This window comes from Hylemonella sp. GW821-FHT12C09 (genome assembly GCF_058807395.1).
This window is the reverse complement of the sequence record NZ_JBXAQQ010000009.1, coordinates 112,897-162,816: the sequence shown is the minus strand read 5'-3', so window position 1 is coordinate 162,816 and position 49,920 is coordinate 112,897. Positions and strand designations below refer to the sequence as shown.

General features: G+C 65.9%; 44 protein-coding genes, 3 tRNA genes and 1 pseudogene (1 of these 48 only partly in view). 27 read left to right on the top strand and 21 right to left on the bottom strand.

The window, feature by feature from the left end; all coding sequences use genetic code 11:
- Both AC1RRP_RS15460 and AC1RRP_RS15455 read right to left on the bottom strand, forming a co-directional pair.
- Positions 1 to 388, bottom strand: a pseudogene (locus AC1RRP_RS15460) (hypothetical protein); the annotation flags it as partial.
- Positions 389 to 493: 105 nt separating this feature from the next.
- Entirely contained in the window at positions 494 to 2,005 is a 1,512-nt protein-coding gene (locus AC1RRP_RS15455) for a helicase HerA-like domain-containing protein (protein ID WP_493037693.1), read from the bottom strand.
- A 59-nt stretch (positions 2,006 to 2,064) separates the two neighbouring features.
- Here AC1RRP_RS15455 and AC1RRP_RS15450 point away from each other — a divergent pair, with 59 nt between their 5' ends.
- The 13 genes from AC1RRP_RS15450 (at position 2,065) to AC1RRP_RS15390 (ending at position 14,579) form a co-directional block, all read left to right on the top strand.
- Positions 2,065 to 2,784, top strand: coding sequence for a YebC/PmpR family DNA-binding transcriptional regulator (locus tag AC1RRP_RS15450; RefSeq protein ID WP_493037691.1), 720 nt, complete (start codon positions 2,065 to 2,067; stop codon positions 2,782 to 2,784).
- A 146-nt stretch (positions 2,785 to 2,930) separates the two neighbouring features.
- Complete coding sequence (gene purD / locus AC1RRP_RS15445; protein WP_493037689.1) at positions 2,931 to 4,211, top strand: phosphoribosylamine--glycine ligase; 1,281 nt, start codon at positions 2,931 to 2,933, stop codon at positions 4,209 to 4,211.
- A gap of 15 nt (positions 4,212 to 4,226) precedes the next feature.
- Positions 4,227 to 4,874: a 1-acyl-sn-glycerol-3-phosphate acyltransferase gene (locus AC1RRP_RS15440; protein ID WP_493037687.1), complete on the top strand. Its 648-nt coding sequence runs from the start codon at positions 4,227 to 4,229 to the stop codon at positions 4,872 to 4,874.
- A 4-nt stretch (positions 4,875 to 4,878) separates the two neighbouring features.
- Complete coding sequence (gene hemF / locus AC1RRP_RS15435; protein WP_493037685.1) at positions 4,879 to 5,808, top strand: oxygen-dependent coproporphyrinogen oxidase; 930 nt, start codon at positions 4,879 to 4,881, stop codon at positions 5,806 to 5,808.
- A 17-nt stretch (positions 5,809 to 5,825) separates the two neighbouring features.
- On the top strand, positions 5,826 to 6,407 hold the full coding sequence (gene nadD, locus AC1RRP_RS15430; RefSeq protein WP_493037709.1) for a nicotinate (nicotinamide) nucleotide adenylyltransferase: 582 nt from the start codon (positions 5,826 to 5,828) through the stop codon (positions 6,405 to 6,407).
- The gene (gene rsfS, locus AC1RRP_RS15425) at positions 6,407 to 7,150 is read left to right on the top strand and encodes a ribosome silencing factor (RefSeq protein WP_493037683.1); all 744 of its coding nucleotides are present in this window, start codon (positions 6,407 to 6,409) and stop codon (positions 7,148 to 7,150) included. The genes nadD and rsfS overlap by 1 nt, the downstream gene beginning before the upstream one ends.
- Complete coding sequence (gene rlmH, locus AC1RRP_RS15420; RefSeq protein ID WP_493037681.1) at positions 7,147 to 7,614, top strand: 23S rRNA (pseudouridine(1915)-N(3))-methyltransferase RlmH; 468 nt, start codon at positions 7,147 to 7,149, stop codon at positions 7,612 to 7,614. The genes rsfS and rlmH overlap by 4 nt, the downstream gene beginning before the upstream one ends.
- Positions 7,611 to 8,216, top strand: coding sequence for a Maf family protein (locus tag AC1RRP_RS15415; protein WP_493037679.1), 606 nt, complete (start codon positions 7,611 to 7,613; stop codon positions 8,214 to 8,216). The genes rlmH and AC1RRP_RS15415 overlap by 4 nt, the downstream gene beginning before the upstream one ends.
- A 145-nt stretch (positions 8,217 to 8,361) precedes the next feature.
- Positions 8,362 to 9,840 carry a ribonuclease G gene (rng, locus tag AC1RRP_RS15410; protein ID WP_493037677.1) on the top strand — a complete coding sequence of 493 codons (1,479 nt, stop codon included), beginning with the start codon at positions 8,362 to 8,364 and terminating at the stop codon, positions 9,838 to 9,840.
- A 17-nt stretch (positions 9,841 to 9,857) separates the two neighbouring features.
- A complete protein-coding gene (locus AC1RRP_RS15405) occupies positions 9,858 to 10,988 on the top strand; it encodes a glycosyltransferase family 4 protein (protein ID WP_493037675.1) in 1,131 nt (376 codons plus the stop codon).
- The gene (locus AC1RRP_RS15400; RefSeq protein WP_493037674.1) at positions 10,988 to 12,325 is read left to right on the top strand and encodes a glycosyltransferase; all 1,338 of its coding nucleotides are present in this window, start codon (positions 10,988 to 10,990) and stop codon (positions 12,323 to 12,325) included. Before AC1RRP_RS15405 ends, AC1RRP_RS15400 begins: the two co-directional genes overlap by 1 nt.
- On the top strand, positions 12,322 to 13,254 hold the full coding sequence (locus AC1RRP_RS15395) for a glycosyltransferase family 2 protein (RefSeq protein WP_493037673.1): 933 nt from the start codon (positions 12,322 to 12,324) through the stop codon (positions 13,252 to 13,254). The genes AC1RRP_RS15400 and AC1RRP_RS15395 overlap by 4 nt, the downstream gene beginning before the upstream one ends.
- Positions 13,224 to 14,579, top strand: a complete 1,356-nt coding sequence (locus AC1RRP_RS15390; protein ID WP_493037671.1) for an O-antigen ligase family protein — start codon at positions 13,224 to 13,226, stop codon at positions 14,577 to 14,579. The genes AC1RRP_RS15395 and AC1RRP_RS15390 overlap by 31 nt, the downstream gene beginning before the upstream one ends.
- 4 nt (positions 14,580 to 14,583) lie before the next feature.
- Here the strand turns inward: AC1RRP_RS15390 and AC1RRP_RS15385 are convergent, their stop codons facing one another.
- The 5 genes from AC1RRP_RS15385 to AC1RRP_RS15365 are packed head-to-tail and all read right to left on the bottom strand — an operon-like array spanning position 14,584 to position 19,388.
- Entirely contained in the window at positions 14,584 to 15,474 is an 891-nt protein-coding gene (locus AC1RRP_RS15385; protein ID WP_493037670.1) for a DUF6492 family protein, read from the bottom strand.
- A 28-nt stretch (positions 15,475 to 15,502) separates the two neighbouring features.
- Complete coding sequence (locus AC1RRP_RS15380; RefSeq protein WP_493037668.1) at positions 15,503 to 16,147, bottom strand: class I SAM-dependent methyltransferase; 645 nt, start codon at positions 16,145 to 16,147, stop codon at positions 15,503 to 15,505.
- 6 nt (positions 16,148 to 16,153) lie between these two features.
- Complete coding sequence (locus AC1RRP_RS15375) at positions 16,154 to 16,870, bottom strand: polysaccharide deacetylase family protein (RefSeq protein ID WP_493037666.1); 717 nt, start codon at positions 16,868 to 16,870, stop codon at positions 16,154 to 16,156.
- A complete protein-coding gene (gene msbA / locus AC1RRP_RS15370) occupies positions 16,867 to 18,600 on the bottom strand; it encodes a lipid A export permease/ATP-binding protein MsbA (RefSeq protein WP_493037664.1) in 1,734 nt (577 codons plus the stop codon). Before msbA ends, AC1RRP_RS15375 begins: the two co-directional genes overlap by 4 nt.
- Complete coding sequence (locus tag AC1RRP_RS15365) at positions 18,600 to 19,388, bottom strand: glycosyltransferase family 2 protein (RefSeq protein ID WP_493037662.1); 789 nt, start codon at positions 19,386 to 19,388, stop codon at positions 18,600 to 18,602. The genes msbA and AC1RRP_RS15365 overlap by 1 nt, the downstream gene beginning before the upstream one ends.
- Before the next feature lie 70 nt (positions 19,389 to 19,458).
- Here AC1RRP_RS15365 and AC1RRP_RS15360 point away from each other — a divergent pair, with 70 nt between their 5' ends.
- From AC1RRP_RS15360 to AC1RRP_RS15325, 8 genes are all read left to right on the top strand, one after another.
- The gene (locus tag AC1RRP_RS15360) at positions 19,459 to 20,313 is read left to right on the top strand and encodes a glycosyltransferase family 2 protein (RefSeq protein ID WP_493037660.1); all 855 of its coding nucleotides are present in this window, start codon (positions 19,459 to 19,461) and stop codon (positions 20,311 to 20,313) included.
- Positions 20,313 to 21,602 carry a Tol-Pal system beta propeller repeat protein TolB gene (gene tolB, locus AC1RRP_RS15355; protein ID WP_493037658.1) on the top strand — a complete coding sequence of 430 codons (1,290 nt, stop codon included), beginning with the start codon at positions 20,313 to 20,315 and terminating at the stop codon, positions 21,600 to 21,602. Before AC1RRP_RS15360 ends, tolB begins: the two co-directional genes overlap by 1 nt.
- A gap of 36 nt (positions 21,603 to 21,638) precedes the next feature.
- Positions 21,639 to 22,157 carry a peptidoglycan-associated lipoprotein Pal gene (pal, locus tag AC1RRP_RS15350; protein WP_493037707.1) on the top strand — a complete coding sequence of 173 codons (519 nt, stop codon included), beginning with the start codon at positions 21,639 to 21,641 and terminating at the stop codon, positions 22,155 to 22,157.
- 21 nt (positions 22,158 to 22,178) lie between these two features.
- Complete coding sequence (gene ybgF / locus AC1RRP_RS15345; protein ID WP_493037656.1) at positions 22,179 to 22,955, top strand: tol-pal system protein YbgF; 777 nt, start codon at positions 22,179 to 22,181, stop codon at positions 22,953 to 22,955.
- A 31-nt stretch (positions 22,956 to 22,986) separates the two neighbouring features.
- Complete coding sequence (locus tag AC1RRP_RS15340; protein WP_493037654.1) at positions 22,987 to 24,102, top strand: YeeE/YedE family protein; 1,116 nt, start codon at positions 22,987 to 22,989, stop codon at positions 24,100 to 24,102.
- Between the two features lie 5 nt (positions 24,103 to 24,107).
- Positions 24,108 to 24,857 carry a tRNA threonylcarbamoyladenosine dehydratase gene (locus AC1RRP_RS15335; RefSeq protein WP_493037652.1) on the top strand — a complete coding sequence of 250 codons (750 nt, stop codon included), beginning with the start codon at positions 24,108 to 24,110 and terminating at the stop codon, positions 24,855 to 24,857.
- A gap of 65 nt (positions 24,858 to 24,922) precedes the next feature.
- Positions 24,923 to 24,998 (top strand) — tRNA-Lys (locus AC1RRP_RS15330).
- A 24-nt stretch (positions 24,999 to 25,022) separates the two neighbouring features.
- Positions 25,023 to 25,098: transfer RNA gene (locus tag AC1RRP_RS15325), tRNA-Asn, on the top strand.
- Positions 25,099 to 25,203: 105 nt separating this feature from the next.
- Here the strand turns inward: AC1RRP_RS15325 and AC1RRP_RS15320 are convergent.
- Positions 25,204 to 25,279: transfer RNA gene (locus tag AC1RRP_RS15320), tRNA-Lys, on the bottom strand.
- Between the two features lie 95 nt (positions 25,280 to 25,374).
- Between AC1RRP_RS15320 and AC1RRP_RS15315 the strand changes: the two genes are divergently transcribed.
- Positions 25,375 to 25,575, top strand: a complete 201-nt coding sequence (locus AC1RRP_RS15315) for a hypothetical protein (protein WP_493037650.1) — start codon at positions 25,375 to 25,377, stop codon at positions 25,573 to 25,575.
- A gap of 12 nt (positions 25,576 to 25,587) precedes the next feature.
- Here the strand turns inward: AC1RRP_RS15315 and AC1RRP_RS15310 are convergent, their stop codons facing one another.
- The 8 genes from AC1RRP_RS15310 to AC1RRP_RS15275 all read right to left on the bottom strand — a co-directional run bounded on the left by AC1RRP_RS15310 (position 25,588) and on the right by AC1RRP_RS15275 (position 34,649).
- A complete protein-coding gene (locus tag AC1RRP_RS15310) occupies positions 25,588 to 27,549 on the bottom strand; it encodes an ABC-F family ATP-binding cassette domain-containing protein (RefSeq protein WP_493037648.1) in 1,962 nt (653 codons plus the stop codon).
- 136 nt (positions 27,550 to 27,685) lie between these two features.
- Positions 27,686 to 28,573, bottom strand: a complete 888-nt coding sequence (gene prmB / locus AC1RRP_RS15305; RefSeq protein WP_493037646.1) for a 50S ribosomal protein L3 N(5)-glutamine methyltransferase — start codon at positions 28,571 to 28,573, stop codon at positions 27,686 to 27,688.
- Positions 28,570 to 29,715 carry a succinyl-diaminopimelate desuccinylase gene (gene dapE, locus AC1RRP_RS15300; RefSeq protein WP_493037705.1) on the bottom strand — a complete coding sequence of 382 codons (1,146 nt, stop codon included), beginning with the start codon at positions 29,713 to 29,715 and terminating at the stop codon, positions 28,570 to 28,572. Before dapE ends, prmB begins: the two co-directional genes overlap by 4 nt.
- Positions 29,716 to 29,803: 88 nt before the next feature.
- A complete protein-coding gene (locus AC1RRP_RS15295) occupies positions 29,804 to 30,946 on the bottom strand; it encodes a PilT/PilU family type 4a pilus ATPase (RefSeq protein WP_493037703.1) in 1,143 nt (380 codons plus the stop codon).
- 60 nt (positions 30,947 to 31,006) lie between these two features.
- Positions 31,007 to 31,831 (bottom strand): 2,3,4,5-tetrahydropyridine-2,6-dicarboxylate N-succinyltransferase, encoded by an 825-nt coding sequence (gene dapD, locus AC1RRP_RS15290; RefSeq protein WP_493037644.1) that lies wholly within the window; start codon positions 31,829 to 31,831, stop codon positions 31,007 to 31,009.
- Between the two features lie 17 nt (positions 31,832 to 31,848).
- Positions 31,849 to 33,042, bottom strand: coding sequence for a succinyldiaminopimelate transaminase (dapC, locus tag AC1RRP_RS15285; protein ID WP_493037642.1), 1,194 nt, complete (start codon positions 33,040 to 33,042; stop codon positions 31,849 to 31,851).
- A gap of 65 nt (positions 33,043 to 33,107) precedes the next feature.
- Complete coding sequence (locus tag AC1RRP_RS15280; RefSeq protein ID WP_493037640.1) at positions 33,108 to 33,866, bottom strand: MHYT domain-containing protein; 759 nt, start codon at positions 33,864 to 33,866, stop codon at positions 33,108 to 33,110.
- A 114-nt stretch (positions 33,867 to 33,980) separates the two neighbouring features.
- A complete protein-coding gene (locus AC1RRP_RS15275) occupies positions 33,981 to 34,649 on the bottom strand; it encodes a PilZ domain-containing protein (protein WP_493037638.1) in 669 nt (222 codons plus the stop codon).
- Between the two features lie 206 nt (positions 34,650 to 34,855).
- Here AC1RRP_RS15275 and smc point away from each other — a divergent pair, with 206 nt between their 5' ends.
- The 3 genes from smc (at position 34,856) to ligA (ending at position 41,599) form a co-directional block, all read left to right on the top strand.
- On the top strand, positions 34,856 to 38,368 hold the full coding sequence (smc, locus tag AC1RRP_RS15270) for a chromosome segregation protein SMC (RefSeq protein WP_493037636.1): 3,513 nt from the start codon (positions 34,856 to 34,858) through the stop codon (positions 38,366 to 38,368).
- 100 nt (positions 38,369 to 38,468) lie between these two features.
- On the top strand, positions 38,469 to 39,512 hold the full coding sequence (locus tag AC1RRP_RS15265) for a cell division protein FtsZ (protein WP_493037634.1): 1,044 nt from the start codon (positions 38,469 to 38,471) through the stop codon (positions 39,510 to 39,512).
- A gap of 20 nt (positions 39,513 to 39,532) precedes the next feature.
- Positions 39,533 to 41,599, top strand: coding sequence for an NAD-dependent DNA ligase LigA (gene ligA / locus AC1RRP_RS15260; protein WP_493037632.1), 2,067 nt, complete (start codon positions 39,533 to 39,535; stop codon positions 41,597 to 41,599).
- 4 nt (positions 41,600 to 41,603) lie between these two features.
- Here ligA and AC1RRP_RS15255 read toward each other — a convergent pair whose 3' ends face one another.
- Complete coding sequence (locus tag AC1RRP_RS15255) at positions 41,604 to 41,984, bottom strand: YbaN family protein (RefSeq protein ID WP_493037630.1); 381 nt, start codon at positions 41,982 to 41,984, stop codon at positions 41,604 to 41,606.
- 27 nt (positions 41,985 to 42,011) lie between these two features.
- On the bottom strand, positions 42,012 to 42,383 hold the full coding sequence (locus tag AC1RRP_RS15250; protein ID WP_493037628.1) for a response regulator transcription factor: 372 nt from the start codon (positions 42,381 to 42,383) through the stop codon (positions 42,012 to 42,014).
- A gap of 24 nt (positions 42,384 to 42,407) precedes the next feature.
- On the opposite strand from AC1RRP_RS15250, the gene def reads away from it, so the two are divergent.
- Positions 42,408 to 42,947: a peptide deformylase gene (def, locus tag AC1RRP_RS15245; RefSeq protein WP_493037626.1), complete on the top strand. Its 540-nt coding sequence runs from the start codon at positions 42,408 to 42,410 to the stop codon at positions 42,945 to 42,947.
- 44 nt (positions 42,948 to 42,991) lie between these two features.
- Here def and AC1RRP_RS15240 read toward each other — a convergent pair whose 3' ends face one another.
- The 3 genes from AC1RRP_RS15240 to map form a co-directional block, all read right to left on the bottom strand.
- The gene (locus AC1RRP_RS15240; protein WP_493037624.1) at positions 42,992 to 43,606 is read right to left on the bottom strand and encodes a 3-keto-disaccharide hydrolase; all 615 of its coding nucleotides are present in this window, start codon (positions 43,604 to 43,606) and stop codon (positions 42,992 to 42,994) included.
- Positions 43,607 to 43,740: 134 nt separating this feature from the next.
- Entirely contained in the window at positions 43,741 to 46,413 is a 2,673-nt protein-coding gene (locus AC1RRP_RS15235) for a [protein-PII] uridylyltransferase (protein ID WP_493037622.1), read from the bottom strand.
- 41 nt (positions 46,414 to 46,454) lie between these two features.
- Positions 46,455 to 47,270, bottom strand: a complete 816-nt coding sequence (map, locus tag AC1RRP_RS15230; protein ID WP_493037620.1) for a type I methionyl aminopeptidase — start codon at positions 47,268 to 47,270, stop codon at positions 46,455 to 46,457.
- Between the two features lie 110 nt (positions 47,271 to 47,380).
- Between map and purL the strand changes: the two genes are divergently transcribed.
- Positions 47,381 to 49,920 carry the 5' portion of a phosphoribosylformylglycinamidine synthase gene (purL, locus tag AC1RRP_RS15225; RefSeq protein WP_493037618.1) on the top strand. It continues 1,531 nt past the right edge of the window, so only the first 2,540 of its 4,071 coding nucleotides appear in the window; the start codon lies at positions 47,381 to 47,383; its stop codon lies beyond the right edge, outside the window.

The window sequence follows — 49,920 nt, the reverse complement described above, 5'->3', positions numbered from 1 at the left end:
ATGGTGTAACGGACTGCTTCCGGGCGCGTTCGTCCAGCAGACCCTTCACGCGTTTCAGGCTGATGATCGCCTTCTCCACACCTTCCTTGAGCGCCTGCTGCAATTCTTCGGGGGAGTAGCGGCCGCTGAAATCCTGGGGCAGGGTCTCATCGAATGATTCGATCGCGAATGTCTTGTATTCCGGCGAGTTATTTCCGAAGGCCTCGGCCAGGACGGTGTTGATGTCCTTTTTCAGGCTTTCGAGACTCGGGTCCCAGCGCTCGCGGATGCCGGACACGTCGAATGCGCGCAGTTCCTTGATGCGCCACTCGATCGTTTCCTGGGGGCTGGTCGCGCCGGCCTTCTTGGCCGTGGCGGAGGTACGCGGGTTGGAGGGCGGAGTGGGCACGCAGGGGGCTCCTTCAGAATGACATGCGACGGTCGGGCGCTTGCGCGTGGTGACCGTGTATAGGGGCGGAATTTATCACTTGCAACGGGCCTGCGCGTGCGGGCGTCAACGCCGCTTGCTCCCGCCCAGGATGCTGCCCAGCACCCCGCGGATGATCTGCCGCCCGACCTCGCGGCCGATGGAGCTGGCCGCGCTCTTGATCAGCTGCTCGCCGGCGCTGGCGCGCGTGCGGCCGGCCCCGCCGCCCAGGATGCCGCCCAGGCTGTCGAGCAGGCCACCACCACCGGCTTTCTGGGCCGCGGCGGCCTCGCCCGCTGCTTTGTCCTGGGCCTGCTTCTGTTGGGTGCGGGTCGCCAGCCGCTCGAAGGCGGATTCGCGGTCCACGGTTTTCTCATAGACGCCGGCCACCACCGAGTTGGCCAGCAGGGCCTGGCGCTGCTCGGGTGTGACCGGGCCGATCTGGCTGCCCGGGGGCAGCACGTAGACACGCTCGGTCAGGCAGGGTCGGCCTTTTTCGTCGAGGAAGCTCACCAGGGCCTCGCCCACACCGAGTTCGGTGATGGCGGCCGCAATGTCCAGGCCCGGCTTGGGGCGCATGGTCTCGGCGGCCGACTTGACGGCCTTCTGGTCACGCGGCGTGAAGGCACGCAGCGCGTGCTGCACGCGGTTGCCGAGCTGGCCCAGCACGGTGTCGGGGATGTCCAGCGGATTCTGCGTGACGAAATACACCCCCACGCCCTTGCTGCGCACCAGGCGCACCACGAGTTCGATGCGCTCCAGCAGGGCCTTGGGCGAGTCATTGAAGAGCAGGTGGGCCTCGTCGAAGAAGAAGACCAGCTTGGGTTTGTCCAGGTCGCCGACTTCGGGCAGCTGCTCGAACAGTTCGCTCAGCAGCCAGAGCAGGAAGGTGGCGTAAAGGCGCGGCGCGTTCATGAGCTTGTCGGCGGCCAGCACGTTGACGACACCGTGGCCCTTGCCGTCGGTCTGCATGAAGTCGGCGATGTTGAGCATGGGCTCGCCGAAGAACTTGTCGCCGCCCTGGCTTTCGATCTGCAGCAGGCCACGCTGGATGGCACCGATGCTGGCCGCGCTGATGTTGCCGTATTCGGTGGTGAATTGCGAGGCGTTGTCGCCCACGTGCTGGCACATGGCGCGCAGGTCCTTGAGGTCCAGCAGCAGCAGGCCCTGGTCGTCGGCGATTTTGAAGACCAGCTGCAGCACGCCCTCTTGCGTTTCGTTCAGGTTGAGCATGCGGCCCAGCAGCAGGGGGCCCAGGTCGCTGACGGTGGCGCGCACCGGATGGCCCTGGGTACCGAACACGTCCCACAGGGTGGTGGGGCAGGCCAGCGGCGCGGGTGCGGTCAGGCCGCGTTCCTTGAGGACGGCGGCCAGCTTGTCGCCGATCCTGCCGGCCTGCGAGATGCCGGTCAGGTCGCCCTTGATGTCGGCCAGGAAGACCGGCACGCCGATGCGCGAGAAGCCTTCGGCCAGGGTTTGCAGGGTGATGGTCTTGCCGGTGCCGGTGGCGCCGGTGATCAGGCCATGGCGGTTGGCCTTGTCGGGGCGCAGGAAACATAACACGTCGCCGTGCTGCGCGATCAGGATGGGTTCAGCCATGTTGGTCCCTAAAAGTACAATTCACTCCCTATAGCGTAACGAAATTTGAAGGGCACCCCGTGGCTGGACACAGTAAATGGGCCAATATCCAACACCGCAAGGGGCGGCAGGACGAGAAGCGCGGCAAGATCTGGACCCGCATCGTCCGTGAAATCACGGTGGCGGCGCGCGCCGGTGGCGGCGACCCGGCGGCCAACCCGCGCCTGCGCCTGGCCATCGACAAGGCCAAGGCAGCCAACATGCCGGCCGATCGCGTCAAGTACAACATCGACAAGGCCACCGGCAACCAGGAAGGCGTGACCTACGAGGAAATCCGCTACGAAGGCTACGGCATCGGCGGGGCGGCCATCATCGTCGACACCATGACCGACAACCGCGTGCGCACCGTGGCCGAGGTGCGCCACGCGTTCAGCAAGCAGGGCGGCAATATGGGCACGGAAGGCTCGGTGGCCTTCCAGTTCAAGCACTGCGGCCAGCTGATCTTCGCCCCGGGCACGTCCGAGGACAAGGTCATGGAAGTGGCGCTGGAAGCCGGCGCCGAGGATGTGCTGAGTGATGACGACGGCGCTATCGAGGTGCTGACCACGCCCCATGATTTCGAGGCCGTGAAGAACGCGCTGGAAGCCGCCGGCCTCAAGGCCGAGGTGGCCGGTGTGACCATGCGCCCCGAGAACACCATTGAACTCAGCGGCGATGACGCTGCGAAGATGCAGAAACTGCTGGATGTGCTGGAAGACCTGGACGACGTCCAGGAGGTCTATCACAACGCAGGAATGTGATTCCCCCAGGCTGCGCGCACTGCGTGTCGCTACGCCACCCCCTCAAGGGGCGGACACCAGTGGCCCGGCAAAGCCGGTTCCACGGTGTCCCCTGGGTTGATTGGTTTGTACGCCCGTGACCGGGCTGAAGGCGGATAAGGTTAGATATGAAAGTCTTAGTGATAGGTGGCGGCGGCCGGGAACACGCGTTGGCCTGGAAACTGGCCCAGTCTCCCAAGGTGCAGATGATCTACGTGGCGCCGGGCAACGGTGGTACCGCGCGCGACAAGCGTCTGGTCAACGTGCCCATCAGCGACGTCAAGGCCCTGCGCGAGTGGGCGCAGCAGGAAAAGATCGGCCTGACCGTGGTTGGCCCCGAGGCCCCGCTGGCCGCGGGCGTGGTGGACGAGTTCCGCGCGCACGGTCTGCGTGTGTTCGGCCCCACCAAAGCGGCAGCGCAGCTGGAGAGCTCCAAGGCCTTCTCCAAGGCCTTCATGAAGCGCCACGCCATCCCGACCGCCGAGTACGACACCTTCTCCGACCCGGTGGCGGCGCATGCCTACGTGGACAAGATGGGCGCGCCCATCGTGGTCAAGGCTGACGGCCTGGCGGCAGGCAAGGGTGTGGTGGTGGCCATGACGGCGGCCGAGGCGCACGAGGCCATCGATTTCATGCTGCTGGACAACAAGCTGGGCGTGAGCCACAACGAGGGTGGGGCGCGCGTCGTGATCGAGGAGTTCCTGCAGGGCGAGGAAGCCAGCTTCATCGTGCTGTGCGACGGCAAGAACGTGGTGGCGCTGGCCACCAGCCAGGACCACAAGCGCCTGCTCGACGCCGACCAGGGGCCCAATACCGGGGGCATGGGCGCCTATTCGCCCGCCCCCGTGGTCACGCCCGCCGTGCATGCCCGCGCCATGCGCGAGATCATCCTGCCCACCATCAAGGGCATGGAAAAGGACGGCATCCCCTACACCGGCTTCCTCTACGCCGGCCTGATGATCGATGGCAGTGGCGCCCCCAAGACGCTGGAGTTCAACTGCCGTATGGGCGACCCCGAGACCCAGCCCATCATGATGCGCCTCAAGACCGACCTGGTGGACGTCATGCTGGCGGCCACCGATGGCAAGCTCGACCAGGTCGAGCTCGACTGGGACCGCCGCATCGCGCTGGGCGTGGTGATCGCCGCGCACGGCTACCCCATGAACCCGCGCAAGGGCGACGTCATCACCGGCCTGCCGGCCGATACCGACGAGGGCGTGGTCTTCCATGCCGGCACCACGCTGAAGGACGGCCAGGTGCAGGTGACCGGCGGGCGCGTGCTGTGTGTGACCGCGCTGGGCGACACGACCAGGCAGGCGCAGCAGCGCGCCTACGAGTTGGCCCAGGGCATCCATTTCGACGGCATGCAATATCGTCGCGACATCGGGTACCGCGCCATCAAAGGCTGATCCCAGCCTGTCCTGATGACCCCGAACGATTTTCCCTTGCCTCATCCGGTGCAGTTCCGTGGCAGCGCGCTGGCGCGCTGGCTGCTGCGTTGCATGGGCTGGCGCGTCCATTTCGAGGGCCTGCCCGGCCTTCAGGGCGTGCTGGCGGTCTATCCGCACACGAGCAACTGGGACTTCGTGGTCCTGCTGCTCGTCAAATGGGCCATCGGCATTCCGGTGCGCTTCTGGGGCAAGGACAGCCTGTTCCGTTTCCCCGTTTTCGGGCACTGGATGCGTTATCTCGGTGGCGTGCCGGTGGAGCGAACCAGCGCCAAGGGCATGGTGAGTGATACCGCGGCTCGCATGCAGGCAGCACGGGAGCGTGGCGAATATTTCTGGCTGGCGCTGGCCCCGGAAGGCACGCGCAAGTACATCCCGGGCTGGCGCAGCGGCTTCTACCGCACGGCGGTGCAGGCGGGTGTACCGCTGGCGCTGGTGAAGGTCAATTACGCGGGGCGTGAAGTGACGGTGCGCAGTTTCCTGCGCCTGAGCGGCGATGAGGCCGCCGACTTTGCGCGCATCGCGACGGCCCTGGATGGGGCTGTCGGCTGTCGGCCCGAAAATGCCGCGCCCATCCGCCTGCTCGATGCCAGTGTGCCGCGCAGCGAAACCATCGTGAAGTGAAACCATGACCACCCCGGCTTCCAACGTCCACACCGTGCGCCACTACCTGCAGGACTTGCAGCGGCGCATCACCGATGCGATCGCTGCCGTCGACGGCAGCAGCTTCCTGGCCGATGCCTGGCAGAAGGAGCCGGGGGAACCCTTGCAGGGCCAGGGCCTGACCAAGATTCTGGAAAACGGCCCGGTGTTCGAGCGTGCCGGCTGCGGTTTTTCGCACGTCCAGGGCCCGCGGCTGCCGCCTTCGGCCACCCAGCATCGGCCCGAGCTGGCCGGTGCGCCTTTCGAGGCCATGGGCGTGTCCCTGGTCTTCCACCCGCGCAACCCCTATGTGCCGACGGTGCACATGAACGTGCGCATGCTGGCGGCCAAGGGCAAGGACGGGCAGGAGGTCTGCTGGTTCGGTGGTGGCATGGACCTGACACCCTACTACGGCTTCGAGGACGACGCGGTGCACTTCCATACCGTCTGCCGCGACGCGCTCAAGCCCTTCGGCGAGGACAAGTACCCGCGTTTCAAGACCTGGTGCGATGAGTACTTCTTCCTCAAACACCGCAACGAACAACGCGGCATTGGCGGCGTGTTCTTCGACGACTTCTCGGAGCTGGGCTTCGAGGGCAGTTTCGCCATGCTGCGTGCCGTGGGGGACGCCTTCCTGCCGGCCTACCTGCCCATTGTCGAGAAGCGCCGGCACCTGGACCACGGCGAGCGTGAGCGGGCCTTCCAGCTCTACCGCCGGGGCCGTTACGTCGAATTCAACCTGGTCTGGGACCGCGGGACGCATTTCGGCCTGCAGTCCGGCGGCCGGACCGAATCCATCCTGCTGTCCATGCCGCCGCTGGTGAGCTGGTCCTACCAACAGCAGCCCGAGCCCGGAACCCCCGAGGCTGAACTCTACACCCGCTTTTTGCCGCGGCGTGACTGGATCACGCCTTGAGCCTTCACAAAATCGGCATGTTCGGCGGCGCCTTCGACCCGCCGCATCTGGCGCACCGCGCGCTGGCCCAGGCCGCCATCGAGCAACTCCAGCTGGATGCGCTGCGTGTGCTACCCACCGGGCAGGCGTGGCACAAGAGCCGGCCGCTGACCGCGGCTTCGCACCGCTTGGCCATGAGCCGGCTGGCTTTCGACGGCCTGCCCCAGGTGCGGCTGGACGACCGGGAAATCCGCCGTGCCGGTCCGTCCTACACCCTGGACACCCTGCGCGAGCTGCACGCCGAAGACCCGCAGGCCGAGTTCTACCTGGTCATGGGCAAGGACCAGGCCGATGTGCTGCCGACCTGGCGCCATTGGGAGGAGATTGTCCGTCTTGCTATAATTTGTGTAGCTGACCGGGATCTGCTGACCGGCCAGGAAACCCGTTTTGTCCCGCCGCCCGAGATGGCGGGCCGTTTCTGCAAGCTGCAGATGCCGGCCATGGACATCAGCGCCACCGGCATCCGCGCCCGCGTCGCCAGCCGGCAGGGCATCGCCCCACTGGTCAGCCCCGCTGTTGCGCGCTATATTGAACAACATAATCTCTATCAAAGCACCTGATGACCACCGAAACCGCCGCCAAAAAAGACATCCAGAAACTCCAGCGCGCCATCATCGATGGCCTGGAGGACGTGAAGGCCCAGGACATCCAGGTGTTCAATACCGAGAAGCTCTCGGCGCTGTTCGAGCGCGTGATGGTGGCCTCGGGCACCTCCAACCGCCAGACCAAGGCCTTGGCGGCCAGTGTGCGCGACGCCGTGCGCGATGCCGGTTTTGCCAAGCCGCGCATGGAAGGTGAGGAGAACGGTGAATGGATCATCGTCGACTGCGGCGCCGCCGTGGTGCACATCATGCAGCCGGCCATCCGCCAGTACTACCACCTTGAAGACCTGTGGGGCGAGACCCCGGTGCGTCTGAAGTTCGGTGCCGACAAACCGGCGGCCCAGGTGGCCGAAAAGGCGCCGGCCAAGACCGCTGCGCCCGCCAAGACCGGCAGCCTCAGGCGTGCCAGCGCGGCCAAGCAGGGTGTGGCTGAGGCCTATCCTTCGCGCGCCCAGCTGAAGAAGGCCGAGGAGAAGAAGGCGGCCGACCGCAAGAAGGCCGCGGGCAAGCCGGCAGCGAAGAAGACGGCTGTCGCCAAGACCCCGGCCCGCAAGGCCCCGGCCAAGACCCCGATCAAGACCGTCAAGGTGAACGCGACCAATGCGCCGGCGAAAAAGGCGGTCGCCAAGACCGCCGCCAAGCCGGCCAGCAGGACGACCAAGGCCCCGGCGAAGAAGACGGCACCGCGCAAGGCCCGGTGAAGCTGCTGATCGTCGCGGTCGGCCAGCGCGTGCCCGACTGGGCGCAGACGGCCTGGGACGACTACGCCAAGCGTTTCCCCCCGGAGTTGCGGGTGGAGCTCAAGGCCGTCAAGACCGAACCGCGCGGCTCCAGGACCGTGGAGCAGCTGATGGCGGCCGAGCGCAAGCGCATCGAGGAAGCGATTCCCAAAGGCACCCGCATCGTCGCGCTGGACGAGCGCGGCACCACGCTGAGTACCATGGCCCTCGCGGCCAAGCTCAAGGACTGGCAACTGGGCGGTGACGACGTGGCCCTGGTCATTGGCGGCCCCGACGGGCTGGAGCCGGCCTTCCGCCAGGCAGCACACGAACGCATCCGCCTCTCGGACCTGACCCTGCCGCATGCCATGGTGCGCGTGCTGCTGGTCGAGCAGCTTTACCGCGCCTGGTCCATCAACGCCAACCACCCCTACCATCGCGAATGAAGCCGGCTTTCATCTATCTCGCGTCCCAGAGTCCGCGCCGCCGCCAGTTGCTGGAACAGCTGGGTGTGCGCCATGAGCTGCTGCTGCCCGGCGCCGGCGAAGACGCCGAGGCCATTGAGGCCGTGTTGCCCGGTGAGGCGCCGGCTGCCTATGTGCAGCGCGTGACCCAGCTCAAGCTCGATGCGGCCCTGCTGCGCCTCAAGCACCGCGGCCTGCCCGTTGCCCCTGTGCTGTGCTCGGACACCACGGTGGCTCTGGGGCGCACCATCTACGGCAAGCCCGCCGATGAGGCGGATGCCCGGCGCATGCTCCGCGATCTGGCCGGCCGCAGCCACCGGGTGCTGACCGCCGTGGTCATCGGGACGCCGCGGCGCCGGACGCAGATCCTGAGTACTTCGCGCGTCACCTTTGCCGCCCTCAGTCGCCAGCAGATCGCCGCCTACGTGGCCAGCGGCGAGCCCATGGGCAAAGCCGGGGCCTACGCGGTGCAGGGCCGGGCGGCAGCCTTCATCTCGCATATCTCTGGCAGTTACTCTGGCATCATGGGCCTGCCCATGCACGAGACGGCACAATTGCTGCAAGCATTCCGCTTCAAGCCATAGCCTCCGGACCGCCATGTTTACTTTCCAGCACAGACGCAGCGAGAGCAGATTTCCAAATCGTGGGATACCGCGGAACCGGCTTTGCCGGGCCGCTCGTGTCGCCCCCTTGCAGGGGGAGGCGCGCAGCGCCTCGGGGGTGGCTTAAGTGTCACAAGAAGACATCCTGATCAACTGGTCGCCGCAGGAAACGCGCGTGGCCGTGGTGGAAAACGCGGCCGTTCAGGAGCTGCACGTGGAGCGTGCCAGCGAGCGCGGTCTGGTGGGCAATATCTACCTGGGCAAGGTCTCGCGCGTCTTGCCCGGCATGCAGTCGGCCTTCATCGACATCGGCCTGGACAAGGCGGCCTTCCTGCACGTGGCCGACGTCTGGCACCCGCCGGCCGAAGGTGAGTCGCTCAGCGCCTCGCGTGCGTCGCAGCCCCAGGTGCCGATCGAAAAACAGGTGTTCGAAGGCCAGGCGCTGATGGTGCAGGTGATCAAGGACCCGATTGGCACCAAGGGCGCGCGCCTGTCCACCCAGATCAGCATTGCCGGGCGCCTGCTGGTCTTCCTGCCGCAGGACGACCATATCGGCGTGTCGCAGAAGATCCCGCTGGCGCAGCGCGACGAACTGCGCACGCGCCTGCAGAGGCTGGTGGGCGAGCCCGGCGGCGGTTTCATCCTGCGCACCAATGGCGAGGACTCCAGCGACGCCGAGCTGGGCGAGGACATCGCCTACCTGCGCAAGACCTGGGCCCGCATCAAGGACGCGTCCACGCGCCTGCCCCCGAAGTCCCTGCTGCACCTGGACCTGAACCTGCTGCAGCGCGTGCTGCGCGACCTGGTCAGCGAGCACACGGTGACCATCAAGGTCGACTCGCGCGAGCAGTACGAGGCCTTGCGCGCCTTCGGCATGGAGTTCATGCCGGCTGCGGTGGGCAAGCTGCAGCACTACAAGGGCGAACGGCCGATCTTCGATCTGTTCGGCATCGACGAGGAAATCGCCAAGGCCCTGGGCCGGCGCGTCGAACTCAAGTCCGGCGGTTACCTGATCGTGGACCAGACCGAGGCCTTGACCACGGTCGACGTCAACACCGGCGGTTTTGTCGGTGCGCGCAATTTCGACGACACCATCTTCAAGACCAACCTGGAGGCCGCGCAGGCCATTGCGCGCCAGCTGCGCCTGCGCAACCTGGGTGGCATCATCATTGCCGACTTCATCGACATGACACGCGAGGACCACCGCGAGGCGGTGCTGGCCGAGTTCCGCAAGCAGCTCGCCCGAGACCGCGTGAAGACGATGCTGGGCGGTTTTTCCCAGCTGGGCCTGCTGGAGATGACACGCAAGCGCACCCGCGAATCGCTGGCGCACATGCTGTGCGAACCCTGTCCGAGTTGCGAAGGCAAGGGCATCGTCAAGACCGCGCGCAGCGTGGCTTACGACATCCTGCGCGAGATCCTGCGCGAGGCACGCCAGTTCAATCCGCGCGAATTCCGGGTGGTGGCCGCGCCGCAGGTGATCGAGCTGCTGCTGGACGAGGAAAGCCAGCACATGGCGGGACTCTCCGACTTCATCGGCAAGCCGATTTCCCTGCAGAGCGAGGCGGCCATGGGGCAGGAGCAGTACGACATCGTCCTGCTCTGAGTCGGGGTCTTCGAATCATGCGCATCGCCGTCATCAACCGCGTATTTTCCAGGTCTGCCGGCGGCGCCGAGAGCTATTCGGTGGCCATCACGCAGCAGCTGGCAGCGCGGCACGAGGTCCATGTGTTTGCGCAGGAGACCAACCAGCCGGTGGCCGGCGTGACCTACCACCGCGTGTTCTGTCTGGGTCAGAAGCCGCGCTGGGTGAACCAGCTGCTGTTTGCCATCGCCACCTGGTGGCGTACCCGCAAGGGTTTCGATGTGGTGCACTCGCACGAGAACACCTGGCACGGCCAGGTGCAGACCGTGCACGTACGGCCCTTGCGCCACAACCTGTTGCACGGCCGTCGGGGCCTGAGCCGCGTGCTGCGCTGGCTCAAGGTGGTGACCAGCCCGCGCCTGATCACCTATGTCTGGCTGGAGGGCGCAAGGTTCAAGCGCAAGCCCGGCCGGGCCATCGTGGCAACCTCCAGCACGCTGCGGTTCGAGTGCGAGCAGGCCTATCCGGCCAGCCGCAAACGGCTGTCGGTGATCACGCCGGGCACCTATCTGCGGCAGGACACCATCACACGGACCATGGCGCGCCGGCAGCTCGATCTGCCGCCCGAGGTGCCCCTGCTGCTGTTCGTGGCCAACGACTACAAGCGCAAGGGGCTCGATGCGCTGCTGCAGGCACTTGCCAAGCTGCCTGCCGAGGTGCATCTGGCCGTGGCAGGGAATCCGGCACCCATTGCACACTATCGGCAGCAGGCGGAGAAGCTGGGCGTGGCGACCCGGGTCCATTTCCTCGGATCGCAGGATGATCTCGTCCCGGCCTATCGGGCCGCCGACTGCCTCGCCCATCCGACGCTGGAGGACAGCTATGCCATGGTGGTGCTCGAAGCCATGGCGCACGGCCTGCCGGTGGTGGTCAGCGGCCCGGTGCATTGCGGCATCTCGCGCGAGTTGCACGACGGCCACGAGGCCCTGCTGCTGCACGACCCGCGCGATGCCCAGGCCCTGGCGCGTCTGCTGCGCTCCGTGCTCGACCAGCCCGAGCTGGCCGACCAGTTGCGCCAGCATGGCTTGGCGTTTGCGCAGGCGCATACCTGGGAAAGCGCCACCCTACAATACGAAGCGCTCTACCAGCAAGCCGCTGCCCTATCCTGATGACAGAACCGACCCGGCAACGCTGGCTCATCCTGGCCCATGCCTTCAATATGGATGGCCGGGCCGCCAGCCAGACCATCACCGACAAGCTCCCGCATCTGCGCGCCGCCGGCATCGAGGTGGTGGTGCTCAGCGGCGTGTCGGGCACCCGGGACACGGTGGTCGAACACCATCAGCTCTGGCCCGCGGGCCCGGCCGGCCTGCGCTTCGAATTGCGCCATGTGCTGCGCCGGCGCTTTGACAACCGCGTCGTCTACCGCGTCCTGATGACCCTGGCCTCGCTGGTGCTGCTGCCTGGGCTCATCCTCGAGAAGCTGCTGCGCCCGGTAGAAAGCTCTTGGTCCTGGTGGCTCAGTGCCTATGTGAAGGGCAGGGCGCTGGCCCGCCAGCAGCCTTTCGACCTGATCTATTCCACGGGCGGCGCCTTTGCGGCGCACCTGGCCGGCCGCGCCCTGAAAAAGGCGACGGGCACACCGTGGCTGGCCGAGGTGCACGACCCTTTCATCACACCAGGGAATACGCCGCACACGGCCCAGCAGAAGATGCAGGCGCGGGTGGAAGGCCTGATCTGCCGCGAGGCCGACCTGGCCATCTGGTTCACCGAGCAGGCCCTGGCTAGCGCGCGGGCGCGCCACCCGGAGTTGGGGGAGCGCGGCAAGATGCTGTTGCCCGGCATCGACCCGCCGTTCCAGACCCTGCCACCCTACCAGCCGGGCCCGAAATTCGTCGTCGGCCATTTCGGTTCGCTCTCGGCTACGCGCAACCTCGTGCCCTTCATCGAGGCGCTGGAGGCCTTGCAGTCACGTCGTCCGGACCTGGTGGCCGCGACCGAACTGCACGTCACGGGCGGCCCGCTGGATGCTGTTTCGGCGGCGAAGATCGCGCAGTCGCCGGTGCGCGCCTGCGTGCGTCATCTCGGACGCATCGAAGCCGATCCCGCCACGGGGCAAAGCGGCCGCGAGCAGATCCTGCGCCGCATGCGTGGTGTGGACGTGCTGCTGCTGCTGCACGGCGAGGAGCCGATCTGCGAGGAGTACATCCCCTCCAAGCTCTACGAATACCTGTGGATGCAGCGCCCCATTCTGGCCACGGTGCATCGCAATCCGCAGATGGCGGCCATGCTGCGCGGGGAAGGCCACGTGGCCGTGCAGACGGGCGGGCCGGGACAGGATGCAACGACCGCCGGCCGTGAGCTCGCGCTGGCGCTGGAGCAGATCCGCGACCGCTGGCACAGCTCCGGGTTGCCCGACAGCGGACGCGGCAGCCCCTACACCACACAGGGCGCCGTGGGTCGATTGCTGGGCTGGGCTGCGCCACTTCCGAGGAGGTTCGCTTGAGTTCACCGCTGCTTTCACTGGTGGTCCTGGGTTTTCGCAACTTCGATGGGACCACGCGTGCCTGCCTGAATTCCCTGGTCCCCTGGCTGGACGATCCCGAGATCGAAGTCCTGGTCGTCGACAACGGTTCGCCCGATGATTCAGCCGCAAAAACTGCTGCATGGTGTGCAGCCCATCCGCAGGTCAAATGCCTTCTGAGCGAGAGCAACCGCGGTTTTGCGGGAGGCATGAACTGGGGCGCGGGGCAGGCGCGCGGCCGATGGCTGCTGCTGGTCAACAACGACACGGTCTTTCCCGCGCGCACGCTCGACGCCCTGAAGTCGGTGGTGCGTGAAGCGCCTGCCGATGTGGCCATGCTCGGGCCCGTGACCAATGCGGCCGGCAACGGGCAGCGCCTGTGGAAACCCGGGGCCACGCACGAGGACTGGCTGCAGGTCGGCCAGTGGCTGAACGAGAACCCGACGCACCAGCTGATGCCGGCCTACCGCTGCGACTTCTTCTGCATTGCCATTCGGCGCGATGCCTGGGACCGGCTCGGTGGTCTCGATCTCGATTTCGGCCTGGGGTACTACGAGGATTTCGATTTCAGCCTGCGCCTGTCCCAGGCCGGCTACCGCCAGATGATCACCGAGGATGTATTCATCCTGCATGTGGGCAGTGCCACGTTCAAGGCCAGCCCTGCGGCGCGGGCCCTGATCAAGCGCAACAAGAAGCTGCTGAAATCCAAGCATCCGGACGCGCGCTTCGAACACACGCGTCTGGGCAATCTGGCGATTCTGCAGGCTTACCAGCGTCTGCGTGAAGAAGGTCAATGGACCTCCGCGCTACAGGCCCGGTGGCAGTTGCGTCATGGTGCACTTGCCGGTGATGCACCGCGCAGCTTGATCAAGAGATGGTTATGGAAACGCAGAATCAAGAACGTTCTCTGAGGGCGTCGGGGTTGGCCCCGGCTGCCTGGACCAGCCTGTTCGTTGCCATCTATCTGGCCGTGTTGCCGATGGCGGACACCATTGCCCTGCGCAACCTTGCGCTGGCCTGCCTGCTCGCCTGCCTGGCCTGGCAATTCCGCTCCATTCTTGGCGAACTCAGGTTTGGCTGGCCCATCCTGCTGTGGGCCGCCTATCTGCTGTTCTTTCCGCTCCTGGCCGATGATCACCAGACGGCCTGGAAAAGCCTGGGGGGACAGTGGGGCAAGGGATTGCTGGCCATGGTGGCCGGCGCTGGAGCCGCCGTGATCCTGAGCAGGAGACTCCCGGTTGGCAACATGCTCCTTGCACTGGGGGCGGTCAGTGCCGTGCCGAATCTGGTGCATCTGCTCATGTTTGCCTGGAAGGCTGTCGAAGGCGGCAGCCTGCCCTGGGGGTATTGGGGGCGTGAAACGCATCATGCGGACCTGGGATACGCAGCGGGCCACGCGACGATCTTGCTCATGGCGGCCTTCATGACCGGGGAGAAAAGGATTCGATGGCTGGCGGTATTGCTCGCGCTGGCGGCCGTCGCGAGCACCCTGGCGGCCCAATCCAGGGCGGGGGTCGCGTTTGCAGTGTTCGGCGCGATGCTGATCCTCGTGACTTCGGTGCTTTTTCGGCCATTGCGCGATAACCGGCTGGTGTTGAGAACGATGGGGCTTGGGGCCGTGGGGGTGGTCGCCTTGTTTGTCTTTGCCTTCAACGTTGATCCACGATGGCACAACCTGACCAGCGAGTTGCAGCCGGGTTTCCTGGGCCAGCCGGTTCAGATCGAGTGCGAGGGGGAGCCGGCCATTTCAGAGGCGGTAGTGAAAAAATACGGTTCGCTGGATCGCGCGCCGTGGGCTGTCGAGGGGATCGTTCGCGGGGATGGCTCCCGGGTCGTGCTGTTGCGGGCCGGTGTCGAACTGGCTGCCAGCCACCCTTGGGGCAGCGATGGCTCGCGTCAGGCGTTTCAGAAGTTGCTGCGGCAGGTGTGCCCGGAGCCGGCGATCAGGATGGCGCATACCCATAACGGCTGGATCGATACGATGCTGGCCATCGGCTGGCTGGGAGCCGCTCTCTATCTGGGAGTCTTGCTGGCCAATCTCCGACAGGGATGGGCCGGCTTGCGTAGCGATGGCCCGGTGAGGTCTTGGGGGCTGGTGCTCGTGGCACTGTCGGTGTTCTGGATCGTCCGGGGGGGCACTGACTCGGTGTTCCGTGACCACATGCTCGAAATGCAGGGTTTCATGCTGGCCTTTGCGGCGAGTGCCATGCGCCTGCACGGGCAGCGCAAGGCCTAGCCGTTCAGATCCGTCCCAGGCGGCGGCGCAAGCGCCGACCGATGCGGGAGGCCAGGTTGCCGCCCTCGCTGGGCCAGTCCATCTCTCGCTCCCAGGCCGACTGGTAAATGACGCCGGCATAAATGCCTGACAGCTTTTCGGTGCTGATGCCTTTCCGACGATCCTGATCGAATTGCCAAGCATAGTGGTAGACCTTGAACAGGGCTTGGCAAGGCATCAGAGGAATTGCCTGGTAGGCGAGCAGGGCCTCACCATACCAGCGCGACTCCAGCGGAGCCGACTGGATGGCATCGACGAGGTTCATTCCGCGGGGGCGCAGGTACTCTTGTTCCAGGCTTTCCCAGACCGATCGGTGCCAGGCCAACGGAAAGGGGCCGAAGGAGTAAATCCGGCCCGAGCGCCCGAAAAGTTGCTGTACGCGCTCGGCCTCCTGCCGGAAGTCGCTCAGGATCTGTGGTTTGCCGCCGGACAGCGAGAACTCCAGATAGTCATGGCCCTCGTCCATAACCGTATAGGGAATGCCATCGCCCCAGATGAAGTCGCTGATCCGGAAGGGCCGGATGAAGACCGCATCAGAGTCGAGGCACAGGTAGGCGTCTGACAGGCCTAGCCGCCAGAATTCGGATTTAACGATCTGCTGTGAGATGTGGCCGGGTAATCCCCCGGTAAGATTTCTGCCGGCATAGGGGGTTTGTGCCAGGATTTCCTCATCCTCGATGACCTGCAATGCCATGCCATCAAGATGCTGCCGGAAGAGAGCGAGATCCGTTTTCGGCACGGAGACGTAGAACGGCAGGCCGTCCACGTTGTAGCGGACGACCGATTGCGCCAGCCGCATTACGCGCCGCAGGTCGGTACGGTAACTCTTGCAAAACAGCGTAAAGGGCACCGTCATGATGGATGAGTTCGGTGGTCTAGTTGGCTCATCGCTTGGTGGCGGCCACCAAGAATTGCTTTGCCAGCAAGTCGCCCAGGCCCATTGCACTCAGCAGCCTTTTTTGCCAGCGCGTGCTGTCGCTCCCGATCACGGTGTCGATGTGCGCGCCCGTTGATTCAATCAGTTCTATGAGGGTGCTACGCGTGAAAAAACGCAGGTGTGTGCGATCCATGATGCCCGAGTCGGTGTAGTGAAAACGACCGCGAAACGCTAAGTCCACCAGCACGTGGTAATTCCGAATGTTGGGCACGCTGATGATCCACAGACCACCGGACTTGAGAAGGCCAGACAAGCGGCGCATGGCATCCCAAGGGTTGTTCAGGTGCTCTAGAACGTCCAGACATAGGATCATATCCAGCGACGCGGGTGAGATGTCCGGCAGTTGAGCCTCAATGTCCAAACGGTCGAAGCGGTCAATGGATGTATTTTCAGGATGACGTTCGGCGTACGGCTCCACGCCGGCTACCCAACTGCAATAACCGGCCTGCTTGAGCCATTCCAGAGTATGGCCTTCAGCGCAGCCGATCTCGAGAGCCCGGCAGGCCTGTCCTTTACCCAGGCGCAGCAGCGGCTCGATTTCCTGACGCGCTTTGGCGAAGTAGTCATCGGGTTTGTTTGTGTAGAGATTCATGGGTAGTCAGCCGCGCCGGTCTTCGTAGGTTGTGCCGATTTTCAGGGCGAAATGCAGCAGATGGGTCGCCTGTGCCACGAGCACCCGGCGCAGCGTCATCGGGTCGTCACCCGAACGCATGCGGCCGCGTCGTGTGGTGGTGGCCGTGACATAGCCGGCCTCCCGGGCCATCTGGCTGTGCTCGGCACCGAAGCGGCCATAGGGATAACAGAAGTGCCGTACTTCGCAACCCAGGGTATTTTCCAGCTCGCGCTTGGAGCCGGCGATTTCTTCGCGCGCCTGGTCGGCGCTGGCCTGGTTCAGGTCGGCGTGCGTGCGGGTGTGGGAGCCGATGTCCATGCCGCCGGCCAGCCAGGCCTGCCAGTCGGCCTGGGTCATCAGCGGCTTTTCGGCCACCAGGCCCTGGTCCCAGCTGTTGGTGCCGCCGATCTTGCTGCTCACGGCATAGCAGGTGGCCGTGAAGCCGTGCTTGCGCAGGACGGGCAGGGCGTGGTGCAGATTGTTCTGGTAGCCATCGTCGAAGGTGATGCCCACGACCCGACCCTGCTTTTCGCCCGTGAGGTAGGGCTCCAGATCGCGCATCGAGAGGCCGCGGTAACCCAGCAGCTTCAGCAGCCGCATCTGCCTTGCAAACGCACCGGGCGAGACCACCAGCCCGCGCAGCGGCGTACCGCTGGGTGGCGGCACGTCGATCTGGTGGTACATGAGGATGGGGATGTTCATGTCTGTACGCGGATCAGGTTGGCGTAGTAGCCGCTGGCGGCCAGCAGCTCGGCGTGGGTGCCGCTTTCGACGATGCGACCTTGGTCCAGCACGAGGATGCGATCGGCGTGCTCGATGGTGCTCAGGCGGTGGGCGATGACCAGTGTCGTACGGTCTTTCATCAAGACCGCCAGCGCAGCTTGGACCTGTCGCTCGCTCTCGGTGTCCAGAGCCGAGGTGGCTTCGTCCAGGATCAGGATGGGTGCGTTCTTCAGCAGGGCGCGTGCAATGGCGATGCGCTGGCGCTGTCCGCCTGACAGGCGGGCGCCGTTCTCGCCGATCATGGTGTCCAGGCCGTCGGGTAGCTGTTCGATGAATTCCCAGGCGTGGGCGGCGCGTGCGGCCCGGATCACGTCGTCCCGGCTGTGGGTGCCCAGCGTGCCGTAGGCGATGTTGGCTTCCACGGAGTCGTTGAACAGGACCACATCCTGGCTGACAAGGGCGATGTTCTGGCGCAGGCTCATCAAGGTGAGGTCCTGGATGTCGATCCCGTCCACCAGTATCCGGCCGCTGCTGGCATGGTAGAAGCGGGGAATCAGCGCGCTGATGGTGGTCTTGCCGCCCCCCGAAGCGCCGACCAGGGCGACGGTCTGGCCGGCTGCCACGGTGAAGCTGACGTCGTTCAGGGCCAGACGTTCGGCGCCCGGGTAGCTGAAACGCACGCCTTCAAAGGTGATGTCGCCACGGGCATGCCCCAGGGGGCGATGGCCGCCGTCGGACTCCTCCGGCATGTCGAGCAGGTCGAAGACGCTTTCGGCGGCCGCCAATCCCTTTTGCAGGGTGGTGCTGATGGTCGTGAGCTGCTTGAGGGGGGAGATCAGCAGCAGCATTGCCGTGATGAAGGACACAAAACCACCGGCCGAGGCGCCGGCCTTGCCGGTGGTCTGGCTCAAGGCCAGGTAGGTGATGACCGCCACGGCGATGGCGGCCGCGATGTGGGTGATGGGGGTGGTGGCCGAGGCGGGAATGGCTTCGCGCATCTGGGCGCGACGGAACTGCTCGGTGGCATCTTCGAAGCGCCGCGCCTGATGAGCCTGCCCGCCGAAGATCTTCACGACCTTGTGCGCCTTGGCGGACTCCTCGATGGTGTGCGAGATGAGGCGCATTGCTTGCAGGCTTTTCTGGCTGGCCGCCCGCATGCGCTTGCCGAAGGACTTGACCGTCAAGGCGATGACGGGCCCGATCGTCAGCGTGACCAGCGTCAGCTTCCAGTCCAAGTAGAGCAGGTAAGCCAGCAGGGCCACGGCGGTGAGCGACTCGCGGACCATCGTGACCAGGGCGCTGGTGGCCGCTTCCGAGACGTGGCTCACGTCGTACACCAGGCGCGAGATCAGCTGGCCCGCCGAGTGCTGGTCGAAATGCTGCGTGGGCAGGGTGATCAGCTTGGCAAACATGGCGCGCCGCAGGTCGGTGACCACCCGGCTCGAAATCCACATCATCAGGTAACCGGTGAGGTAGACAAAGAGGCTGCGCACCAGAAAGAGCAGGACGATGCCCGTCGGGATCAGCCAGACCATGCGCGCATCGTCCGTTTGAAAGCCCCGGTCGAGCAGGTATTTCATGATGGCCGGGAAGACCGGCTCGGTCGCCGCTGTAGCGACCATGCCGACCACCGCCAGCGCGAAGGCTTTCCAGTAGGGCCGCACATAGCCCAGCAGCCGAAGGTACAGGGCGCGGTTGGTCGGGGGCATCAGGTTTTGCCTGCCGAGGACTTGGGCGCCTTCCAGGCTTCGCCCTTCTGCATCTCCAGCGCCTTCACGTAGCGGTAGAAGGTGCCCTCGAAGTTGCCCAGCGCGATCATGAAGCCGGCCCAGCCGTCCAGGAAGCCGAGCTTGAAGATGTAGTGCTTCACGAAAGACCAGATGCCGTGGGCCAGTGCCGAGCCCATGGAGATGCGCTTGTGCACGATCTTCTCCGCGCCCAGGCTGGAGTAGCGGTTGGCCTTGTGCATGACCTCGGCCATGTTCTTGAAGGGGAACTGCCAGATGGCGTTCTTCAGCGTGCCGAGGGGCTTGTCGCTGTGCAGCACGTAGCCCTCGTGCACGGGCTTGAGGTCGTAGCTCATCGCGCCCTTGCGGAAGAGCTGCGGCTGGCGGAAGTTGGGGTACCAGCCCGAGTGCCTGATCCAGCGGCCCATGAAGTAGTTGCGCCGGGGCACACGCCAGACGTCCAGCGAGTCCGGGTCGTCGGCAATGGCCCGTACTTCGGCTGCCGCCTCGGGCGTACAGCGTTCGTCGGCATCGACGCTGAAGATCCATTCATGCGTACAGGCTGCGATCGCCTGGTTGCGCAGGTCGCCGAAACCCTTGAACACCACCTGCACGACGCGCGCCCCCATGCGGGTGGCAATGTCCTGCGTGCCGTCCGTGCTGTGGGAGTCGACCACGATGATCTCGTCCGCCCACTGCACGCTCTCGATCGTGGCCGCGACCTTTTCGGCCTCGTTGTAGGCAATGATGTAGACGGAAATTTGGCTCATCGGGGGTGGTAGTATTCGGCGGCCCGCCCGCTTGGCGCGGACCTGTATCAGCCGTGTAGTCTAGTTCAAAATGAACCCCTCCGAGACCGTATCTGTGGTCATCACCACCTACAACCGCAGCGATGCGCTGCTGGCGGTGCTCGCGGGGCTGCTTAGGCAGACCGACCGGAATTTCGAAGTGGTCGTGGCCGACGATGGCTCGCGTGAGGAGCATCGCCGGGCCATCCTCGATTCTGCCGTGGCGCGTGAACTGCGCCTGACGCACGTCTGGCATCCCGATGTCGGCTTCACCGCCTCCAAGGTGCGCAACCGCGGTGTGGCGGCGGCCAGCGGGCCGTACCTCATCTTCATGGACGGCGATTGCGTGCCCGAGGTGGATTTCATCGCCCGTCACAAGCGGCTGGCCGCGCCCGGACATTTCGTCAACGGCAGCCGCGTGCTGCTGTCGCCCGAACTCACGCAGGCTGTGGTGAGCGGTTCCGAACAGATCTGCGGCCGCAGTCGACTCTACTGGCTGGGGCAGCGCCTGCGTGGCCATGCCAGCAAGCTCACCCATCTGGTGCGCCTGCCCGACTGGCGAGGTCGCGTTCGCCCCGGGTTCTACTGGAAGGGCATCCGCAGCTGCAATATGGGAGTCTGGCGCAGTGACTACGAGCGCATCGACGGCTTCGACGAGTCGTTTGTCGGCTGGGGCCACGAGGACGCCGACTTCGTGCTGCGCCTGCACCACGCGGGTGTGGCACGCAAGAACGGCTTCTGCGCCACCGAGGTGTTCCACCTCTGGCACAAGGAGGCGGCGCGCGCGCAGGAGTCGCAGAACGCCCGCACGGTGCGCGAGCGGGTGCAGTCGGACATCGTGCGTGCGGCCTCGGGTTATGCTCAGGCCCGTCCAGATGACGATGTCGTCATGACGAGGCTGGGATAATGCAGAAAATGATGAGACGATACCTGCTAACTTTGATGACGCTGCTGGCCGCCTGGCCGGCCTATGCCCAGTTCCGGGTCGAGGTGTCCGGCGTAGGCCTGACGCAGCTGCCGATTGCCTTCGCCCCCTTCCGTGGCGAAGACGCGTCGCCGCAGAAGATCAGTGCCATCGTGCAGGCCGACCTGGAGCGCAGCGGTCAGTTCCGCAGCGTGCCGACCCGCACGGGCGCGCTGGACGAAAACGCCAAGCCCGATCTGGTGCCGTGGCGCCAGAGCGGCGCCGATTCCCTGGTCGCAGGCAGCGTCTCGCGTCTGGCCGATGGCCGTTATGACGTGCGCTTCCGCCTCTGGGACGTGGTGGCCGGGCGTGACCTGGGCGGGCAGAGTTACGCCATCAGCCAGGCCGATCTGCGCCTGGCTGCGCACCGCATCGCCGACTTCGTCTATGAGAAGCTGACGGGCGACAAGGGCATCTTTTCCACCCGCATCGCCTACGTCACCAAGGCGGAGCAGCGCTACAGCCTGTGGGTGGCCGATGCGGACGGCGAGGGCGCGCAGCCAGCCCTGACCAGCCCCGAACCCATCATTTCTCCGAGCTGGTCACCCGAGGGCCGGCAGCTGGCCTACGTGTCCTTCGAGTCGCGCAAACCGGTGGTTTATGTCCACGACGTGGCCAGCGGCAAGCGTCGACTGGTGGCCAACTTCCGCGGCTCCAATAGCGCGCCGGCCTGGTCGCCTGACGGGCGCAGCCTAGCCGTCACGCTGAGCCGCGATGGCGGTTCGCAACTCTATACGCTGGACGTCACCACCGCGGGGAGCGAGCCGCGTCGCCTGACCCAATCGTCCAGCATCGACACCGAACCCACCTATTCGCACGATGGCCGGTTCATCTATTTCGTCAGCGACCGGGGTGGCAGTCCGCAGATCTATCGCATGCCGGCTGCGGGCGGCAACCCGGAGCGCGTGACGTTTACCGGCACTTACAACATTTCCCCTTCCCTGAGCGCCGACGGCCGCTGGCTGGCTTATATTTCCCGGGTGAGCGGTGCCTTCAAGCTCCATGTGATGGAGCTGTCCACCAGCAATGTCACGGCCCTGACCGAAACCAGTGCGGACGAGAACCCGAGTTTTGCCCCCAATGGCCGCCTGCTCCTCTACGCCACCAAGCAGCAGGAGCGCGAAGCCCTGATGACCACCACGCTGGATGGAAAGATCAAGGCCCGTCTGGCCGGGCAGGGCGGAGACATCCGAGAGCCCGACTGGGGCCCCTTCCAGAAAACACCCAACTGATTCCCTATCGATACCACAGGAGTAAAAAACATGTCGATGAAAAAACTCGCGCTGATCGGCGCCGTGACCTTGCTGATGGCAGGCTGCTCTTCCGTCAACCTGGACAACCCGCCGGTGGACGACCGCTCCAGCGGCGCCGCCGCTGCGGGCTCCGGCGACAGCGTGGTCGCCAAGACTGCGGTGACTCCGGTCGACGACGGCAAATCCTCCCAGGCCGCCATTGCGAACGTCTCGCGCCTGGTCTATTTCGACTACGACAGCTACGTCATCAAGCCCGAGTTCCAGGCCCTGATCGATGCCCATGCTCGCCACATCAAGGCCGACAAGAGCCGCAAGGTCGTGATCGAAGGCCATACCGACGAGCGCGGCGGCCGTGAATACAACCTGGCTCTGGGCCAGCGCCGTGCCGAGGCCGTGCGCCGCTCGCTGGGCCTGCTCGGCGTGGCCGACGGCCAGGTCGAGGCCGTGAGCTTCGGCAAGGAAAAGCCGGCTGCCCAGGGCAGCAATGAGGCCGCCTGGTCCAAGAACCGCCGTGCCGAGATCAGCTACCGCTGATCGGGCGCTGGAGACGCAGCGATGAACACGCGCACCCGCCTTGCCGCCCTGCTGCTGTGTGCCTGCGGCGTCACCGTGGCGCAGGCCGGCCTCTTCGACGACGAGGAGGCCCGCCGCGCCATCCTGGATCTGCGCCAGCGCGTGGACAGCGTGCGGCAGGATTCCGAGACGCGTTCAACGGAGCAGGCCAGCCGTAGCGCGGAGGAAAATGCCCTGCTGCGTCGCAGCCTGCTGGAGTTGCAGACCCAGATCGAGACCTTGCGCGCCGACATGGCACGCCTGGTCGGGCAGAACGAACAGCTTGCGCGCGACGTGGCCGAACTGCAGCGCCAGCAGAAGGATCTGCTGGGCGGCTTCGACGAGCGCCTGCGCAAGTTCGAGCCCGCCAAGGTCACGGTCGATGGTCGCGAGTTCCTGGCCGAGCAGGCCGAGAAGCGTGACTACGACGCCGCGCTTGGCGTGTTCCGAAAGGGCGACTTTGCCGGCGCGCAAAACGCCTTCGTCGAACTGCTCAAGCGCTATCCGACCAGCGGCTACGCCCCCTCGTCCTTCTTCTGGCTGGGCAATGCGCAGTACGCCACGCGCGATTACAAGGAAGCCATCCAGAACTTCCGCAACCTGCTGACCCAGGCGCCGGATCATCTGCGCGCGCCCGAGGCCGTGCTGTCGATCGCCAACTGCCAGGTCGAACTCAAGGACGTCAAGGCTGCGCGCAAGACCTTGGAAGACCTGATCAAGGCCTACCCGCAGTCCGAGGCCGCCGCCGCCGCCAAGCAGCGCCTGCCGCGTCTCAAGTAGGGGTTCGCGTCCTGGCTTTAGAATCCAGGACATGCAAACCGCCGACATCTCGGCGCTCAACACCCTGGTGTTGAGCGCTTCTTTTCTTCTTTCCCTGCTTTTCGGTGCACTCGTCCAGCGCACCCATTTCTGCACCATGGGCGCCGTCAGTGACGTGGTCAATATGGGCGACTGGACGCGCATGCGCCAGTGGGTCCTGGCCATCGGTGTGGCCATGGCCGGCTTTGCCTTGCTGGCCTATGCGGGCCTGATCGATCCCGCCAAGACCCTGCATGGCGGCAAACGCTGGCTCTGGCTCTCGGCGGGCGTTGGCGGCCTGCTCTTCGGCTTCGGCATGGTGCTGTCGTCGGGCTGCGGCAGCAAGACCCTGGTGCGTGTCGGCTCCGGCAATCTCAAATCCCTGGTGGTCCTGCTGGTCATGGGCGTGGCGGGCTTCGCCACCATGAAGGGGGTCACCGCCGTCTGGCGCGTGGCCACCGTGGACCAGGTTGGGGTGGACTTCGCCGTGAGCGCCAATCTGCCGCACCTGGCCGCCACGGCCCTGGGCCTCACGCCTAGCCTGGCCACCTTGCTGCTGGGCCTGGGCCTGGGGGCGGTATTGATCGTCTGGGCGCTGCGGGGTCAGCAGTTCATGCAGGGCGACAACCTGCTGGCCGGCCTGGGCGTGGGCGGCATCATCGTGGCCATGTGGTGGGTCAGCGGCTCCCTGGGGCATGTGGCCGAGCATCCGGACACCCTGGAAGAGATCTTCCTGGCCACCAACTCGGGGCGTTCCGAAGCCATGAGTTTCGTCGCCCCGGTGTCCTACGCACTGGACTGGCTGATGTTCTACAGCGACAAGAGCAAGGTGCTCACGCTGGGCATCGTCTCGGTCTTCGGCGTCATCGCCGGGTCCGCGATCATGGCTTTGTGGACCCGCAGCTTCCGCTGGGAAGGTTTTGGCGGCACCGAGGACGTGGCCAACCACCTGGTGGGCGCCGTCCTCATGGGCGTGGGCGGCGTGACCGCCATGGGGTGCACCATCGGCCAGGGCCTGACGGGCCTGTCCACCCTGGGTCTCAACAGCCTGGTGGCCTTTGTCGCCATCGTGGCCGGCTCGGTCGCCGGCTTCAAGTACCAGATGTGGCGCCTGGAGCGCATGGCCTGATCGCCATGGACGTTGAACGCCGCTTCGGTGGCCTGGCCCGGCTGTATGGCGTGGCCGGCGCCCAGCGCATCCGTGCTGCCCATGTGGTCGTGGTCGGGGTCGGCGGGGTTGGTTCCTGGGCCGTGGAAGCCCTCGCGCGCAGTGGTGTGGGGCGCCTGACCCTGATCGACCTCGATCACGTGGCCGAATCCAATATCAACCGCCAGATCCATGCCCTGGAGGCCACGCTGGGCCAGGCCAAGGTGCTGGCCATGCGCGACCGCATCACGCAGATCAATCCGGCTTGCCAGGTGCAATGCATCGAGGAGTTCGTGGAACCCGATAACTGGCCCGCCTTGCTGCCGGCCGGCGTGGATGCCGTGATCGACGCCTGCGACCAGGTGCGCGCCAAGACCGCCATGGCGGCCTGGGCCCTCAAGAACAAGCTCGTTTTCATCGCGGCGGGTGCTGCCGGTGGCAAGCGCCGGGCGCATGAGGTGGACATCGAGGACCTGGGCCGTGTCACCCATGACCCCTTGCTGGCGCAGTTGCGCTACCGTCTGCGCAAGGAGCACGGCGCTGCCCGTGAGGGGCGCAAGATCGGGGTGGCCTGCGTGTTCAGCCGCGAGGCGGTCAGCGGCCCCGATGCGTCCTGTGCGGTCGAAGGCGATGGCACGCTCAACTGCAGCGGCTATGGCTCGCTGGTGGCTGTCACGGCCACCTTCGGCCAGTGCGCCGCCGGCTGGGTCCTGGATGAAATCGTGAAGCGAGCTTGAAGATCGTACGAAAATGACGCTATAATTGAAGGCTTGTCGGGGTTAGCGTAAGCGTCCCGCTGTGGGGGACGTTAGCTCAGTTGGTAGAGCAGCGGACTTTTAATCCGTTGGTCGCAGGTTCGAATCCCGCACGTCCTACCAAGTACAATTTGTTGAACCGAATATTCCTCGATAGCTCAGTCGGTAGAGCGCCGGACTGTTAATCCGTAGGTCCCTGGTTCGAGCCCAGGTCGAGGAGCCAAATCAAAAAGGCCTTGCAGCAATGCAAGGCCTTTTTTGTTGTTGCACGGTGTTTTGAGGCACAAAGAAAAAGGGATCTGATCTTGCGATCAGATCCCTTTTGATCTGGTGGGTCCTGAGTGACTCGAACACTCGACCTACGGATTAAGAGTCCGCTGCTCTACCAACTGAGCTAAGAACCCAGAGCTCAATTATTGCATAAAAATCAGTCCCGTCCTGGTGGCGCAGGGGACAAAATGCGCTTTTTCGTCGTCGGCATCAAGCAGGAGAAACGACCATGTCTCAAACAATCATCATCAGCCTGACGGTGCTCATGCTGGCGGGCTGTGGCGCCGAGACGGCGACCACGGCGGCCACCGTGGGGGCGGCCAAGAAGCAGGAGCTCGAGCAGGGCCAGAAGACCATGGAGCAGGTCAAGCAGAAGGTCGGCGAGTCCATGCAGCAGATGCAGCAAAGCCCGCAGCGCGCCGCCGATTAAGGCCGGCGCACACTAGTCGCCGAGGCTGCCGCTGAGTTCCAGCCAGCGTTCTTCGAGCTGGTCCAGCTCATCCTGCAGAGCGCCCAGGCGCTTGCCGAGTTCATTGATCTCATCCATGCCGGGCTGACCGGAGAGCCGCTCTTCGAGCGCGGCTTTCTCCTGCATCAGTTCGGCGATGCGGGCCTCGCACAGCTCGAACTCCTTGCGCAGCTGACGGGTGCGGTTGTCCTCGCGTCGCGGGCGGGCCGGCTCAGGGGCCGCCACGGCGGGCGGAGGCGGTGGGGCGCTGGCCGCCGCGGAGGCGGCGGCATTGGCCTCCTTGAGGGCCTCGCGCTGGCGCTTGGCTTCGTCCAGCAGATAACGCTGGTAATCGTCCAGGTCGCCGTCGAAGGGGCTGATGCCGCCGCGAGAGACCAGCCAGAATTCATCGCACACCGCACGCAGCAGGGCGCGGTCGTGGCTGACCAGCATCACCGTGCCTTCGAATTCGTTGAGCGCCATGCCCAGGGCCTCGCGCGTGGCCAGGTCCAGGTGGTTGGTGGGCTCGTCCAGCAGCAGCAGGTTGGGGCGCTGCCAGACCAGCATGCACAGTACCAGGCGCGCCTTCTCGCCGCCGCTCATGGTGCCCACGGTCTGCTTGACCTGGTCGCCCGTGAAGTTGAAGCTGCCCAGGAAACTGCGCAGGTCCTGCTCGCGGGTGGCCTGGCCGCTGAGCGCACCGCGTGCCGTGGTGTCCTTGACCAGCCAGATCATGTGTTCCAGCGGTGTGTCCTGCGGGCGCAGCACGTCGAGCTCCTGCTGGGCAAAGTAGCCGATGGACAGGCCCTTGCCCTCGATGATCTCGCCCGCCAGGGGCGCCAGGTCGCGCGCGATGGTCTTGACCACGGTGGACTTGCCCTGGCCGTTGGCGCCCAGGATGCCGATGCGCTGTCCGGCCAGCACCGACTTGCTGACATTCTTCACGATCACCGTGGGTGGCGTGCCGGCGGGCGCGCCTTCTGGCGGCGGGTAGCCGAAGTCGATGCCCTGCATGGACAGCATGGGGTTGGGCAGGTTGGCCGGCTCCTTGAACTCGAAGGTGAACTCGGCCTCGGCCAACAGCGGGCCGATCTTTTCCATGCGGTCCAGCGCCTTGACCCGGCTCTGGGCCTGCTTGGCCTTGCTGGCCTGGGCCTTGAAGCGGTCGATGAACTTCTTGAGATGGGCGATCTTCTCCTGCTGCTTGGCGTAGGACGCCTGCTGCAGTTCCATCTTCTCGGCCCGCATGTCCTCGAACTTGGTGTAGTTGCCGCCATAGCGGTTGAGCTTGGCGGTTTCGATGTGCACGGTGACGTTGGTCACGGCATCGAGGAACTCGCGATCGTGGCTGATGACCAGCATGGTGCCGGTGTAGCGCTGCAGCCAGGCTTCCAGCCAGACCAGGGCGTCCAGGTCCAGGTGGTTGGTCGGCTCGTCCAGCAGCAGCAGGTCCGAGGGGCACATCAGCGCGCGTGCCAGTTGCAGGCGCATGCGCCAGCCGCCGGAGAAGCTGTTCACGGGCTTGTCGAGTTCCGTGGTGCGAAAGCCCAGGCCCAGGATCAGCGCCTGCGCGCGGGACGAGGCGTCGTGGGCACCGGCATCGTGCAGCTCCATGTAGGCGTGGCCCATGCGTTCGCCGTCATCGGTGGCTTCGGCGGCCACCACCTCGGCCTGCGCGGCGGCCAGGCGCGTGTCGCCGGCGATCACGAAGTCGGTCGCGCTCTCGGCCGTCTCGGGCATGTCCTGGGCCACCTGGGCCAGGCGCCACTGGGCCGGGATGTTGCAGTCGCCGCTGTCTTCGTGCAAGGTGCCGTTGAGCAGGGCGAACAGGGTGGACTTGCCAGCGCCGTTACGTCCGACCAGGCCGACCTTCTCACCAGGATTGACGGTGACGGAGGCAGCATCCAGCAACACCCTGGCGCCGCGGCGCAGGGTGACGTTTTTAAGAGTAATCATTGCTTGTGTTCTGTCGCGTTATAGGGCACGCGACGCATGGAAGGGGCTAACCGTGGAACGCCGTGGAACCGGCTTTGCCGGGCCACTGGCGTTGTCCCCTTGAGGGGAAGGCGGCGAGAGCCGCCACAGGGGTGTTTCATTTTTCCAGCGCTTCGCGCGTTATCAGCAGGACTTGTTCGTCGCCTGCACTTGTTTCCAGCCAGGCAGCTTCCAGGCGCGGGAAGGCCGCCTCGAAGTGCTCGCGCTCATTGCCGATCTCCAGGACCAGCACGGCGTGTTCGGTCATTTGCGCCGGGGCATCGGCCAGCAGCCGGCGGATGAAATCCATGCCATCGCTGCCGCCGGCCAGGGCCAGTTCGGGTTCGGCCCGGTACTCAGCGGGCAGGGCGGACATGCTCTGCGCATTGACATAGGGCGGGTTGCACAGGATCAGGTCATAGGGGCCGCGCACCCGGGCCAGCCCGTCGGATTGCGCCAGGGTGATGCGGTCTTGCAGCGCGTGGCGGTCCACATTGATGCGGGCCACGGCCAGGGCGTCGTCGGAGAGGTCAGCACCGTCTACGCTCACCTCGGGCCAGGCCAGGGCGGCCAGCACGGCCAGGCTGCCATTGCCGGTGCACAGGTCCAGTACGCGTTGGGTGTGTTCGCCCAGCCAGGCGTCGATGGTGCCGTCGGCCAGCAGTTCGGCGATGAAGCTGCGCGGCACGATGGCCCGTTCGTCCACGTAAAAGGGCACACCCTGCAGCCAGGCCTCGTGGGTCAGGTAGGCGGCGGGCTTGCGCGTGGTGACGCGTTCTTGCAGGAGCGCCTCAACCTTGGCTTGTACTTGCGGGTCGACCGGGCGATCGGCCACCGCGTCGAGGTCGTGCAGCGGCAGGCCCAGTTGCCAGAGCACCAGCCAGGCGGCCTCATCAAAGGCGTTGCTGGTGCCGTGTCCATAGACCAAGCCGGCAGCGTCGAACTGCCTGGCGCCGGCCTCGATCAGTTTGATCACGGTCGCTGACTTCGTGGGGGCACTGTTCATGACGCGAGCTTTTCCAGCACGCGCCGGTAGATGTTTTTCAGCGGCTCGATGTCGGCCACCGGCACGCATTCGTCGATCTTGTGGATGGTGGCGTTGGTCGGGCCCAGTTCGATGACCTGCGGGCAGACCTGGGCGATGAAACGGCCGTCACTGGTGCCGCCGCTGGTGGAGAGTTCGGTCTCGATGCCCGTTTCCGCGCGGATGGCCTCGCGCACGGCGTTGACCAGCGTACCCGGGGTGGTCAGGAAGGGCAGCCCGCCGACGGTCCAGGCGAGCTCATATTCCAGCCCATGCTTGTCCAGCACGGCACTCAGGCGTTGCTGCAGGCTCTGCGGCGTGGACTCGGTGCAGAAGCGGAAGTTGAAGTCCACCACCACGCTTCCCGGGATCACGTTGCTGGCGCCCGTGCCGCCGTGGATGTTGCTGACCTGCCAGGTGGTGGGCGGGAAGAAATCGTTGCCTTGGTCCCATTCGATGGCAGTCAGTTCGGCCAGCGCCGGGGCGAACTGGTGGATGGGATTCCTGGCCAGGTGCGGGTAGGCAATGTGGCCTTGCACGCCCTTGACCGTGAGCTTGCCGCTCATGGTGCCCCGGCGGCCGTTCTTGATCATGTCGCCGGTGCGTTGGACCGAGGTCGGCTCGCCGACAATGCAGTAGTCCAGCTTTTCGCCGCGCGCTTTCAGGGTTTCGCAAACCACCACCGTGCCGTCCACGGCAGGGCCTTCTTCATCGCTGGTCAGCAGCAGGGCGATGTTGAGCGGGGCCTGGGCGTGCGAGGCAAGGTACTCCTCCACCGCCACGACAAAGGCGGCGATCGAGGCCTTCATGTCGCTGCTGCCCCGGCCGTACAGCTTTCCGTCGCGGTGGGTGGGGGTGAACGGGTCCTGGCTCCATTGCGCCACCGGACCGGTGGGCACCACGTCCGTGTGGCCGGCAAAGACCAGCAGTGGGGCGCCGGCTCGGGCCATGCGTTTGGCCCACAGGTTGGTGACACGGAAGTCGGCGGGGCCGCTGACGATGGACTCGCAGACAAAACCCAGGGCCTGGAGGCGTTCGGCCAGCAGGGCCTGGCAGCCGGCATCGTCGGGTGTGACGGACGGGCGTGCGATCAGTTGCTCGGTCAGTTGCAGGGTACGGGACATCATGGGGCCCCCACGCCTGCCATTGCATGGGCTGCGCTGCCCCCCGAGGGGGCGCGAGTTTGCTTGAAGCGGTTCTGCGCTGCACTCATCAATGCTTCACATCGAGCGTGATCTCGGTGAAGGACGGTTCGTCGTCCTGGTGCTCGTCGGCCTGGGCCTGGGACGGCTTCTGGAAGTCGTTCTGCAGGCGCCACATGAGGTTGGTGGGTGAATCGGAATTGGCCAGGCCTTCCTTGCGGTCGATCACGCCCTCGGTGATGAGGCGCGCGATGTCCTGCTCGAAGTTCTGCGAACCTTCGGCCATGGCCTTTTCCAGCGCCTCCTTGATGCTGGAGAAGTCGCCTTTCTCGATCAGGTCCGAGATCAGCTTGGTGTTGAGCATGATCTCCACCGCCGGGGTGCGGCTGCCCGTGGTGGTGCGCAGCAGGCGCTGCGAGACGATGGCCTTGAGCGCGCTGGAGAGGTCCCCCAGCATGGTCTGGCGCACTTCCACCGGGTAGAAGCTCAGGATACGATTGAGCGCCTGGTAGCTGTTGTTGGCGTGCATGGTGGCCAGGCAGAGGTGGCCGGACTGGGCGTAGGCGATGGCCGCGGACATGGTCTCGCGGTCGCGGATTTCACCGATCATGATCACGTCGGGCGCCTGGCGCAGCGCGTTCTGCAGGGCGGTGTTCAGGTTCTTGGTGTCGGCGCCGACCTCGCGCTGGTTGACCACGGAGCGCTTGTTCTTGAACAGGTACTCGATCGGGTCCTCGATGGTCAGGATATGGCCCGAGGCGTTTTCGTTGCGGTAGTCGATCATGGCTGCCAGCGTGGTGCTCTTGCCCATGCCGGTGGCGCCCACCATCAGGATCAGGCCGCGCTTTTCCATGATCAGGTCGCCCAGGATGGGGGGCAGGGAGAGCGAGCCCAGCGAGGGGATCTCGCCCGAGACGAAACGGATCACGGCGGCCACCGTGCCGCGCTGGCGCATGGCGCTCAGACGGAAGCGCCCGACGCCTTGCAGCGGGAAGCCCATATTGAGCTCGCTGTAGGCATCGAGCTCGGCCAGGCGTTCCTCGGGGATGATCTCCGCCAGCAGGTTGCGCGGCGCGTCGGCCGGCAGCGGCTGGTTGTTGATCGGCACGCACTGGCCGTTGATGCGGATGAGCGCCGGTGAGAAGGCCGACAGATAGATGTCCGAGGCCTTTTTCTCGGACATCAGTCGCAGGATCCGTTCCATCATGCCCATCGTGCTGCTCATGTCTGCTCTCCCTGTATCGTTTGTCGAGGTCGTCCGCTGCCGGCGTGATCAGTCGCGCAGCAGGTCGTTCAGGCTGGTCTTGGAGCGGGTCTGTGCGTCCACGCGCTTGACGATCACGGCGCAATACAGGCTGTACTTGCCGTCGGCGCTGGGCAGGTTGCCCGAGACCACCACCGAGCCGGCCGGCACGCGGCCGTAGTGGACTTCGCCCGTCGCGCGGTCATAGATCTTGGTGCTCTGGCCGATGTACACGCCCATGGAGATGACCGAGTTTTCCTCGACCACCACGCCCTCGACGATCTCCGAGCGCGCGCCGATGAAGCAGTTGTCCTCGATGATGGTCGGGCCGGCCTGCACCGGCTCCAGCACGCCGCCGATGCCCACGCCGCCTGAGAGGTGCACGTTCTTGCCGATCTGCGCGCAGGAGCCCACGGTGGCCCAGGTGTCGACCATGGTGTTCTCGTCCACGTAGGCGCCGATGTTCACGTAGCTGGGCATCAGGATGGCGCCCTTGGCGATGTAGCTGCCACGGCGGGCCACGGCCGGGGGCACCACGCGCACGCCGGTGGCGGCCATTTCTTCAGCCGAGAGGTGTGCGAACTTGGTCTGCACCTTGTCGTAGAAGCCCAGGTCGCCGGCCTTGATGACCTCGTTGTCCTTCAGGCGGAAGGACAGCAGCACGGCCTTCTTGATCCACTGGTGCACCGTCCACTTGCCCACGGACTCGCGCGTGGCCACGCGCAGGCGGCCCTTGTTCAGCTCGGAGATGACGTGCTCCACGGCGTCGGCCACTTCCCTGGGCGCGGACTTGACGGAGATGTTGGCGCGGTTCTCCCAGGCAGCTTCGATGATCTGTTGCAGTTGTTGGCTCATGTGTAGGACTCGGATGTTCAGTTTCTGGATTGGACAAATTGAATGATGCGTTCGGCCGCTTCTGCGCATTCGGCGGTTTCGGCCACCAGCGCCATGCGCACGCGCCCGGCGCCGGGGTTGAAGCCGCGAGCTTCGCGCGCCAGATAGCTGCCGGGTAAAACAGTCACATTGTAAAGAGCGTAGAGATCGCGGGCGAAATCGGTGTCGCTGCCCTTCACGCCGGCCCACAGGTAGAAGGCCGCGTCGGGCAGGGCCACGTCCAGCACGGCGCTCAGCATGGGCGTGACCTGGGCGAACTTGGCGCGGTAGAGGTTGCGGTTCTCGATGACGTGCTGTTCGTCGTTCCAGGCGGCGATGCTGGCGGCCTGCACCACGTGGCTCATGGCGCTGCCGTGGTAGGTGCGGTAGAGCAGGAAGGCCTTCATGATGGCCGCATCGCCGGCCACGAAGCCGCTGCGCATGCCTGGCACGTTGCTGCGTTTGGAAAGACTGGTCAGTGCGATCAGGTTCCTGAAGTCGCCGCGACCCAGTTTCAAGGCCGCCTCCAGCCCGCCCAGCGGCGGTTCGTCCCGGAAGTAGATCTCGCTGTAACACTCGTCGGAGGCGATGACAAAGCCGTAGCGATCGCTCAAGTCGAACAGCTTCTTCCATTCTTCCAGCGGCATCACGGCACCGGTCGGGTTGCCGGGTGAGCAGGTGAAGATCAGCTGGGTGCGGGCCCAGACCTCGGCGGGCACGCTGTCCCAGTCCACGGCGAAGTTGCGCGCCGGGTCGCTGGGCACGTAATAGGGCTGGGCGCCCGCCAGCAGCGCGGCGCCTTCGTAGATTTGATAGAAGGGGTTCGGGCACAGGACCAGCGCGCCAGGCTGGCTGCCGTCGACCACCGTCTGCGTCAGCGCGAACAGGGCCTCGCGCGAGCCATTGACTGGCAGGATCTGGCCGGTCGGGTTGAGCGTGACGCCATAACGGCGCTGCAGCCAGCCGGCCATGGCTTCCCTCAGCGCCGGCTCACCGGCGGTCGGGGGGTAGCCGGTCAGGCCGGTGTCCAGCGCGTCGCTGAGGGCGTGCTTGATGAAATCGGGCGTGGCGTGCTTGGGCTCACCGATGCCCAGGCTGATGGGGCGATAGGCCGGGTTGGGGGTGATGCCGGCAAAAAGTTGCCGCAGCCGTTCGAAAGGATAGGGCTGCAGTCGTTGGAGCAGGGGGTTCATGAGGGGGAATTATCCCGGAACTCCCCGGCGCGGCAGAGGCGGGGGGCGGCAACCCCCCTCAGGGTTCAGCGCGACCGCCGCTTGGCCGTGCCCAGCAACTTCTGCGTCAGCAGGTCGATGGACAGCACCAGGGCGATGCCGATGGACATGACCATCACGACCTCGGGCAGGTCGGTCGAGTTGATGACACCAAAGCCGCGGGGAAGCGCCTGCCGGTCCGGGGTGGTGCAGACGAAATCAGCCGCGGCCATGCCGGTGTAGTGCATGGCGCAGACGGCCACGGCCATGACGACGGCCGCCAGCAGGCGCAGCGCCAGGGGTTTGGTGTTGAAGGCCAGCCAGAGGGCGGCGGTCGCTGCCACGACGGCGATCAGGAGGGAGGCTGCCACCAGCAGGAACGACCAGTTGATATAGCCGCCAAAACGCATGCCGTACATGCCCAGGTAATGCATGACGGCCACACCCAGTCCCAAAGAGGCGCCAGCCGTGAGCAGCCGGGTCTTGTTGGAGGGATCGCGGGCCACATACGTCAGGCCGAAACCGGTCGCCAGGCAGACCACCAGCAGCGAGATGATGGTTTCGGTCATGGAGTAGCCTACGCGCAGGTCCATCTTCAGTGCGGCCATGCCAATGAAATGCATGGTCCAGACGCCGATGCCACCCAGCGCCAGCGTGGCGGCCATCAGGTCGAAATGGTTGATGCGGCCTTCGGGGCCGACGAGGCGGCGGGCCGCCGTCAGCGCAACAAAGGAACCGACGAAGGCAATGAGGAAAGAGAGCGCGACATAAGTGCCGTCGTAGCTCGAGACAACTTGTGGATTCATGGATGACCTTGGATACGAATCGGTCGAATCTAAGGGAAGGCAGCTACCGGGCGGTCCGGGCGCGCGCATTCACCCACGAAAGTGAAGGGCATACCGTGCCCGGCACGGTTGGTCTCAGCCTTGTGGGGCCTTGGTGAGGTAGTGCAGCACCAGCTTGTCCTGCTGGTTCAGGCCACGGAAAGCCATGCCAGTGAAGTGGCACGTGCCGTCTGCGGCCTGGCGGGCGTGGCAGACCGTGGCCTTGAGTGCCAGGGTGCTGGGCTCGCCTTCGACCACGGCGCCGATGCTGAGGTCGAGGGTCTTGCCCACCGCGGTGGTGGCTGTGGGCGTGCTGATCATGGCGCCCTGCATGCTGATGTCCAGCAACTGCCCGTCCAGCTTGAGTTCGCCGATCCGAACGTTGACGGGCCAGCTGGTCTTGGTCCGCAGGGAATGGCGGACCTGGCGGGCATCGACCTGGGTCGGGTAGGCCAGCAGGGCATAAACGAAGGGTTTCTCATAGGTCTGCAGGACCTTGCTGATGAAGGAAAACTCATGCAGGCCCGTAAAGCCGCGCACGATGCAGACGTCGCCCTCGGTCAGTCCGGTGTCCTCGCCCTCCGGACCCTGGGGTCCCACCATCACGCCCCGGTTCTCGATGGCGCCGAAGAGCTGGCCCTCCTTCTTGCTGGCGCCTTCCACCAGCCGGCGCACCTGCAGCGCGATGCCCGGGCGCAGGCCAAGCTCCTTGAGGCTGATTTGCAGCACGTCGTTCTTCTGCGTCTCGCTGGCGGCCTGATTCATGATGGTGGCGTTTCTATGTGGAACCGGTCAAATGGCGTGAATCTACACGGTCCGTCAGGCGGTCGCCATGACGCGGCGCATGGCAATGTGTACAAATGCAACCTTTCGGGTTTTCCCGTAGCACACATCCCGCATGAGCGCACGATTTTCGTGCGGGCCGTGACGGTATGATTTCGGGCTGTTCCCGCCATCAGACTGTTCTCACCGTGCGTCTCACCTCCATCAAGCTTTCCGGGTTCAAGTCCTTTGCCGAGCCGACCAACTTCATGCTGCCCGGGCAACTGGTCGGTGTGGTCGGCCCCAACGGCTGCGGCAAGTCCAACATCATGGACGCCGTGCGCTGGGTGCTGGGCGAAAGCCGCGCCAGCGAGTTGCGCGGCGAGTCCATGCAGGACGTGATCTTCAACGGCACCACCACGCGCAAGCCGGCCAGCCGCTCCAGCGTGGAGCTGGTGTTCGACAACGCCGACCACCGCGCTGGCGGCCCCTTCCGCGAGTATTCGGAAGTCGCCGTCAAGCGCGTGCTGACGCGCGACGGCACCAGCAGCTACTACATCAACAACCAGCCGGTGCGCCGCCGTGACGTGCAGGACGTGTTCCTCGGCACGGGTCTGGGCCCGCGCGCCTACGCCATCATCGGCCAGGGCACGATCAGCCGCATCATCGAATCCAAGCCGGAAGAGTTGCGCCTGTTCCTCGAAGAGGCCGCCGGTGTCTCCAAGTACAAGGAGCGTCGCCGCGAGACCGAAAACCGCCTGTCCGACACGCGCGAGAACCTGACCCGCGTGGAAGACATCCTGCGCGAACTCAACGCCAACCTGGAAAAACTCGAACGCCAGGCCGAGGTCGCACAGAAGTACAACACCCTGCAGGCCGATGCCACGCTCAAGCAGCAGCAGCTCTGGTACCTGCGCCGCTCCGAGGCCGAGGCCGACCAGAGCAAGATCAGGCAGGAAGGCGAGAAGGCCGTCATCGAGCTCGAATCCCGCGTGGCCGACCTGCGCCACATCGAGGCCGATCTGGAGACCATCCGCCAGGCGCATTACGCCGCCGGCGACCAGGTCAACCAGGCCCAGGGCCTGCTCTATGAGGCCAGCACCGAAGTGGGGCGGCTGGAGGCCGAGATCCGTTTCGTGGTCGAGGGTCGCCAGCGCGTCGAGGAGCGCCTGGTCACCCTGAAGGAGCAGACCGCCCAGTGGGCTACGCGCAAGCAGGACGCCCAGGCCGAGATCGAAAGCCTGGCCGAGCTGGCCCTGGTGGGCGAGGAGAAGACCACTGAACTGGCGGCCCAGCTGGAAGAGCAGGCCCAGGCCCTGCCTGACATGGAAGAGGCCGTGCGCCAGGCCCAGAGCCGCGCCAATGAGCAGCGCGGCAGCGTGACCCAGGTGCAGCAGCAGATCCAGGTGCTGGCCGCCGAGCAGCGCAGCATCGAGGAGCAGTCGCGCCAGCTGAACCAGCGTCGCGAACGCCTGGACACCGACCGCAAGGCCCTGGCCGCGCCGGATGAGGCCCGCCTGCAGAGCCTGCAGGCCCAGCTGGCCCAGGCCAGCGAAGCCGCCGCCGTGGCCGATGCCCGCCTGCACGAGCTGCAGGACAGCGTGCCGCAGCTCGATGAGACACGCCGCACCCAGCAGGCCACCGTGAACACCGAAGCCGCCAGGCAGGCTGATCTGTCGGCGCGCATGGAAGCCCTCAAGGCCCTGCAGGAGAAAGTCAAGACCGACGGCAAGCTGCAGCCCTGGCTGGCCAAACATGGCCTGGCCGACCTGCAGGCCCTGTGGACCAAATTGCACATCGAGCAGGGCTGGGAAAGCGCCCTCGAGGCCGCGCTGCGCGAGCGCATGGGCGCGCTCGAAGTCAGCCGCATCGACATGGTCAAGGCCTTCGGTGCTGACGCACCGCCGGCCAAGCTGGCTTTCTACAGCACGCCGTCGGCTGGCGCCCCCGAGAAGACCGGCGGTCTGCCGCGCCTGGCCGACCTGCTGCGCGTGAACGATGCCGGCCTCAAGGCCGTGCTGGCCGACTGGCTGCAGGGCTGCTACGTGGCGCAGAGCTTCGAGGAGGCCCTGGCCCAGCGCGCCCAGTTGCAGCCCGGCGAGACCCTCTATGTGAAGAGCGGCCACGCCGTCACCGCGCACAGCGTGAGCTTCTACGCCCAGGATTCCGAACAGGCCGGTCTGCTGGCCCGCGCGCAGGAAATCGAGAACCTGGAAAAGCAGCTGCGTGCCCAGTCCCTCATCAACGAGGAGGCCCGCAGCGCCCTGGTGCGCGCCGAGGCGGCCTACGCCGACGCTTCGCAACGCCTGATCACCGCGCGCCGTGAAGCCAGCGAGACGCAAAGCCGCGCCCACGAGCTGCAGGTCGAGACCCTGCGCCTGACGCAGCTGGCCGAACAGACCCGCGCCCGCAGCGAGCAGATCGCCGGCGACCTGGCCGAGGTCGATGTCCTGCTGGAAGAGCTGCAGGAGCGCCGCGTGGCCGCCGAAGGCCGCTTCGAGGAACTGGACATGCAGCTGGCCGACAGCCAGGAGCGCCATGCCCAGCTCGACGAGCGTGTGCTCGAAGCCGAGCGCAAACTCAATGCCTGCCGCGAGCAACAGCGCAGCCTGGAGCGCCAGGCGCAGGAGGCCACCTTCTCGCTGCGCACGCTGGACGCCCGCAAGGCCGAACTGGCCCGTGCCATCGACACCGCCGACCAGCAGGCGGCCACCATCACGACCGAGGAACAGCGTGCCCGCGACGAATTGGCCCGCCTGACCGACGCCGCCGCCCAGGCCGGCCTGCAGAACGCGCTGGCGCTCAAGCTCGAACGCGAGCAGGCTCTGGGCGCCAAGCGCAGCGAATACGACGACCTGACCGCCAAGCTGCGCGCCAGCGACGAGCGCCGTATCAAGCTCGAGCGCGAGCTCGACCCCTTGCGCCAGCGCATCCAGGACATGCAGCTCAAGGAGCAGGCCGCACGCCTGGGCTTCGAGCAGTACGCCCAGCTGCTGGCCGATGCCCAGGCCGACCTGGAAGCCGTGGCCAAGTCCATCGAAGAAGGCAACGTGCGCCTGACCGGCCTGCAAGGCGAGATCGATCGCCTGAACCGCGAGATCGCGGCCCTGGGGGCGGTCAACCTGGCGGCCCTGGAAGAGCTGGCCAGCGCGAGCGAACGCAAGCACTTCCTGGACGCGCAATCGGCCGACCTGAACCTGGCGATGAATACGCTGGAGGATGCCATCCGCAAGATCGACGGCGAAACCCGCGAACTGCTGGCCGGCACGTTCAAGACCGTCAACGAGCACTTCGGCAAGATGTTCCCCGAGCTCTTCGGCGGTGGCCAGGCCCGACTCATCATGACCGGCGACGAGATCCTGGACGCCGGCGTGCAGGTCATGGCCCAGCCGCCGGGCAAGAAGAACCAGACCATCCACCTGCTCTCGGGCGGCGAGAAGGCGCTGACGGCGATCGCGCTGGTGTTTGCCATCTTCCAGCTCAACCCGGCCCCCTTCTGTCTGCTGGACGAGGTGGACGCGCCGCTGGACGACGCCAACACCGAGCGTTATGCCAAGCTGGTGAGCAGCATGAGCAAGGGCACCCAGTTCCTCTTCATCAGCCACAACAAGATCGCCATGGAAATGGCCGAGCAGTTGATCGGCGTGACCATGCAGGAGCAGGGCGTCTCGCGCATCGTGGCGGTGGACATGGAATCTGCCGTGTCCATGGCGGAAGCATGATGCCTCCCCCGAAACGCCTTCGGCGTCTCCCCCCCGAGGGGCGGCACTCCCAGCGGCCCGGCAAAGCCGGTGCCGCGGTAGCCTGCGTACAAGGAAACCAATGAGCAGGCTGCAGATTGGACTGGCTATCGCTGGCGGTCTGTTGCTGGCGGCCCTGGTGGCGCACGGCGCCTGGACGGCACGGCGCAACCAGCCTCGCCTGGCGGAGCCTGAAGCCGCCCCCGTCGAGCCGCATGGGCTGGACGGGCTCGCGCCCGATCCGGCGGCGCCCGCTGCCGCCGGCAGCGCCGATGAGGACGGGCTCCTGCTGCCGACGATGCTGGACAGGAAAGCCCAGCTGGACCCCTTGATCGACGTCAGTGCGACCATCGAGCTCGAGCACCCGGTCAGCGGCGAGGCTGTGCTGCAGCACATGCCGGCCACGCGCCGTGTGGGCAGCAAGCCCTATGCCATCGAAGGCCTGGCCAACGGGGCCTGGGAGCCGCCCCAGCCCGGCCGGCGTTACAGCGCCCTGCAGGCCGGCGTGCAACTGGCCAACCGCGCCGGCGCGCTCAACGAGATCGAGTACTCCGAGTTCGTCATGAAGACGCAGGCCCTGGCCGACGCCGTGGGCGGCACCCCCGAATTCCCCGACATGCTCGATGCCGTGGCGCGGGCGCGCGAACTCGATGCCTTTGCCAGCGAGCATGATGCGCAGCTCAGCGTCACCCTGCGCGCGCGCCACACCGCCTGGAGCGCGGGTTATGTGCAGCAGAACGCGGCACGCCTGGGTTTCGTGGCCGGCGTGCTGCCCGGGCGCATGGTGCTGCCCGCCAGCGTGGGCGGCCAGCCGCCCACGCTGGGCCTGCATTACGACGCGCAGGCTGCCCAGGCCGAAGACCCGGCCCAGACCGCCATCCGCGAGATGACCTTGAGCCTGGATGTGTCCCAGGTGGCACGCTCCGAGCAGCCCTATGTGCGCCTGCGCGAGACCGCCGCGCGCCTGGCGGAGGTCATGGACGGCCAGATCACCGACGACAATGGCCAGACCCTGAGCACCGATGCCATGGACCTGATCGGTTCGGAGCTCGAGAACCTCTACGACAAGCTCGACGAGCGCGAGTTGTCAGCCGGCTCGGTACTGGCGCGCCGTCTGTTCTCCTGAAATTTTGACCCCTGGATTCGATGAGCACGTCCGACCTGTTCGACGCGGCGCCCGCTGGCGGCCCTGACTTGCGGCGTGTGCAGGAACTGCACCGCCTGCTGCACCACCACGCGCACCGCTACTACGTGCTCGATGCGCCCGAGGTCCCGGACGCCGAGTACGACCGGCTGTTCCGCGAACTCCAGGCGCTGGAGGCGGCGCATCCGGAACTGCTCACGTCCGACTCGCCGACGCAGCGGGTGGGTGGACAGATTCTTGATGGACTGGCGGCGGTGCGCCATGCGGTTCCCATGCTGTCCATCGACACCGAGACCGACACGACGGCTCAGGGGGCGCAGAACTTTGATGCCCGCGTGCGCAAGGCCCTGGGTCTGCAGGAAACCGATCCGCCGGTGGACTACGCAGCCGAACTCAAGTTCGACGGCCTGGCCATCAATCTGCGCTATGAACGCGGTGTGCTGGTGCAGGCTGCCACGCGCGGGGACGGTGAGACCGGCGAGGATGTGACGCAGAACGTGCGCACCATCGGGCAAATACCGCTGCGCCTGGACGGCTGTGACGCGCCCGTGCTGGAGGTGCGTGGCGAGGTCTATATGCGGCGCGATGACTTCGAGTCACTCAATGAGACACAGCGCGAAAAGGGCGAGAAGACCTTCATCAACCCGCGCAACACGGCGGCCGGCGCCATCCGCCAGCTGGACCCGGCCCTGGTGGCCCAGCGGCCGCTGAGCTTTTTTGCCTATGGCCTGGGCGAAGTGCAAGGCTGGGCCGTCCCCGCTACGCACAGCCAGATGCTGGATGCGCTGCAGGCCCTGGGTTTGCCGGTGTGCGCCGAACGGGTCGTGGCCCAGGGCGCCGAGGGCCTGCTGGCCTTTCACCAGGCCATGGGTGCGAAACGCGACGCGCTGCCTTTCGATATTGACGGGGTGGTCTACAAGGTCAACGCCCTGGCCCTGCAGCAGCAGCTGGGTTTCAAGACCCGCGAGCCACGCTGGGCCGTGGCGCACAAGTACCCGGCGCAGGAGATGCTCACCACCGTACAGGCCATCGAGGTGCAGGTGGGTCGCACCGGCAAGCTCACGCCGGTGGCCAAGCTGGCGCCGGTGTTTGTGGGTGGTGTCACGGTGACCAATGCCACCCTGCACAACGAGGACGAAGCCCGGCGCAAGGATGTGCGCGTGGGCGACACGGTGATCGTGCGCCGCGCCGGCGACGTGATCCCCGAGGTGGTGGCCGTTCTGCTCGAGAAGCGCCAGCCTGGGGCCGAAATCTTCACCATGCCGCGCATCTGCCCGGTCTGCGGCTCGGCGGCCGTGCGCGAGGAGGACGAGGCCGACTACCGCTGCACCGGCGGCCTGTACTGCAGCGCCCAGCGCAAGCAGGCCATCCTGCACTTTGCGCAGCGCCGCGCAGTTGAGGTCGAGGGCCTGGGCGAGAAACTGGTGGACCAGCTGGTCGACGGTGGCGTCGTGAATACCCTGCCGGATCTCTACCGCCTGGGCCTGGTAGCGCTGGCCAGCCTTGAGCGCATGGCCGACAAGTCGGCGCAGAACATCGTCGACGCGCTGGAGAAATCGAAACAGACCACCTTGCCTCGTTTCATCTTCGGCCTGGGCATCCGCCACGTGGGCGAGGCCACGGCCAAGGCGCTGGCGCGGCATTTCGGCAAGCTCGACGCCATCATGGATGCCAGCGAGGAAGCTTTGCTGCAGGTGCCCGACGTGGGCCCCGTGGTGGCGCAGAGCATCCACACCTTCTTCCGGCAGGCGCACAACCGCGAGGTGGTGGCGCAGCTGCGCGCCTGCGGCTTGCGTTGGGAGGAGGGCGAACCCAGCCCGGCGGCGCAGCTGCCGCTGGCCGGCAAGACCTTCGTGCTGACGGGCACCCTGCCCACGCTGAGCCGCGAGCAGGCCAAGGAGATGCTGGAGGCGGCCGGCGCCAAGGTGGCCGGCTCGGTCAGCAAGAAGACCGACTACGTGGTGGCGGGCGAAGAGGCCGGCAGCAAGCTGGACAAGGCGCGCGACCTGGGTGTGGCGGTGATCGACGAAGCCGGCCTGCAGGCACTGCTCGGCGGCGCTGCCGGCTGAGGCTTCAGCCCGCGTTGGTCGAGCCGTCTGCAAAACGCTCCGGCCGGCGCCATAGCCACCACAAGGTGGCCACCATGCAGGTGATGGCCAAGAGCGGTACCCACAGCGGTCGCACGCCGTACAGCATGTAGAGCGCGCTGGCGCCCATGAATGACGTGGCCAGCCACTTGGCGCGCCGGCTGACCACGCCGCCGCGACGCCAGTCGCGGATCATCGGGCCGAAGGCCGTATGGTTCTCAAGCCAGTGGAGCAGGCGCGGCGAACTGCGTGCCGCTGCCCAGGCCGACAGCAGGACGAACGGGGTGGTGGGCAGGACGGGCAGGAAGAGACCGATGATCCCCAGCAGCAGGAAAAGCAGGGCCAGGAGCAGGTAGAGCCAGCGCATCGGTATGGGCAGGTGTACGGTCCGCCTTCAGGATTCTTCCAGCAGCTTGTTCACCACACCCCGGAGCACGGCCGGCTTGAAGGGTTTGACGAGGTAGGCATTGGCGCCGGCCTCCTGTCCCCGCTTGCGGTCGGCCTCGGCGTCGTTCGCCGAGAGCAGGATGATCTTCACCTTGGCAAGGGTGTCCGAGCTGCGTAGCTGCTTGCAGACCTCGTAGCCGTCGAGCCCGCCCGGCATCATGATGTCGAGCAGGATCAGATCGGGATGGCTCTGCTTGGCCGCCAGTATTCCAGCCTCGCCATTGGAGGCCTCGGAAAGCTTGAGCCCGGATTCGTTCAGGGCCCATTTGACGAGATCACGCGTTGTCGCGTGGTCATCAATAATGAGAACTTTCTTCATGACCAACCGTTTGCTCCAGACACCATGACCATTCGAGAGATTCTACGCATGGGCGACCCGCGCCTCTTGCGTGTCGCCCAGCCTGTCACCCGGTTCGACGATGACGAACTGCACCTGCTCATCACCGACCTGATCGACACCATGGCCGCCGCCAACGGCGCCGGCCTGGCGGCGCCGCAGATCGGCGTGGACCTGCAGGTGGTCATATTCGGCAGCGGGGAATTCAATCCGCGCTACCCCGACGCACCCGTCGTGCCGCGCACCGTGTTGTGCAATCCGGTGATCACACCCCTCGGTGAGGCAGAAGAACTGGGCTGGGAGGGCTGTCTCTCGGTGCCGGGGCTGCGCGGCGTGGTGCCGCGCTGGCAGCGCATCCGCTATACCGGTTTCGATCAATACGGTGACGCCATCGACCGCACGGTGGAGGGCTTCCACGCCCGCGTGGTGCAGCACGAGTGCGACCACCTGGTGGGCAAGCTGTATCCGATGCGCGTGCGCGATTTCACGCAGTTCGGCTACACCGAGGTGCTGTTTCCCGGGCTGGACGCCAGTCAGGACGATTGATATGAACGCGGGCCGGCCCGCGATGTGCCGGCCCGCTGCTCAATTCAGAGCGGCTTGATCTGCACCTTGCGCCACTTGATCGGGCCGCCGTTCGCACCCTGCACGCCGGCACCAAACTGCAGGGCGAAGGGGCCGCTGGGGAATTTGCCGTTGCGGGTGCTGACGGTCTGCACGCCGTTGAGTTTCACGGTCAGCTCGTCGCCCTTGGCCGAGATTTCCAGGGTGTTCCACTTGCCGCCGGCCTTGTAGACGGTGGGCACGGGGACGGCCGCAAAACCGACGATGGCGCCAGTGGCATAGGTCGGGTCCGGGCGGATGTCCCAGATGTTGACCTCGTAAGCGTTGTCGGCCGCGATCTTGGCCGGATCGGAGGCGCGGATGAAGATGCCGCTGTTGGTGTCGGTGGCGGCCCAGAACTCGGCATAGATCTCGAAATCCTTGTAGGAATTCTTGGAAACGAGGTAGCCGCCCTTGCCCTGGTTGGCCGAGATGCCGCCGGCCTCGATGCGCCAGTTGGCGTCGCCTATCCTGTTCCAGTTCTCCAGCCCCTGCTCGCCGTCGATCAGCGTGACCCAGCCGGAGCCGGGCCAGTGGGCGCAGCCGGCCAGGGCCAGGGCCACGGTGCACAGGGCAAGCCTGCGCGGGAATGAATGTCGCATCACGGTCTCCTCAATGGATGTGTCTTGTTCTGCAGCAGGATGCTGCCTGCACACTATGGCACGGCAAGGGGGAGGCCTGTCAATCAGGGTCTGTGCGCACACCCGGGGCATGCGTGTCCGCGGGGGCAGGGGCCTCAGGAAGCCAGCACGTCCAGCAATTCGGTCTCGATGGCGATCTGGGCGCGGTTGTTCTGCAGCGCGTCGCCGCTGATCAGGAAGGTATCGTCCACCCGTTCACCCAGGGTGTTGACCTTGGCCAGCTGCAGGTTGATGCGGTGGCGGGCCAGTACGCGTGCCACCTTGTAGAGCAGGCCGGTCTGGTCGCTGGCGGAGATGCTGAGCAGCCAGCGCTGGGCCTTTTCATCAGGCTTGAGGCTCACGCGCGGCGTGACGGGGAAGCTCTTGACCCGGCGCGACAGCCGCGCGCGGCTGGGCTCGGGCAGGGGGGGCGCCTCGGCAATGGCACGCGCCAGCTCCGACTCGACCATGCTGGTCATTTCGCGGTAATGGTCCTGCAGACCGGGCGTGACGACCTGGAAGGTGTCGAGCGCATAGCCATTGCGCGCCGTGTGGATGCGCGCATCCAGGATGCTGAAGCCGCCCTGGTCGAAATAACCGCAGATGCGGGCGAAGAGGTCGGGCTGGTCAGCGGTGTAGACCAGCACCTGCAGGCCTTCGCCGGCGGGTGAGCGACGCGCCCGCACGATGGGCTGGTCCGTACCGACATGGCGGGAGATGTGGCGCGTATGCCAGGCGATGTCATCGGCATCGTGGCGCATGAAATAGCTGACGTCCAGCGTGTCCCAGAGCTTTTTGTGCGCCTCGTGGGGCAGGCTGTGCAGGGCCAGCTGGACCAGGGCCTCGCGCTTGTGCGCCTCGACCTCGGCATCGGGCGAGGGCGCGTGGCCGCCCAGGGCGCGCAGGGTGTAGCGGTAGAGGTCTTCGAGGAGCTTGCCTTTCCAGGCGTTCCAGACCTTGGGACTGGTGCCGCGGATGTCGGCCACGGTGAGCAGGTACAGGGCGGTCAGGTAACGCTCGTTGCCGACCTGCCTGGCGAAGGCGTTGATGACGTCGGGGTCGCTCAGGTCGGACTTCTGCGCGATGCGGCTCATCGACAGGTGCTCGCGCACCAGGAACTCGATCAGCTTGGCATCCTCGCGGCTGATGCCGTGCTGGCTGGCAAAACGACGCACTTCCGTGGCGCCCAGGTCGGAGTGGTCGCCGCCGCGGCCCTTGGCAATGTCATGAAAGAGCGCGGCCGCGTAGAGGATCCAGGGCTGGTCCCAGCCGGCGCCGAGCTGCGAGCAGAAGGGGTATTCGTGCGCGTGCTCGGCCATGAAAAAGCGTCGTACGTTGCGCAGCACCATGAGGATGTGCTGGTCCACGGTGTAGACGTGGAACAGGTCGTGCTGCATCTGCCCCACGATGCGCCGGAAGATCCAGAGGTAACGTCCCAGCACCGAAGTCTGGTTCATCAGGCGCATGGCGTGTGTGATGCCGCGCGGCTGCTGCAGGATGGCCATGAAGGTCCGGCGGTTGACCGGGTCGCTGCGGAATTTCGCCGTCATCAGGCCGCGCGCGTTGTACAGCGCGCGCAAGGTGCGCGCCGACAGGCCTTTGGCGCCCTCGGTGGTCTGGTAGACCAGGAAGGTCTCCAGGATGGCGTGGGGTTCGCGCTGGTAGAGCTCGTCGCTGGCGACTTCGATCAGGCCGCCCTTGTCCAGGAAGCGTTCGTTGATGGCGCGCGGGGCCTGGGTGCGCGGGTTGAGCCGCTCCTCGATGTTGAGCAGCAGGATCTGGTTGAGCTGGGTCACGGCCTTGGCGGCCCAGTAGTAGTGGCGCATCAGCGCCTCGCTGGCGCGCACCTTGGTCTTGACATCGGTGGTGTCCGGTTTCGCCGATAGGCCGCCCTTAGGCGAAACAGCCCCCTCGGGGGGCAGCGAGGACACGTCAGTGCCGAGCGTGGGGGCCGTCAGTCCGTAGCCGAAGGTGTTCGCCACCGCCGTTTGCAGGTCGAACACCAGCCGGTCCTCGCGCCGGCCCGCGATCAGGTGCAGGCGCAGGCGGATCAGCTCCAGCATGGCCTCGTTGCGCTTGAGCTGGCGTACCTCGAAGGGGGTGGCCAGGCCGGTGCGGGCCAGTTCGTCCCAGCTCTTGCCGTAGCCGGCGGCCTGCGCCACCCAGAGGATGATCTGCAGGTCGCGCAGGCCGCCGGGGGATTCCTTGCAGTTGGGCTCCAGCGCGTAGGGCGTGTCCTCGAACTTGTTGTGGCGCTGCTGCATCTCCAGCGTCTTGGCGACAAAGAAGGCGCGCGCGTCCAGCGCCTGGCGAAAGCGCCAGCGGAAATCCTTGAACAGGGTGGCGTTGCCGCAGATCAGGCGCGACTCCAGCTGCGCCGTCTGCACCGTCACGTCCTTGGCCGCCTCGGCCAGGCATTCGTCGACCGTGCGCACGCTGGAGCCGATTTCCAGGCCGGTGTCCCAGCAACTGCTGATGAAGGTCTCGATGCGCTGGCGCAGGGCTTCATCCGCGTCGGGCGACTGGCCTTCGGGCAGCAGCAGCAGGACGTCGATGTCCGAGTGCGGGAACAGTTCGCCGCGCCCGAAACCGCCGACCGCGACCAAGGCCAGGCCGGGGCCGAACCCGGCCTGTTTCCAAAGTGTCTTGAGGCTGTCGTCGGCCAGGCGGGCCAGCTGGTGCAGGGCTGCATGCACGCCGCGGGTGGAGCGGCCGCTGTCGCTGACGTTCTGCAGCAGTTCGGCCTTGCGGGCGCGGTACTGCTCGCGGAGGGTCTGGGTTCTGATCATGACGTCAGAACAAGCAGGAATCAGGCCCGATCGGCACCGATTCAGGCCGTCAGGGCCGCGCTTTTCACGAAGTCCGGCACCGGCGGGCTGCCGGCCGACAGTGTCAGCACCTCGTAGCCCGTGGGCGTGACCAGCACGGTGTGTTCCCACTGGGCCGAGAGCGAGTGGTCCTTGGTGACGATGGTCCAGCCGTCGCCCAGTTCCTTGATGTCGCGCTTGCCGGCATTGATCATGGGCTCGATGGTGAAGGTCATGCCGGGTTTCAGTTCCTCCAGCGTGCCGGGCTTGCCGTAGTGCAGCACCTGGGGCTCCTCGTGGAAGACCTGGCCGATGCCGTGGCCGCAGAACTCGCGCACCACGGAAAAGCCGTTGCTCTCGGCGAATTTCTGGATGGCCCAGCCGATGTCGCCCAGGCGGGCGCCGGGCTTGACCTGCTCGATGCCGTGCCACATGGCCTCGTAGGTGAAGGAGCACAGGCGCTTGGCGGCAATGGAGGCGTCGCCGACGATGAACATGCGGCTGGTGTCGCCGAACCAGCCGTCCTTGATGACGGTGACGTCGATATTGACGATATCGCCCTTCTTGAGCACCTTGTCGCCGGGGATGCCGTGGCAGACCACATGGTTGATCGAGGTGCACAGCGAGGCCGGGAAGGGCGGGTAGCCGGGCGGCTGGTAACCCAGGGTGGCCGAGGTCGTGCCCTGGGCCTTCATGCATTCGGCCGCGAGGCGGTCAATCTCGCCGGTGGTGATGCCGGGTTTCACGTGGGGGGTCAGGTAATCCAGCACTTCGGCCGCCAGCCGGCAGGCCAGGCGCATGCCGGCGATGCCGGCTTCGTCTTTGTAGGTGATCGTCATGGGGCGGAATTATCCCATCGCCGGCGCTTTCATGCCCGCCGCGGCCTGATCGAGCATGGGGTAGCGGGTAAAATCTTGCGTTTCCCCCTCCGACCTTCAAGGCCACCCCCGTGACCCTGCACATCTCCTCTTTCGAAGGCGGCAGCGCCCTCAGCCCCTTTCGTATCCAGCAGCTTCTGCCCCGGTTGCAGGGCATCCACGACAAGATCAGCGGCATCGCCGCGCGTTATGTGCACCTGGTGGCCAGTGACCAAGCTCCGACCACTGAGCTGAAACAGCAGCTCGCCGCGCTCCTGGCCTATGGCGATCCCTATGCTGGCCCGGCCGAAGGCCCGCTGGTGGTGGTGGCGCCGCGCCTGGGCACGGTCTCGCCCTGGGCTTCCAAGGCCACCGACATTGCCCACAACTGCGGCCTGGCCGTGCACCGCGTGGAACGCGTGGTCGAATACCGCCTGACGCTCAAATCGGGCCTGCTCGGCAAGAACGCCCTGACGACAGAGCAGCTGGGGCAGGTGGCCGCCTTGCTGCACGATCGCATGACCGAAAGCGCCGTGGCCACCCGTGAGGAGGCCTGCGCCCTGTTCACCGAGCTGCACCCGGCACCGATGGAGCACGTGGACATCCTGGAGGGCGGTCGCGCCGCACTGGAAAAGGCCAATGTGCAATTCGGCCTGGCCCTGGCCGAAGACGAGATCGAGTACCTGGTGCAGGCCTTCCGTGACCTCAAGCGCAACCCGACCGACGTCGAGCTCATGATGTTCGCCCAGGCCAACAGCGAGCACTGCCGCCACAAGATTTTCAACGCCGACTTCAGCATCGACGGTGTGCGCCAGCAGCGCAGCATGTTCGGCATGATTCGCAACACCCACCAGCTCGCTCCCCAGCACACGGTGGTGGCCTATTCGGACAATGCCTCCATCATGGAAGGCCATGGCGTCGAGCGTTTCGTGGCCCGCATGGGGCAGGGCAGCGCACCCGGCTACCAGAAGTCCGAGGCCATGAACCACGTGCTGATGAAGGTCGAGACGCACAACCACCCGACCGCCATCTCGCCCTTCCCGGGCGCCTCCACGGGTGCCGGCGGCGAGATCCGTGACGAAGGCGCCACCGGCCGCGGCTCCAAGCCCAAGGCCGGCCTGACCGGCTTCACCGTCTCCAGGCTCTGGGGTGGCTGGTCCGATGAAAAGGGCGGCAAACCCGAGCACATTGCCAGCCCGCTGCAGATCATGACCGAGGGCCCGCTGGGGGGCGCGGCCTTCAACAACGAATTCGGACGCCCCAACCTGGCGGGTTATTTCCGTGAGTACGAGCAGACCGTGGCCAGTGATGTGGACACGGTGCAGCGTGCGTACCACAAGCCCATCATGATCGCCGGCGGTGTCGGTGTCATTGACGCCGGCCAGACCCAGAAGATCCTGTTCCCGGCCGGCACCCTGCTGATCCAGCTTGGCGGCCCCGGCATGCGCATCGGCATGGGCGGTGGTGCGGCCAGCTCCATGGCCACCGGCGCCAACGCGGCCGAGCTGGACTTTGATTCGGTGCAGCGCGGCAACCCCGAGATCGAGCGCCGCGCACAGGAGGTCATCAACCACTGCTGGTCGCAAGGCGACAAGAACCCCATCCTGGCCATCCATGACGTGGGTGCCGGCGGCCTGTCCAATGCCTTCCCCGAGCTCAGCAACGACGCCGGCCGCGGTGCGCGTTTCGACCTGCGCGCCGTGCCGCTCGAAGAGTCCGGCCTGGCGCCCAAGGAAATCTGGTGCAACGAGAGCCAGGAACGTTATGTGATGGCCATTGCGCCCGAGTCGCTGGAGCAGTTCAAGTCTTTCTGTGAACGCGAGCGTTGCCCCTTTGCCGTGGTCGGCGTGGCCACCGAAGAGCGCGATTTGGTGGTGTACGAAGGCAATGGCGTGAGCGGCGCCGGGCCGTCCCAAGGCGCGAGGGCTCCCTCGGGGGGCAGCGAACCACACGCAGTGGGGAGCGTGGGGGCACCGGTGAATATGCCCATGAACGTGCTGCTGGGCAAGCCGCCCAAGATGCACCGCGACGTGAAGTCGATCGCGCGCAGCTTCAAGCCGCTGGACCTGACGGGGGTGGAACTGCAGAAGGCCGTGATCGACGTGCTGAGCCACCCGACCGTCGCCTCCAAGCGTTTCCTCATCACCATCGGTGACCGCACCGTGGGCGGCCTCACCCATCGTGACCAGATGGTCGGGCCCTGGCAGGTGCCGGTGGCCGACGTGGCCGTGACCCTGGCCGACTACGCCGGTTTCAAGGGCGAGGCCATGAGCATGGGCGAACGCACGCCGCTGGCCGCAATCGACGCGCCGGCTTCGGGCCGCATGGCCGTGGCCGAGGCCATCACCAATCTGCTGGCCGCACCCATCGAGCTTTCGCGTGTCAAGCTCTCGGCCAACTGGATGGCCGCCTGCGGCGAGCCCGGTGAGGACGCCGCGCTGTATGCCACCGTGCAGGCCGTGGGCATGGAGCTGTGCCCGGCGCTGGGCATCTCCATCCCCGTGGGCAAGGACAGCCTGTCCATGCGTACGCAGTGGAGTGATGGCCATCACAAAAAGAAGGTCACCTCGCCGGTTTCGCTGATCGTGAGCGCCTTCGCCACGCTGGGCGATGTGCGCGGCACGCTGACACC

Excerpts from the sequence above, each read along its gene's own strand:
- AC1RRP_RS15275 (WP_493037638.1), bottom strand. The coding sequence starts at position 34,649 with ATGAATCAGGCCGCCAGCGAGACGCAGAAGAACGACGTGCTGCAAATC.
- pal (WP_493037707.1), top strand. The coding sequence starts at position 21,639 with ATGAAAAAACTCGCGCTGATCGGCGCCGTGACCTTGCTGATGGCAGGC.
- AC1RRP_RS15400 (WP_493037674.1), top strand. The coding sequence starts at position 10,988 with ATGACAGAACCGACCCGGCAACGCTGGCTCATCCTGGCCCATGCCTTC.
- AC1RRP_RS15385 (WP_493037670.1), bottom strand. The coding sequence starts at position 15,474 with ATGACGGTGCCCTTTACGCTGTTTTGCAAGAGTTACCGTACCGACCTG.
- AC1RRP_RS15280 (WP_493037640.1), bottom strand. The coding sequence starts at position 33,866 with ATGAATCCACAAGTTGTCTCGAGCTACGACGGCACTTATGTCGCGCTC.
- def (WP_493037626.1), top strand. The coding sequence starts at position 42,408 with ATGACCATTCGAGAGATTCTACGCATGGGCGACCCGCGCCTCTTGCGT.
- AC1RRP_RS15405 (WP_493037675.1), top strand. The coding sequence starts at position 9,858 with ATGCGCATCGCCGTCATCAACCGCGTATTTTCCAGGTCTGCCGGCGGC.
- ybgF (WP_493037656.1), top strand. The coding sequence starts at position 22,179 with ATGAACACGCGCACCCGCCTTGCCGCCCTGCTGCTGTGTGCCTGCGGC.
- AC1RRP_RS15295 (WP_493037703.1), bottom strand. The coding sequence starts at position 30,946 with ATGGGCATGATGGAACGGATCCTGCGACTGATGTCCGAGAAAAAGGCC.
- AC1RRP_RS15265 (WP_493037634.1), top strand. The coding sequence starts at position 38,469 with ATGAGCAGGCTGCAGATTGGACTGGCTATCGCTGGCGGTCTGTTGCTG.
- tolB (WP_493037658.1), top strand. The coding sequence starts at position 20,313 with ATGCAGAAAATGATGAGACGATACCTGCTAACTTTGATGACGCTGCTG.
- prmB (WP_493037646.1), bottom strand. The coding sequence starts at position 28,573 with ATGAACAGTGCCCCCACGAAGTCAGCGACCGTGATCAAACTGATCGAG.
- purD (WP_493037689.1), top strand. The coding sequence starts at position 2,931 with ATGAAAGTCTTAGTGATAGGTGGCGGCGGCCGGGAACACGCGTTGGCC.
- AC1RRP_RS15365 (WP_493037662.1), bottom strand. The coding sequence starts at position 19,388 with ATGAGCCAAATTTCCGTCTACATCATTGCCTACAACGAGGCCGAAAAG.
- AC1RRP_RS15235 (WP_493037622.1), bottom strand. The coding sequence starts at position 46,413 with ATGATCAGAACCCAGACCCTCCGCGAGCAGTACCGCGCCCGCAAGGCC.
- AC1RRP_RS15240 (WP_493037624.1), bottom strand. The coding sequence starts at position 43,606 with ATGCGACATTCATTCCCGCGCAGGCTTGCCCTGTGCACCGTGGCCCTG.
- dapD (WP_493037644.1), bottom strand. The coding sequence starts at position 31,831 with ATGAGCCAACAACTGCAACAGATCATCGAAGCTGCCTGGGAGAACCGC.
- map (WP_493037620.1), bottom strand. The coding sequence starts at position 47,270 with ATGACGATCACCTACAAAGACGAAGCCGGCATCGCCGGCATGCGCCTG.
- AC1RRP_RS15335 (WP_493037652.1), top strand. The coding sequence starts at position 24,108 with ATGGACGTTGAACGCCGCTTCGGTGGCCTGGCCCGGCTGTATGGCGTG.
- AC1RRP_RS15375 (WP_493037666.1), bottom strand. The coding sequence starts at position 16,870 with ATGAACATCCCCATCCTCATGTACCACCAGATCGACGTGCCGCCACCC.
- dapC (WP_493037642.1), bottom strand. The coding sequence starts at position 33,042 with ATGAACCCCCTGCTCCAACGACTGCAGCCCTATCCTTTCGAACGGCTG.
- AC1RRP_RS15360 (WP_493037660.1), top strand. The coding sequence starts at position 19,459 with ATGAACCCCTCCGAGACCGTATCTGTGGTCATCACCACCTACAACCGC.
- AC1RRP_RS15455 (WP_493037693.1), bottom strand. The coding sequence starts at position 2,005 with ATGGCTGAACCCATCCTGATCGCGCAGCACGGCGACGTGTTATGTTTC.
- AC1RRP_RS15340 (WP_493037654.1), top strand. The coding sequence starts at position 22,987 with ATGCAAACCGCCGACATCTCGGCGCTCAACACCCTGGTGTTGAGCGCT.
- ligA (WP_493037632.1), top strand. The coding sequence starts at position 39,533 with ATGAGCACGTCCGACCTGTTCGACGCGGCGCCCGCTGGCGGCCCTGAC.
- nadD (WP_493037709.1), top strand. The coding sequence starts at position 5,826 with ATGTTCGGCGGCGCCTTCGACCCGCCGCATCTGGCGCACCGCGCGCTG.
- AC1RRP_RS15440 (WP_493037687.1), top strand. The coding sequence starts at position 4,227 with ATGACCCCGAACGATTTTCCCTTGCCTCATCCGGTGCAGTTCCGTGGC.
- msbA (WP_493037664.1), bottom strand. The coding sequence starts at position 18,600 with ATGCCCCCGACCAACCGCGCCCTGTACCTTCGGCTGCTGGGCTATGTG.
- hemF (WP_493037685.1), top strand. The coding sequence starts at position 4,879 with ATGACCACCCCGGCTTCCAACGTCCACACCGTGCGCCACTACCTGCAG.
- rsfS (WP_493037683.1), top strand. The coding sequence starts at position 6,407 with ATGACCACCGAAACCGCCGCCAAAAAAGACATCCAGAAACTCCAGCGC.
- AC1RRP_RS15415 (WP_493037679.1), top strand. The coding sequence starts at position 7,611 with ATGAAGCCGGCTTTCATCTATCTCGCGTCCCAGAGTCCGCGCCGCCGC.
- AC1RRP_RS15315 (WP_493037650.1), top strand. The coding sequence starts at position 25,375 with ATGTCTCAAACAATCATCATCAGCCTGACGGTGCTCATGCTGGCGGGC.
- dapE (WP_493037705.1), bottom strand. The coding sequence starts at position 29,715 with ATGTCCCGTACCCTGCAACTGACCGAGCAACTGATCGCACGCCCGTCC.
- AC1RRP_RS15250 (WP_493037628.1), bottom strand. The coding sequence starts at position 42,383 with ATGAAGAAAGTTCTCATTATTGATGACCACGCGACAACGCGTGATCTC.
- AC1RRP_RS15255 (WP_493037630.1), bottom strand. The coding sequence starts at position 41,984 with ATGCGCTGGCTCTACCTGCTCCTGGCCCTGCTTTTCCTGCTGCTGGGG.
- AC1RRP_RS15390 (WP_493037671.1), top strand. The coding sequence starts at position 13,224 with ATGGAAACGCAGAATCAAGAACGTTCTCTGAGGGCGTCGGGGTTGGCC.
- AC1RRP_RS15380 (WP_493037668.1), bottom strand. The coding sequence starts at position 16,147 with ATGAATCTCTACACAAACAAACCCGATGACTACTTCGCCAAAGCGCGT.
- AC1RRP_RS15310 (WP_493037648.1), bottom strand. The coding sequence starts at position 27,549 with ATGATTACTCTTAAAAACGTCACCCTGCGCCGCGGCGCCAGGGTGTTG.